The sequence below is a fragment of the Nevskia sp. genome, assembly GCF_023266035.1.
Classification (GTDB): Bacteria; Pseudomonadota; Gammaproteobacteria; order Nevskiales; family Nevskiaceae; genus Nevskia.
This window is the reverse complement of record NZ_JAHFRY010000010.1, coordinates 1-55,486: the sequence shown is the minus strand read 5'-3', so window position 1 is coordinate 55,486 and position 55,486 is coordinate 1. Positions and strand designations below refer to the sequence as shown.

The 55,486-nt window shown below is 64.6% G+C and carries 49 protein-coding genes and 1 pseudogene; 22 read left to right on the top strand and 28 right to left on the bottom strand.

The genetic code is table 11. The features are described 5' to 3' along the window. Positions 1 to 491: pseudogene (locus Q0D45_RS02435) on the top strand (phenylacetate--CoA ligase); the annotation flags it as partial. A 12-nt stretch (positions 492 to 503) separates the two neighbouring features. After that, positions 504 to 1,709: a 3-oxoadipyl-CoA thiolase gene (gene pcaF, locus Q0D45_RS02430; RefSeq protein WP_293387997.1), complete on the top strand. Its 1,206-nt coding sequence runs from the start codon at positions 504 to 506 to the stop codon at positions 1,707 to 1,709. A gap of 28 nt (positions 1,710 to 1,737) precedes the next feature. Here the strand turns inward: pcaF and Q0D45_RS02425 are convergent, their stop codons facing one another. The 7 genes from Q0D45_RS02425 to Q0D45_RS02395 all read right to left on the bottom strand — a co-directional run bounded on the left by Q0D45_RS02425 (position 1,738) and on the right by Q0D45_RS02395 (position 7,313). Next, a complete protein-coding gene (locus tag Q0D45_RS02425; protein WP_293387994.1) occupies positions 1,738 to 2,190 on the bottom strand; it encodes a PaaI family thioesterase in 453 nt (150 codons plus the stop codon). Between the two features lie 50 nt (positions 2,191 to 2,240). After that, positions 2,241 to 3,509 (bottom strand): NADH:flavin oxidoreductase/NADH oxidase family protein, encoded by a 1,269-nt coding sequence (locus tag Q0D45_RS02420; RefSeq protein ID WP_293387992.1) that lies wholly within the window; start codon positions 3,507 to 3,509, stop codon positions 2,241 to 2,243. A 41-nt stretch (positions 3,510 to 3,550) separates the two neighbouring features. Then, positions 3,551 to 4,387 (bottom strand): oxidoreductase, encoded by an 837-nt coding sequence (locus tag Q0D45_RS02415; RefSeq protein ID WP_293387990.1) that lies wholly within the window; start codon positions 4,385 to 4,387, stop codon positions 3,551 to 3,553. 112 nt (positions 4,388 to 4,499) lie between these two features. Continuing rightward, complete coding sequence (locus Q0D45_RS02410) at positions 4,500 to 5,081, bottom strand: TetR/AcrR family transcriptional regulator (protein WP_366946319.1); 582 nt, start codon at positions 5,079 to 5,081, stop codon at positions 4,500 to 4,502. A 123-nt stretch (positions 5,082 to 5,204) separates the two neighbouring features. Beyond that, on the bottom strand, positions 5,205 to 5,855 hold the full coding sequence (locus Q0D45_RS02405; RefSeq protein ID WP_293387986.1) for a glutathione S-transferase family protein: 651 nt from the start codon (positions 5,853 to 5,855) through the stop codon (positions 5,205 to 5,207). Positions 5,856 to 5,906: 51 nt separating this feature from the next. Then, on the bottom strand, positions 5,907 to 6,701 hold the full coding sequence (locus Q0D45_RS02400) for a glutathione binding-like protein (protein WP_293387984.1): 795 nt from the start codon (positions 6,699 to 6,701) through the stop codon (positions 5,907 to 5,909). Positions 6,702 to 6,749: 48 nt separating this feature from the next. After that, on the bottom strand, positions 6,750 to 7,313 hold the full coding sequence (locus tag Q0D45_RS02395) for a flavodoxin family protein (protein ID WP_293387981.1): 564 nt from the start codon (positions 7,311 to 7,313) through the stop codon (positions 6,750 to 6,752). 131 nt (positions 7,314 to 7,444) lie between these two features. Here Q0D45_RS02395 and Q0D45_RS02390 point away from each other — a divergent pair, with 131 nt between their 5' ends. Together Q0D45_RS02390 and Q0D45_RS02385 are read left to right on the top strand one after the other, a co-directional pair. Further along, on the top strand, positions 7,445 to 8,041 hold the full coding sequence (locus tag Q0D45_RS02390; RefSeq protein WP_293387978.1) for a TetR/AcrR family transcriptional regulator: 597 nt from the start codon (positions 7,445 to 7,447) through the stop codon (positions 8,039 to 8,041). A gap of 26 nt (positions 8,042 to 8,067) precedes the next feature. Next, positions 8,068 to 8,769, top strand: coding sequence for an SDR family NAD(P)-dependent oxidoreductase (locus Q0D45_RS02385; RefSeq protein ID WP_293387975.1), 702 nt, complete (start codon positions 8,068 to 8,070; stop codon positions 8,767 to 8,769). A gap of 55 nt (positions 8,770 to 8,824) precedes the next feature. On the opposite strand, the gene Q0D45_RS02380 is transcribed toward Q0D45_RS02385, so the two are convergent. From Q0D45_RS02380 to Q0D45_RS02345, 8 genes are all read right to left on the bottom strand, one after another. Then, on the bottom strand, positions 8,825 to 9,646 hold the full coding sequence (locus Q0D45_RS02380) for an alpha/beta hydrolase (RefSeq protein WP_293387972.1): 822 nt from the start codon (positions 9,644 to 9,646) through the stop codon (positions 8,825 to 8,827). Between the two features lie 100 nt (positions 9,647 to 9,746). Beyond that, a complete protein-coding gene (locus Q0D45_RS02375) occupies positions 9,747 to 11,207 on the bottom strand; it encodes an alginate export family protein (protein ID WP_293387969.1) in 1,461 nt (486 codons plus the stop codon). Next, the gene (locus Q0D45_RS02370; protein WP_293387966.1) at positions 11,189 to 11,596 is read right to left on the bottom strand and encodes a DoxX family protein; all 408 of its coding nucleotides are present in this window, start codon (positions 11,594 to 11,596) and stop codon (positions 11,189 to 11,191) included. Before Q0D45_RS02370 ends, Q0D45_RS02375 begins: the two co-directional genes overlap by 19 nt. Beyond that, a complete protein-coding gene (locus tag Q0D45_RS02365) occupies positions 11,593 to 12,297 on the bottom strand; it encodes a YoaK family protein (protein ID WP_293387963.1) in 705 nt (234 codons plus the stop codon). Before Q0D45_RS02365 ends, Q0D45_RS02370 begins: the two co-directional genes overlap by 4 nt. 2 nt (positions 12,298 to 12,299) lie before the next feature. Continuing rightward, positions 12,300 to 14,156 (bottom strand): amidohydrolase, encoded by a 1,857-nt coding sequence (locus Q0D45_RS02360; protein ID WP_366946318.1) that lies wholly within the window; start codon positions 14,154 to 14,156, stop codon positions 12,300 to 12,302. A 117-nt stretch (positions 14,157 to 14,273) separates the two neighbouring features. Next, positions 14,274 to 14,552, bottom strand: coding sequence for a DUF1427 family protein (locus Q0D45_RS02355; RefSeq protein WP_293387957.1), 279 nt, complete (start codon positions 14,550 to 14,552; stop codon positions 14,274 to 14,276). An 84-nt stretch (positions 14,553 to 14,636) separates the two neighbouring features. Beyond that, entirely contained in the window at positions 14,637 to 15,338 is a 702-nt protein-coding gene (locus Q0D45_RS02350; protein WP_293387954.1) for a hydrolase, read from the bottom strand. Positions 15,339 to 15,423: 85 nt separating this feature from the next. After that, positions 15,424 to 16,140 carry a pirin family protein gene (locus Q0D45_RS02345; protein ID WP_293387951.1) on the bottom strand — a complete coding sequence of 239 codons (717 nt, stop codon included), beginning with the start codon at positions 16,138 to 16,140 and terminating at the stop codon, positions 15,424 to 15,426. Between the two features lie 103 nt (positions 16,141 to 16,243). Here Q0D45_RS02345 and Q0D45_RS02340 point away from each other — a divergent pair, with 103 nt between their 5' ends. Together Q0D45_RS02340 and Q0D45_RS02335 are read left to right on the top strand one after the other, a co-directional pair. Continuing rightward, on the top strand, positions 16,244 to 17,140 hold the full coding sequence (locus Q0D45_RS02340; protein WP_293387948.1) for a LysR family transcriptional regulator: 897 nt from the start codon (positions 16,244 to 16,246) through the stop codon (positions 17,138 to 17,140). Between the two features lie 100 nt (positions 17,141 to 17,240). After that, on the top strand, positions 17,241 to 17,651 hold the full coding sequence (locus Q0D45_RS02335) for a heme-binding protein (protein WP_293387946.1): 411 nt from the start codon (positions 17,241 to 17,243) through the stop codon (positions 17,649 to 17,651). 10 nt (positions 17,652 to 17,661) lie between these two features. On the opposite strand, the gene Q0D45_RS02330 is transcribed toward Q0D45_RS02335, so the two are convergent. Next, positions 17,662 to 18,618 carry a helix-turn-helix domain-containing protein gene (locus tag Q0D45_RS02330; RefSeq protein WP_293387944.1) on the bottom strand — a complete coding sequence of 319 codons (957 nt, stop codon included), beginning with the start codon at positions 18,616 to 18,618 and terminating at the stop codon, positions 17,662 to 17,664. A gap of 175 nt (positions 18,619 to 18,793) precedes the next feature. Between Q0D45_RS02330 and Q0D45_RS02325 the strand changes: the two genes are divergently transcribed. Beyond that, the gene (locus Q0D45_RS02325; protein ID WP_293387942.1) at positions 18,794 to 20,041 is read left to right on the top strand and encodes an acyl-CoA dehydrogenase family protein; all 1,248 of its coding nucleotides are present in this window, start codon (positions 18,794 to 18,796) and stop codon (positions 20,039 to 20,041) included. 4 nt (positions 20,042 to 20,045) lie between these two features. On the opposite strand, the gene Q0D45_RS02320 is transcribed toward Q0D45_RS02325, so the two are convergent. Next, positions 20,046 to 20,945 carry an alpha/beta hydrolase gene (locus Q0D45_RS02320; RefSeq protein ID WP_293387940.1) on the bottom strand — a complete coding sequence of 300 codons (900 nt, stop codon included), beginning with the start codon at positions 20,943 to 20,945 and terminating at the stop codon, positions 20,046 to 20,048. A gap of 212 nt (positions 20,946 to 21,157) precedes the next feature. Between Q0D45_RS02320 and Q0D45_RS02315 the strand changes: the two genes are divergently transcribed. Together Q0D45_RS02315 and Q0D45_RS02310 are read left to right on the top strand one after the other, a co-directional pair. Then, positions 21,158 to 21,559: a nuclear transport factor 2 family protein gene (locus Q0D45_RS02315; RefSeq protein WP_293387937.1), complete on the top strand. Its 402-nt coding sequence runs from the start codon at positions 21,158 to 21,160 to the stop codon at positions 21,557 to 21,559. A gap of 7 nt (positions 21,560 to 21,566) precedes the next feature. Continuing rightward, positions 21,567 to 22,871 carry an NADH:flavin oxidoreductase/NADH oxidase family protein gene (locus tag Q0D45_RS02310; protein ID WP_293387934.1) on the top strand — a complete coding sequence of 435 codons (1,305 nt, stop codon included), beginning with the start codon at positions 21,567 to 21,569 and terminating at the stop codon, positions 22,869 to 22,871. A 16-nt stretch (positions 22,872 to 22,887) separates the two neighbouring features. On the opposite strand, the gene Q0D45_RS02305 is transcribed toward Q0D45_RS02310, so the two are convergent. After that, the gene (locus tag Q0D45_RS02305) at positions 22,888 to 23,805 is read right to left on the bottom strand and encodes a helix-turn-helix domain-containing protein (protein ID WP_293387931.1); all 918 of its coding nucleotides are present in this window, start codon (positions 23,803 to 23,805) and stop codon (positions 22,888 to 22,890) included. A 435-nt stretch (positions 23,806 to 24,240) separates the two neighbouring features. On the opposite strand from Q0D45_RS02305, the gene Q0D45_RS02300 reads away from it, so the two are divergent. From Q0D45_RS02300 to Q0D45_RS02280, 5 genes are read left to right on the top strand one after another with little or no spacing between them, the layout of a single operon-like run. Further along, positions 24,241 to 25,446, top strand: a complete 1,206-nt coding sequence (locus Q0D45_RS02300; protein WP_293387929.1) for a sulfotransferase — start codon at positions 24,241 to 24,243, stop codon at positions 25,444 to 25,446. Continuing rightward, positions 25,443 to 26,630, top strand: a complete 1,188-nt coding sequence (locus Q0D45_RS02295) for a DUF1214 domain-containing protein (protein ID WP_293387927.1) — start codon at positions 25,443 to 25,445, stop codon at positions 26,628 to 26,630. Before Q0D45_RS02300 ends, Q0D45_RS02295 begins: the two co-directional genes overlap by 4 nt. Before the next feature lie 24 nt (positions 26,631 to 26,654). Further along, positions 26,655 to 27,428, top strand: coding sequence for an SDR family oxidoreductase (locus Q0D45_RS02290; protein WP_293387925.1), 774 nt, complete (start codon positions 26,655 to 26,657; stop codon positions 27,426 to 27,428). Positions 27,429 to 27,470: 42 nt separating this feature from the next. Beyond that, complete coding sequence (locus tag Q0D45_RS02285) at positions 27,471 to 28,310, top strand: hypothetical protein (protein WP_293387922.1); 840 nt, start codon at positions 27,471 to 27,473, stop codon at positions 28,308 to 28,310. Between the two features lie 41 nt (positions 28,311 to 28,351). Beyond that, positions 28,352 to 28,954: a DUF924 family protein gene (locus tag Q0D45_RS02280; protein WP_293387919.1), complete on the top strand. Its 603-nt coding sequence runs from the start codon at positions 28,352 to 28,354 to the stop codon at positions 28,952 to 28,954. Here the strand turns inward: Q0D45_RS02280 and Q0D45_RS02275 are convergent. The 4 genes from Q0D45_RS02275 to Q0D45_RS02260 form a co-directional block, all read right to left on the bottom strand. After that, positions 28,951 to 30,186 carry an acetyl-CoA C-acetyltransferase gene (locus tag Q0D45_RS02275; RefSeq protein ID WP_293387917.1) on the bottom strand — a complete coding sequence of 412 codons (1,236 nt, stop codon included), beginning with the start codon at positions 30,184 to 30,186 and terminating at the stop codon, positions 28,951 to 28,953. The genes Q0D45_RS02280 and Q0D45_RS02275 overlap by 4 nt on opposite strands. A 999-nt stretch (positions 30,187 to 31,185) precedes the next feature. Then, a complete protein-coding gene (locus Q0D45_RS02270; protein ID WP_293387915.1) occupies positions 31,186 to 32,610 on the bottom strand; it encodes an efflux transporter outer membrane subunit in 1,425 nt (474 codons plus the stop codon). 43 nt (positions 32,611 to 32,653) lie between these two features. Next, positions 32,654 to 35,839 carry an efflux RND transporter permease subunit gene (locus tag Q0D45_RS02265; protein WP_293387913.1) on the bottom strand — a complete coding sequence of 1,062 codons (3,186 nt, stop codon included), beginning with the start codon at positions 35,837 to 35,839 and terminating at the stop codon, positions 32,654 to 32,656. A gap of 42 nt (positions 35,840 to 35,881) precedes the next feature. Next, on the bottom strand, positions 35,882 to 37,126 hold the full coding sequence (locus tag Q0D45_RS02260; RefSeq protein WP_293387911.1) for an efflux RND transporter periplasmic adaptor subunit: 1,245 nt from the start codon (positions 37,124 to 37,126) through the stop codon (positions 35,882 to 35,884). A gap of 448 nt (positions 37,127 to 37,574) precedes the next feature. Here Q0D45_RS02260 and Q0D45_RS02255 point away from each other — a divergent pair, with 448 nt between their 5' ends. After that, positions 37,575 to 38,252, top strand: coding sequence for a TetR/AcrR family transcriptional regulator (locus Q0D45_RS02255; RefSeq protein WP_293387909.1), 678 nt, complete (start codon positions 37,575 to 37,577; stop codon positions 38,250 to 38,252). Positions 38,253 to 38,418: 166 nt separating this feature from the next. Beyond that, complete coding sequence (locus Q0D45_RS02250; protein ID WP_293387907.1) at positions 38,419 to 39,918, top strand: aldehyde dehydrogenase family protein; 1,500 nt, start codon at positions 38,419 to 38,421, stop codon at positions 39,916 to 39,918. 9 nt (positions 39,919 to 39,927) lie between these two features. Here the strand turns inward: Q0D45_RS02250 and Q0D45_RS02245 are convergent, their stop codons facing one another. Next, positions 39,928 to 40,809: a LysR family transcriptional regulator gene (locus Q0D45_RS02245; protein WP_293387905.1), complete on the bottom strand. Its 882-nt coding sequence runs from the start codon at positions 40,807 to 40,809 to the stop codon at positions 39,928 to 39,930. A 221-nt stretch (positions 40,810 to 41,030) separates the two neighbouring features. On the opposite strand from Q0D45_RS02245, the gene styA reads away from it, so the two are divergent. The 5 genes from styA (at position 41,031) to rmuC (ending at position 46,250) form a co-directional block, all read left to right on the top strand. After that, positions 41,031 to 42,305: a styrene monooxygenase subunit StyA gene (gene styA / locus Q0D45_RS02240; RefSeq protein WP_293387903.1), complete on the top strand. Its 1,275-nt coding sequence runs from the start codon at positions 41,031 to 41,033 to the stop codon at positions 42,303 to 42,305. Between the two features lie 51 nt (positions 42,306 to 42,356). Continuing rightward, positions 42,357 to 42,863, top strand: coding sequence for a styrene monooxygenase NADH-dependent flavin reductase subunit StyB (gene styB / locus Q0D45_RS02235; protein WP_366946315.1), 507 nt, complete (start codon positions 42,357 to 42,359; stop codon positions 42,861 to 42,863). A 138-nt stretch (positions 42,864 to 43,001) separates the two neighbouring features. Further along, complete coding sequence (gene styC, locus Q0D45_RS02230) at positions 43,002 to 43,478, top strand: styrene-oxide isomerase StyC (RefSeq protein WP_293387897.1); 477 nt, start codon at positions 43,002 to 43,004, stop codon at positions 43,476 to 43,478. Positions 43,479 to 43,639: 161 nt separating this feature from the next. Then, positions 43,640 to 44,656 carry a helix-turn-helix domain-containing protein gene (locus Q0D45_RS02225; RefSeq protein ID WP_293387894.1) on the top strand — a complete coding sequence of 339 codons (1,017 nt, stop codon included), beginning with the start codon at positions 43,640 to 43,642 and terminating at the stop codon, positions 44,654 to 44,656. A 157-nt stretch (positions 44,657 to 44,813) separates the two neighbouring features. Next, positions 44,814 to 46,250: a DNA recombination protein RmuC gene (gene rmuC, locus Q0D45_RS02220; protein WP_293387891.1), complete on the top strand. Its 1,437-nt coding sequence runs from the start codon at positions 44,814 to 44,816 to the stop codon at positions 46,248 to 46,250. 111 nt (positions 46,251 to 46,361) lie between these two features. Here the strand turns inward: rmuC and Q0D45_RS02215 are convergent, their stop codons facing one another. The 5 genes from Q0D45_RS02215 to Q0D45_RS02195 all read right to left on the bottom strand — a co-directional run bounded on the left by Q0D45_RS02215 (position 46,362) and on the right by Q0D45_RS02195 (position 52,585). Further along, complete coding sequence (locus Q0D45_RS02215; protein ID WP_293387888.1) at positions 46,362 to 47,111, bottom strand: hypothetical protein; 750 nt, start codon at positions 47,109 to 47,111, stop codon at positions 46,362 to 46,364. An 11-nt stretch (positions 47,112 to 47,122) separates the two neighbouring features. Next, positions 47,123 to 48,739 (bottom strand): hypothetical protein, encoded by a 1,617-nt coding sequence (locus Q0D45_RS02210; RefSeq protein WP_293387885.1) that lies wholly within the window; start codon positions 48,737 to 48,739, stop codon positions 47,123 to 47,125. Between the two features lie 39 nt (positions 48,740 to 48,778). Continuing rightward, positions 48,779 to 49,846: an OmpA family protein gene (locus Q0D45_RS02205; RefSeq protein WP_293387882.1), complete on the bottom strand. Its 1,068-nt coding sequence runs from the start codon at positions 49,844 to 49,846 to the stop codon at positions 48,779 to 48,781. A 213-nt stretch (positions 49,847 to 50,059) separates the two neighbouring features. Further along, positions 50,060 to 51,148, bottom strand: coding sequence for an OmpA family protein (locus Q0D45_RS02200; RefSeq protein ID WP_293387879.1), 1,089 nt, complete (start codon positions 51,146 to 51,148; stop codon positions 50,060 to 50,062). A gap of 159 nt (positions 51,149 to 51,307) precedes the next feature. Next, a complete protein-coding gene (locus Q0D45_RS02195; RefSeq protein ID WP_293387876.1) occupies positions 51,308 to 52,585 on the bottom strand; it encodes an FAD-dependent oxidoreductase in 1,278 nt (425 codons plus the stop codon). 133 nt (positions 52,586 to 52,718) lie between these two features. Between Q0D45_RS02195 and glnE the strand changes: the two genes are divergently transcribed. Beyond that, entirely contained in the window at positions 52,719 to 55,478 is a 2,760-nt protein-coding gene (gene glnE / locus Q0D45_RS02190) for a bifunctional [glutamate--ammonia ligase]-adenylyl-L-tyrosine phosphorylase/[glutamate--ammonia-ligase] adenylyltransferase (protein ID WP_293387873.1), read from the top strand. Positions 55,479 to 55,486: the final 8 nt, after the last annotated feature.

The window sequence follows — 55,486 nt, the reverse complement described above, 5'->3', positions numbered from 1 at the left end:
AGGAAGGCGAACTGGTGTTCACCTCGCTGACCAAGGAGGCGCTGCCGATCATCCGCTACCGCACTCGCGATCTGACGCGCCTGCTGCCACCGAGCGCGCGCAGCATGCGGCGCATGGGCAAGATCACCGGAAGATCCGACGACATGCTGATCATCCGCGGCGTCAACGTCTTCCCGACCCAGATCGAGGAACTGCTGCTGCGCTGCCCGCAGCTGACGCCGAACTATCTGATCGAAGTGATCCGCGAAGGCAATCTCGATCAGCTGCTGGTCAACGTCGAGCTGTCGGTCGCCGATGCCGGCATCGAAGACGGCCTGCGCAAGGAAGTGAGCAGCAATCTCCAGCACCTGGTGAAGACCTATGTCGGCATCAGCGTCCGCGTGCTGCTGCATCCCCCGGAGACGCTGGAGCGTTCGATCGGCAAGGCCAAGCGGGTGGTCGATCGCCGGCCGAGGGAAAGCGCGCCGGCCGTTCAACTCGTCACTCGCTGAGCCCCCGAAATCATGAAGCACGCCTACCTCTGCGACGCCATCCGCACGCCCTTCGGCCGTTACGGCGGCGCGCTGGCCAATGTCCGTACCGACGATCTCGCAGCACTGCCGATCGCAGCGATGATGCAGCGCAATCCGAACGTCGACTGGGCGGCTGTCGAAGACGTGCTCTACGGCTCCGCGAATCAGGCCGGAGAAGACAATCGCAATGTCGCGCGCATGGCCGCACTGCTCGCCGGCTTGCCGCAAGAGGTGCCGGGTTCGACGATCAACCGCCTGTGCGGATCGAGCCTCGATGCGATCGGCATGGCGGCTCGTGCGATCAAGGCGGGCGAAACGCAGCTGATGATCGCCGGCGGTGTCGAAAGCATGACCCGCGCGCCGTTCGTGATGGGCAAGGCCGACAGCGCGTTCTCGCGAGTCGCCAAGATCGAGGACACGACGATCGGCTGGCGCTTCATCAATCCGTTGTTGAAGGCCAAGTACGGCATCGACTCGATGCCGGAAACCGCCGAGAACGTCGCCGAGCAATTTGGCATCTCGCGCGCCGATCAGGATGCCTTCGCGATCCGCAGCCAGCAGCGCTGGGCTGCCGCGCATGCCGCCGGTTTCTTCGCGAATGAGCTGGTGCCAGTCGCCATCCCGCAAAAGAAGGGCGAGGCACTGCAGTTCGCTGCGGACGAACACCCGCGCCCGGATACCACGCTGGCGATGCTCGCCAAGCTGAAAGGTGTCGTGAAGCCGGATGGCAGCGTCACCGCGGGCAACGCATCAGGCGTCAACGACGGTGCCTGCGCCGTGCTGCTGGCGTCCGAAGCTGCCGCCGGACGCTACGGCCTCAAGCCGCGCGCCCGAGTGCTGGCGATGGCCACGGTGGGCCTGGCGCCACGGATCATGGGTTTCGGCCCTGCACCGGCGACCAGGAAAGTGCTGGCACTGGCTGGACTGAAGCTGTCGCAGATCGACGTCATCGAACTCAACGAAGCGTTCGCGGCGCAGGGCCTGGCCGTGACCCGCGATCTTGGCCTCGCTGACGATGCCGCTCACGTCAACGCCAATGGCGGCGCGATCGCCATCGGCCATCCGCTGGGCGCTTCAGGTGCGCGTCTGGTGACCACCGCGCTGAACCAGCTCGAACGTACGGGCGGCCGCTATGCGCTGTGCACGATGTGCATCGGCGTCGGCCAGGGCATCGCCATGGTCATCGAGCGGGTCTGAGCGCCGGCCCGGAGCATCTAGGGCGCGTCTAGGACTTGCGCTCGAACACCAGCAAGGTCGAGGTCGCCGAGGCGTAGAGGCGGCCGGCTTCGTCGGTGATCCGCGCTTCGGCAAAGGCCACACGCTTGCCGATCGAAACCACCTTGCCCTCGGCGCGCACCAGACCGGTGCTGGCGCTCAGCGCGCGGTGATAGGCGATCTTCAGTTCCAGCGTCGTGTAGCCCTGCTCGCTGCTCAGCGCGGAATGCACCGCACAGCCACAGGCCGAGTCCAGCAACGTGGCCGCGTAGCCGCCATGCACGGAACCGATCGGGTTGTAGGCGTGCGCACCCGGTGTCGCCGCAAACACTGCACGGCCTTCCGAAACTTCGACCAGCGAGAACTTCAGCGTCTCGCCGATGGCCGGTTGCTGACCGCTCGCAAGCCAGCCTCGCAACTGTTCCAGGCCGTTTGCAGCGCCGGGTTGTTCCAGCAGATTCATGTCGCTCTCCAATATCGAGGTTGAGTCCTGCGTTTGTCCTACTCGCTGCGCTAGGCCGTAGCGCGCAGGCGCCGCGTCCGGAAGGTGCCCCAGCCGCTTTTCGTCACTGCTTTGAGGAAGGCCCACAGTCCGCTTTCGCCGGGACGTGGCTCGCCGCCGTCGGCAATGCGGCGGAGCTGGAGCGTGTACCAGAAGATTTCCATGACACCCATGCGGTCGATCGCCGGGATACCGCTCTTGATCGGCTGCACCTGCTGGGGGCTGTCCTGTCCTCGCAGCAAGGCCGCCGGAGCATCGGGATCGATGGCCAGCAGCCGCGCGAGGCCGATCACATCGAGGGCACCGGAACGCAGCGCGGCGTTCATGCCGGCGGCACTGCGGAAACCGCCGGTGACCATCAAGGGCACTTTCAGCGAGGCGCGCACCTTCTCGGCGAAGTCGAGAAAGTAGGCTTCACGCGCTGCGGTGGAGGCCTTCATTGCCTGAGGAAGCGCGCCCGACATCGCTGGGTCTTCGTAGGTGCCGCCGGAGATTTCGATCAGATCGATGCCGGCGTCGACGAGCGCCTGCATTGTCGCCAGCGACTCATCCTCGGTGAAGCCGCCGCGCTGGAAATCGGCGGAATTGAGCTTGATCCCGACCGGGAACTCAGGCCCGACCTGCCGTCTTACTTCGGCATAGACGGCGAGCACGAAACGGCGCCGCTTTTCCGGGCTGCCGCCCCATTGATCGTCGCGCCGGTTGTGGTGCGGCGACAGAAACTGGCCGACCAGATAACCGTGTGCGCCGTGGATCTGCACGCCGCTGAAACCGGCCTTCTTGCAGATCGCCGCGCTGCGTCCGAAGCGCTGGACGATGTCCTCGATCTCGGTCTGGGTGGCCTCGCGAGGGGTCTCGAACAGCGGCTGCATGTCCTTTCGGAACGGCACGGCCGATGGGGCAAGCGTGCTGACGTTGAGCCCCTTGGTCGCCTGCTTGCCGGGATGGTTGAGCTGCACCCATATCGCAGCGCCATGATCGGTCGCAGCGCTCGCCCATTGCCGCAGCACCGTCAGGTCCGCTTCGTCCTCGATCACAACGTTGCCGGGCTCGCCCAGCGCTCGGCGATCGATCATCACATTGCCGGTGAGGAGCAGGCCGATGCCGGATGCTGCCCAGCGCCGATACAGCTCGACGAGCTTCGGCGTGGGCCGATTGCCGTAAGTCGCCAGGGCTTCGCTCATCGACGCCTTGGCAAGGCGGTTGCGCAGGGCACTGCCGTTGGGTAACCGCAGGGGTTGAGTCAGCAGGTTTGATTGCTGGGAAGACGAATCGGCCATGCTTGGTGCTCGTGATGATTGGGTAATGACTTGACGGCAGCCTAAGCCCGAGCGGGCACTGTTTGCGCGTCGAGCCGGAAATCCTTGCGAATGCCAGCGTCGACCAGACCTGCCGGCGCAAATCTGCGCAGGAATCGCAGCCGGCCGGCGAGGCTGCCGGCGGTATAGCGCAGCTTGGGATGGGCCGCGCTGGCGGCCAGCAAAACCACCTCGGCCACCACGGCCGGGTCATCGCCCTTGGCGATGGCGTCCACCATCAGCTGATTCATGCCAGCACGGTTGCCTTGGTACTCGTCCAGCATCGTGTCGGGTTCCATCAGGTTGGCATCGAACGCCGTCCTGGTGAACGCCGGCTCGATGACTGAAACGCGGATGCCCCGGGTGCGCAGTTCGTGGTCGAGCGATTCCGAATAGCCTTCGACGGCATGCTTGGTTGCCGAGTAAAGCGCGCCGTAGGGCATCGGCAGCAAGCCCAGGATCGAACCGATGTTGACGATGCGACCACCACCCTGCTTGCGCATCTGGGGCAGGACGGCGCGGGTCATCCTGACGATGCCGAAGAAGTTGGTTTCGAAGATCGCATGCGCCTGCTCGATCGAGCTTTCTTCCGCGCCGGCCGGGGCGACGCCGAAGCCGGCGTTGTTGACCAGCAGATCGATGCGGCCTTCCCGCCGTAGCAGTTCGTTGACGGCGGCGGCAACCGATTCATCGCGGGTCACGTCGAGGGCCAGCATCTCGAACGATGACGGGTCTTGTTGCTCGCCGCGCCGGCTGGTGCCATAGACCTTGTAGCCCGCCTGGGCGAGCCGCTCTGCTGTCGCCTTGCCGATGCCGGATGAGGCGCCGGTGACGAGTGCGATGGATTTCTTGATGGTCATGGCAATGCCTTCCTGTGAGCAGTGATGTGCGATGCACTGATAGCGAGCGAAAAATTTATGATGATCGTCATATTCATTCTCAGCTTGAAAGCCGACACGGCTGATGTCGTGCTCAAGGAGCGGTTGGAGCGAAGTGCTTCAAGGTCGAGGCCAGCAGCGCGTCGGCAAGCTTGGGGTCGTCGACGGCGCGTGCCAGCAGCAAGGTTCCGACCATCGAGGACACGATGACCAGCGCACGCTCATGTGCCGCCGGCTGCCCCCAGTCGGGCAACTGGCGGGCAACGACGTCGATCATTTCCTTGATCCGCCGAGTGGTCGCGCGTCTTACTTCTGGTGCCTGGCGAGGCATCTCCGAACCCAGTGCGACGACTGGGCAGCCTTTCTCCACAGCGTTGAGATGCTCTTGCGAGAGATAGGCAGACATCATCCGCAGCAAGGCCTGCTCCGGTGGGGCATTGGCGGCTGTGCGCGCCGATGCCGCGACGGCATCGGCGCCGGCACGGTCCGCCGCTTCGGCAAGCATCGCTTCGCGCGAGGAAAAGTGGGCATAGAAGCCGCCGTGGGTCAGCCCGGCCTGTTTCATGATGTCGGCAACGCTGGTGCCGTCGTAGCCGCTGCGCCGGATGGCGCGTGCGGCGGCATCGACGATGCGCTCATGCGTGGCCTCCTTCGATCGGGCGTTGGGCTTTTTCATATGATGGTCATCATAATAAATCCCGCGCAAAAAACAAGGCATACGACGATGCCGTTCCATATGCTTGTTCTGCGGCCGGATAAGGATCGCCCTCGAAGCTGCCATCCAGCAGCGCTGGCCCACTCAGCCTTTCATGCCGATGTCCTGCCAGCCGGCGGACAGCGAGGCCGATGCGCTGGGCCTGGCATCCATCCGCGCCAGCCAGGTGCTGATGTTGGTCAGCGCGGGGTCGATCACCAGGCCGGTCGACAGGCAGAAGTCGAGACAGCAGAACAGCGCCAAATCAGCGACCGTGAGCCGCTCTCCGCAAACATAGGTCTGTCCTTCGAGCATCGAATCGAGCAGCGCAACGCCGTCGAGGCCTTTGGCACGCAGTCCATCGGCAGCTTCCGGGACACAGCGGAAGCGGTGCTCGAACAAGGCCAGTCCGGGGCCGAAGCGGAAGGCGTTGTAGAGGTATTCGGTGGCCTGCAGTTCGACGCGGCGCAGGTTCATCCGGGTCTCGGCGCGCTCCCAGGCGTTGCTGCCGATCAGGGCCGGTGCAGGATGCAGTTCTTCGAGGAACTCGCAGATCGCGCCGGTCTCCGACAGCACATGGCCATCGTCGAGTTCGAGGCAGGGAATGCCGCCGGCCGGATTCTTCTTGCGGTAAGCCTCCTGACGATTCTCGGCGCCGAACAGATCGACACTTTCGAACCGGATCGACAGGCCCTTCTCGGCAATGAACATCCGCACCATGCGCGGATTCGGGCCGAATGACTGCAGTAGCTTCATGACGGTGTTCTCCTCGTTCGCGACGGATGGACCCGCTTCAGTGCGGCTTGCTCAGTGCTTGCCCAGTGCCTGTAAATAAGGCTCGATGTCCGGTGCAATCGCTTCCATCGCGCGCAAGCGCTCAAAGTGAGCGAAGGTCTCGGGAAACTCCGCTCGGCTGGCTGCGGACAGCATCGGCCGCAGGTCCAGCCGCTGCAGCAGCTCGACGTGGGCGATCTCGTTGTGGAACAGGGTCAGTTCGGCGATGAAGCAGATGTCGGCAAGCGTCAGGCGATCGCCGACCAGAAATCGCGCTTGCCCCTGCAGCGCGCGCTCGATGCCGCCCATGTAGCTTGCGAACGCCTGCGCGGCGCTGCGATGGACTTCGGGTGCAATCGAACCCGACCACAGCGCCAGCACATAGATCTGCGTATCGCGGGCGAACAGCAGGCTGGCGTCCAGGAAGCTGTCGATCCGCGAAGCGCTGTAAGGATCGTCGCCGTAGAGCCGGGCTTTATCATCACCGAGGCGAGCGACGGCCCGCATGATGCTGTTCGATTCGAAGATGCCGACCTTGCCATCCGGGCTGAACGCGGCAGGCACGGTGCCGAACGGATGCGCTTCAAGAAAGGCTTCAGTCTTGTACAGCGTGCTGGTGAAGCCTTTCTTCGCAGTGCGCAGCAGATGCTCCAGCGATGCCCGCTCGGCCTCCGACATCGCGTGGGCATCGAAATCCCAGAGCCAGTGCTTCAGCTCGGGCACCGACGCGCCACGAACATCGAGGGTCACGCCGCACAGCCGCGCGGCAATCGTCGCTTTCGCGATCCTGGGATTCGGAAGGTAGGAAAAAATGCGCAATGCGCTCATCGGAAGCTCTCGATATTCGTGGTTCGATCAGCGGACCCAGACTCAGACTCAGGCGCCTGCGAAGCGTTTCGCTGCACTGGCAACGCGGAGCCCCAGTTTCTGGGCGGTCAGCAGATCGCTTTCTGGTGGCGCCAGTTCCGGTGGCTGATCGAAGTTGGCCTGCGCCATTGCGCCCAGCCAGCTGCCGAGCCGGTTGATGTCGTTGACTGAACCGGTGCTGACATTGTTGCCGGGCATCAGGCCCGTGCTGATCCAGAACATGCCGTGCTGCGCGGCGAAGATCGCCAGCGAGACCAGGGTGTTGAGCTTGTCGCCGCTCTGGCTCGACGAGGTCGTGAAGCCGGCGGCGACCTTGTCCGCCCATTCCTGCTTCATCCAGCGCGAGGAGCTGTCTTCCATGAACTTCTTGAATACTGCCGATGGCCCGCCCATGTAGGTCGGGCAGCCGAAGATCATGCCGGCGCTGCTGCCCAGTTCATCCCAGGGAATGTCCTTGGCGACATCGACGAGCAGCGCCTTGGCGAAGCCCGATTGCTCGACACCTTCGGCAACCGCAAGTGCCTGACGGGCGGTGTGTCCGTAGCCGCTGTGGAACACGACTGCAATGTGCATGGCGAATCTCCTCGATGGACATCTGATGACCTGGACGATGCCGGCTCTGACTTATACCGATCGGTACAGATACGCTATACCGTGTGGTACAGTTGGTCAACACAAGGAAACATTTGCCGGAATCTCCCCTCATGGCCAGAAAGATCGAACGCGAAGAAGCGCTGGACCGCGCGCTGACCCTGTTCTGGGATCACGGCTACCGCGGCACCTCGATGGACATGCTGACCAGCACGCTCGGTGTCGAGAAGCCCAGCGTCTACGCGAGCTTTGGCAGCAAGCAGAAGCTCTATCTGGAAACACTGCTCCAGTACCGGCAGCTGGTACTCGACAGCGTGCAAGGCATGCTGGATGAAGCGCCGGATGCCCGTGCCGGGCTCGACAGCACCATCCGCAAGCTGATGGCGCGCGGTGGGCGTACCGAACGCAAGGGCTGCTTCGCGACCAACTCGGCACTCGAACTGGGCGATGAAGATCCCGAGGCGCAGGCCATCGTTCGCGACACCTTCGCGGCGCTGACCACGGTATTCCGCAAGACCATCCAGCGCGGTCAGGCGGAAGGCACGGTGCGCAGCGACTGGAGCGCCGACGTGCTGGCGCAATACCTCGTCAACGGCATCGAAGGCGCGCGGATCATGGAGCGCACCAAGGCCAGCAACCGCGCGATGGATCAGGTCGCGGCCTTGACCCTGAGCATCCTCGATCCACCGAACCAAACCTCGCGCGGCTGACGCGCGGCAGCCACACGGAGTAGCGCATGAGCAAACCAGTCGCCCTGATCACCGGCGTGGGCCCCGGCACCGGCGCGGCACTGAGCCGCCGCTTCTCGAAAGGCGGTTATCGCGTCGCCATGCTGGCGCGCGATGAAGCCCGATTGAAGCTGCTGGAAAGCGAAATCGAGGACAGCAAGGGCTTCGTCTGCGATGTCACCGACGGTGCCCAGATCGACGCGACCCTGGCGGCCGTCCGGCAGACCTTCGGTGATCCCTCGGTGTTCATCCACAACGCCGTCGGCGGCACCTTCGGCAACTTCCTGGATATCGATCCGGCCGAGCTGGAACGCAACTTCCAGATCAACACCATGGCGCTGCTGCATCTCGCGCGGCGTCTGGCACCGCCGATGATCGCGGCGGGGCAGGGCGTGATCCTGGCCACCGGCAACACCTCCGCATTTCGCGGCAAGGCGAACTTCGCCGGCTTCGCGCCGAGCAAGGCGGCGCAACGCGTGCTCGCCGAAGCCATCGCCCGAGAAGTGGGACCGAAGGGCGTGCACGTGGCCTATCTGACCATCGATGCAGTCATCGATCTGGCCTGGACGCGCAAGGCCTTTCCCGGTCGCCCGGACGACTTCTTCATCAAGCCGGCAGCGATCGCCGAAGAGGCCTGGCATCTGGCCCATCAGGACCGTTCGGCCTGGACCTTCAATGCCGAGATCAGGCCGTTCTGCGAAACCTGGTAACGCCGCTCATCCCGCTGTCTGAGCGCAGCGGGATGAGTCGGCGTGTCTCTGCGACTCAGGCTTTGATGAAGGCCAGCAGATCGGCATTGAGCTGATCAGCATGGGTAGTTGCCAGACCGTGCGGCGCGCCGGCGTAGATCTTCAGCATCGCGTTCCTGACGATCTTCGAGGACAGCAGCGCCGCAGTGCCGATCGGCACGATCTGATCGTCGTCACCGTGGACGATCAGGGTCGGCACGTCGATCTTCTTCAGGTCCTCGGTGTAATCCACTTCCGAGAACTGCTTGATGCAGTCGTACTGACCCTTGAGGCCGCCGAGCATGCCCTGCAGCCAGAACGAGTCGCGAACGCCTTCGGAAACGGTGGCACCCGGCCGGTTGTAGCCGTAGAACGGCATCACAAGATCCTTGTAGAACTGCGCGCGGTTGTCGATCACGCCCTTGCGGATGTCGTCGAACACCTGCATCGGCACGCCATCGGGATTGCCGGCGGTCCTCAGCATCAGCGGCGGCACGGCACCGACCAGCACCGCCTTGGCGACCCGGCCTGTGCCATGGCGGCCGATGGTGTGCGCCACTTCGCCACCGCCGGTGGAGTGACCGATCATCACCGCGTCCTTGAGATCAAGCGCGGCCATCAGCGCGGCGAGATCGTCGGCGTAGGTGTCCATGTCGTTGCCGGTCCAGGTCTGATCGGAACGGCCGTGGCTGCGCCGGTCATGGGCGATCACCCGGTAGCCGTGCTCGCCGAGGAACAGCATCTGTGCGTCCCAGGCATCGGCGGACAGTGGCCAGCCGTGGCTGAAGATCACCGGCTGGCCGCTGCCCCAGTCCTTGTAGAAGATGTTGGTGCCGTCTTGGGTCTTGATGAAGCTCATGCGCTGTCTCCTGTACCGCGTGGGATGGAAATAAGCTGCAGCCGAACTCCGCGAATGTTGCCAATCCGGCTGCGAAAGCGATTGATCAAGCGTGCTGACCTCACCAGGTGAAGGTCGCCCAGCTGCCGAGAAAGTCGACATCGTTGCCATTCGCCGCGCGCACGTAATCGCTGGCGAACAGATGCACGTAGGAGGCCGTCCACACCCAGTGCCGGCCGGCTTTCCAGCTCAGTGCCGCTTCGGCGGTGTTGCCGATGTAGCGCGAGGCGCCAGGCACCGGCCGCAGTTCGATGTTGCCGGCCGGGCCGTAGACACCATCGTTGACACTGGCTCGCCAGAGCAGATCGACAGCGAGGGTCGCGGTCAGCGATCGCGTCGGCACCAGCTGCAGCGAGGGATGCAGATCGGCGATGTTGGTCGGGCGGATGATGCTGGCGTCGTTGAAGTAACCGGACTTGAAGTACAGCGGATTGAAGCCGCCGTAATGGCCATCCGGCCCCTTGGAGTCACCGCTGGCGTAGTCGGCCTTGAGCCCGAGGCGCGGCTTCCAGGGCAGCGAGCGGAAGCTGTAGCCGGTGTCGGTGGCAATCGTCCAGGCGCGGATGTCGCGGTTGCCGAAGCTGCCGAACTGCACGATCGGTTCCCAGTCATAGCTCCAGCCGCCAGCAGTTCCTGAGAGCCGCGTGCCGATGCTGTGGCGATCCTCGGCGGCGCTGCCGCGGATGTAGCGCCGGCTGTCGTAATGGGCGCCGAGGTAGTACAGGTCGATGGTCGCCGGCAAGCTCAGGCGCGTCGGCATCGAGCTGTAGACGCCCCACAAGCTCTGACCGTCGTTCTCGCCATCGAACTGATGTCGGGACTCCTGTCCCGGCCGGACCAGGAAGGCATAGAGCCGCGCCGTGCCCTGTGCGGCGATGATCTGCACGCCATCGAACTTGTACGGCACGTTCGGCGCCGCACGTGTCGCGATCAGCCGCGCCGAGCCGTAATTCATGCTGAAGCGGCCGGCGCGGGCGATCACTTTCGGCCCGTTCGGCGATGGATCGCCCAAGGTGTAATCGACAAAGGCCTGCTGCAGATCGAGCGGGTTCTGGTTGATCGGCGAGGCACTGTCGCGATCGCCGAACTGCAGCGCCGACAGGCCCTGGACGAAGAAGCGCAGCCGCTCGTTGACGTGCAGATCGGCATGCAGCGCGACTCGCTGCAACAGATAGGACAGATCGTCTGGTTCGCCGCTGGTGCCGAAGCCAGCGTTGTCGAACTGCTCGTAGCGTTCGCGCAGTTCGCCGCCGAAGCTCAGGTAACTGTGAGGATCACTGGCGTCCAGCGCGATGTACTTCGCCGGGTCGAAGAAATCGCTGCGCTGGAGGGGATCGGCGAGGCGGTCGTAACGCTCGTTGAAGCGCAGCAAGGTGTACGGCGGTGGATGCGGATCCGGTGCCGCGGCGTTGGTGTATTCCGACAGCACCGAGGTCGCCGGATCGACTTTCGGCTGCTCCGCCGCTGCCAGCCCGAAGGCCGGCAGGGCGAGGGCGATGAGGCTCAGCGAGCGGGCGTGCATGGCGTGTTTGCCGCAGGTGATTGCAGCGCGATCAAGGCGATCAGCCCGAAGCCACCGACCAGGCCGGCATGTTCGAGAAAGGCGTTGAGATTGTGGAAGCGCTCCATGCCACTCATCGTCCAGAACGGATGGCCGATGACGGTGGCAATCACCGTGAAACCCGCGAGCGCCGCCGCGCCGAGTGCGGCCATGCGGCCTTTCGCAAACAGTACCAGCGCCGAGCCACCGAGCTGCACCGCGATCGTCGCTGCGGCGAACAGCGCCGCTGGCTGCAGGCCGAAGTGCTGCTGCTCGGCGATCGCCGCCGGAAAGTCGATCAGCTTGGCGAGGCCGCTGTAGACGTAAGCCAGACACAGCCCGGCGCGGGCCAGCCAGAAGGCGGCGTTCATGAGCGCACTTCCGGAGCAAGAGCCAAACGGGAGACCAGAACGATCGCCAGCATCGGCAGCAGCAGGCAGACGATGCCGACCTGCATCAGCAGCACCGCACCGGCCGCGGCACCGACCGCGAAGGCGAGCACCGGCGGCCACATCTTGCTGATCCGCGCCTGGGTCACGGCGCGGTTATCGGCATTCGAGCCACGCAGCAGATCGACGCTGTCGATGACCACCTGGGTAACGTTGCCGGTCATCACCGTGGTCGGCGACAGGCTGGTGAAGATCAGCCGCGAGGCCGCGTTCTGCACGCCCATCGCGGCAACGCCGAGCAGGCCTGCGATCACCGCGCCCGGGGCATCGGCGTGGATGATCGGCGCTGCCAGCAGTGCTGCGACGAGGAAGCCGCCGAGCAGCACGATCTGCGCCCACAGCACCGGGGTCAGCGAACGTCGTTGCCGTCGCTCCCGTCGGCGCACGAAAGCCGTGGTCATCGCCACCGCGGCGATGAACACCGGCAGCGCCAGCAGCTTGGCGAGCACGCCGGCGTGTGCGGGCTGCACCAGGGACGCGCCGATCAGCACGAAGTTGCCGGTGACGTGGGCGGTGAACAGGCCGAACAGCGCGATGAAGCCGACGGTATCGACATAGCCGGCGACAAAGCTCAGCAACGGCGCCACGGCGCCCGGACGGGCAATAGGAGTGTTGTCAGTCATGATCAGAACGCCCAGCAGGAGCAACCGAGCGCGCCCCAGAAGCCATTCTGGTCGTCGGTCGCGGAGGTGACGGCACGGCCATGGGCATGGCCGTGGACATTGCAGCTGGTGGCACAGGCGCAGCTGGCCTGCGCCATCGCGTGCGCCGCTTCGCGGTCCGGCTTGTAGTACTTGCTGCCGAAGTTGACTGGCGACCAGTCCGGCATCGCGGGCGGCAAGGCCGGCGCCAGCGGCTTGAACTCGTCATCGCCATAAACCGGCTTGCCGCCGACCACGGTCAGCACCGAGACCAGGTTGCGGATCTGGTCTTCCGGCACGCTGAAGTAATCGGCCGACAGCAGCGCGAAATCGGCGAGCTGGCCGATCTTGATCTGACCCTTGGCACCTTCCTCGTTCGAGAACCAGGCGTTGGCCTTGGTGTACATCGTCAGCGCCGTTTCGCGATCGACGAGATTGGCCGGCGGATACATGCGCGTGCCACCGACGGTCTTGCCGGTCGACAGCCACCACAGCGCGTTCCAGGGATCGTAGCTGGCAACGCGGGTGGCATCGGTGCCGGCGCCGACGTGGACGCCCATCTCCAGCATCCGCTTGTACGGCGGCGTGCGTTCGACGGCTTTCGCGCCATAGCGCTCGATGAAGTACTCGCCCTGATAGGACATCCGATGCTGGATGGCGATGCCGCCGCCGAGCCTGGCGATGCGCTCGATGTTGCGATCGCTGACCGTTTCGGCGTGATCGAAGAACCAGTGCAGGCCGTCGAAGGGAATCTCAAGGTTGACCTTCTCGAACACGCTCAGCGCGCGGGCTATCGATTCGTCGTAGGTGGCATGCAGGCGGAACGGCCAGCGGTTGCTGACCAGCACGCGGACTACCGCTTCAAGCTCGTTCTCCATGCCGGCCGGCAGTTCCGGGCGCGGCTGGCGGAAGTCTTCGAAATCGGCCGCCGAGAACACCAGCATTTCGCCAGCGCCGTTGTGGCGATACATCGCATCGCCCTGGCCGGGCTTCACCAGCTTCGCCCAGTTTTTGAAGTCGGAAACTTCTTCCTTCGGCTTCTGGGTGAACAGGTTGTAGGCGATGCGCAGAGTCAGTTCGCCGGAGGCGTGCAGGTCTTCGATGACCTGGTAATCGTCCGGGTAATTCTGGAAGCCACCGCCGGCATCGACGACGCTGGTCACGCCGAGGCGATTCATCTCGCGCATGAAATGGCGTGTGGAATTGCGCTGGTACTCGATCGGCAGCTTCGGCCCTTTGGCCAGTGCCGAGTACAGCAGCAGCGCGTTCGGCTCGGCGAGCAGCAGGCCGGTGGGCTCGCCACGGCTGTCCTTGACGATCCAGCCGCCGGGCGGATTCGGCGTGTCGCGGGTGTAGCCGACGGCGCGCAGCGCGGCAGCGTTGAGCAGGGCGCGATCGTAGAGATGGAGGATGAACACCGGTGTGTCCGGTGCGGCGGCATTCAGCTCGTCGATGGTCGGCAGACGTTTCTCGGCGAACTGCCATTCGGTGAAGCCGCCGACCACGCGAATCCACTGCGGCGCCGGCGTGCGGGCGACTTGATCGCGCAGCTTGCGCATCGCATCGGCCAGCGAAGGCACGCCATCCCAACGCAGTTCGAGGTTGTAGTTGAGGCCGCCACGGATGACGTGGATGTGCGAGTCGATCAGGCCGGGAATCAGGCGACGCTTGGCGGCATCGATGATCTGCGTGCCGGTGCCGGCGAGCTTCATCACTTCGTCTTCACTGCCAACGGCAATGAAGCGGCCATCGGCAATCGCCAGGGCATTGGCCTGCGGGTTCTGCCGGTCCAGGGTGGTGATCTGGGCGTTGCGGATGATCAGGCTGGGGGTGTCGTTCATGCGGGAATCTCCAGACTTCGACTGTGCGGTGGCAGCGCCGAGCCAGGCGCTGGCGGCGAGTCCGGCGACGCCCTGCAGGGCGCGGCGGCGATCGTGATCGGTAGGATTCATGTGGTGCTAGCCGGCTAGTTGCCGCGAACGCGGTTCGGCCTCTTTCCGCGCCGCCGGCAGCGCGCCGAAGACGTGCTCGCCGCATTGCGTCCTCACCCAGCTCACCGTCACCGGCTCTTTGGCAACGAACACGCGCTTGACCAGCGGCACCGCCTGTTCGCCGAGCAGGATGCCCATCAGCCCGAGCAGGGCGATCACCGGCGGCGCCGGCGAGCGCACGTTCAGCAGCGCGTAGATCGCGCCGACCAGCAGGCCAGCGGCGAGCGACAGCAGATACATCTTCATGGCGGCGTCTCCAGAATTGTGGGTGCAGCATCAGGCCTCGGACGATCGAGCCAGCCTCTGGCCGATCGTCCGAGGCTGCCGGGTTCAGCCGTGCGCGGCAGACGCCGGGACGTACGGCGAGATGACCGACGGCGGCGCGCCATGAACCATCGTGTAGGCGTATTCGACGCCGGCACCATAAGCACCGCAATGGGTCTTGACGATGTCCATCACCGCGTCATAGGTATCGCGCTGCGCCCAGTCGCGCTGCCATTCGAGCAGGGTCGACAGTGCGGTGACCGGCTTGGCACCGGCCTGGTAGACGCGCTTCATGGCGTTGTCGTGGGCCAGCAGGCTGACATCGCCGCAGCAATCTTCGGCGACATAGACCTCGTAGCCATCGTGGATCGCCTGCACGGTCGGCAGGGCGACGCAGGTTTCCGTCCACAGGCCGGTCAGCACGATCTTCTTGCGGCCGGTCTTCTCGATCGCGGCGACGAAGTTGGCGTCGTCCCAGGAGTTCATCGAAGTGCGCTCGATCGGCTCGACGCCCGGCATCGCCGCCAGCAGCTGCGGCCAGGTGTTGCCGCTGAACGATTTGCTTTCGACGGTCGACAGCACCACCGGAATGCCGAACACCTTGGCCGCCTTGGCCAGAAGAACGTTGTTGTTGATGATCGTCTGGCGATCGTGGCTGGCGACGCCGAACAGCATCTGCGGCTGCAGGTCGATCATCGCCAGCACGCAGTTGTCCGGCGTCAGCAGGCCCTTTTCGGAGCGCTTGGCGAGTTTGTTGGTTTGCGACATGGTGGTTTCCCCTTTGCGTTGTGTGTGAGGTACTGCGTCGGCAATGTCCGGCCCGGCCCTGTTCGAGCCGGGCCGGGCGTTTGAATCAGGAGCTGCGCTGCGCGCCGGGCAGATCGAAGACCAGCACTTCGGCATCGCTGCCCTCGCTGAGGCTCAGTTCGCCCAGCGCTTCGATCTTCAGCGCGTCACCGGCGGCGAGCTTCACGCCGTTGGCGGTGATCGCACCGCGAGCCAGATGCACGTAAGCGCGGCGGCCGGCGGCCAGGCTAAGGGACGCGGTCTCGGCGCCATCGAACAGGCCGGCGTAGAGACGAGCGTCCTGGTGCAGCAGCACCGAACCTTCGGCCTGATCCGGCGATGCGATCAGCCGCAGGCGGCCGCGCTTTTCGGCTTCCTCGAAGCGCTTCTCTTCGTAGCTCGGCGCGATGCCCTGCTGGTTCGGCTGGATCCAGATCTGCAGGAAGTGCACCGGCTTGGCCTGCGAAGGATTGAACTCGCTGTGGCGCACGCCGGAACCGGCGCTCATCCGCTGCACGTCACCAGGGCGGATCACCGACCCGTTGCCGAGCGAATCCTTGTGCGCCAGCTCGCCGGACAGCACGTAGCTGATGATTTCCATGTCGCGATGACCATGGGTGCCGAAGCCGTTGCCCGGCTGCACACGGTCTTCGTTGATGACGCGCAGCGGGCCGAACTCGACATGCTCGGCGTCGAAGTATTCGCCGAACGAAAAGCTGTGGTGGGAGTTGAGCCAGCCATGGTCGGCGTGGCCGCGTTCGTTGCTGAGTCTGATCTGGTTCATGGCCTTGTCTCCGGTTGGTGTGGAAGCAAGATAAAACGTGGGGATCGGATAAAAAAGCTCGATTTTCGGATGCCATCAATCAACAAAATTGATAACTTGAGGCATGGCGCTCGCAAGAACCTCGCTGGAACAATGGGCCGTGCTGGCCGCGGTGATCGATCACGGCGGCTACGCGCAGGCGGCGGCGGCGCTGAACAAGAGCCAGCCGGCGGTGAGCTATGCGATCGCAAGGCTGCAGGAAGCGCTGGACGTGCCGCTGCTGGTCGTCGAAGGCCGCAAGGCGGTGCTCACCGAACACGGCCGCGTGTTGTTGCAGCGCGCCCGGCCGTTGCTGCGCGATCTCGAAACGCTGGAACTGCTGGCGGCTAAGCTCAAGCAGGGCTGGGAGCCGGAACTGCGCCTGGTGGTCGACGTGGCGTTCCCGCGTGGTTTGCTGCTGAACATCGTCGCCGAGTTGCAGCAGCTTTGTCCGAGCACCCAGATGCAGGTGTCCGATGCCGTGCTGTCCGGTGCCGAGCAGGCGATCGAGGACAGCACCGCCGATGTCGTCATCACCACCCGCGTGCCGCAGGGCTTCCTCGGCAATTTCCTGATGGATATCGGCTTCATCGCCATCGCCAGCCCGAACCATCTGCTGTTCGAGATCGAGGCGCCGCTGACCACCGAGCATCTGGCCCGCCACGTCCAGGTGGTGGTTCGTGATTCGGGCCAGAAGCATCCGCGCAACGAAGGCTGGCTCGGTGCCGACCGCCGCTGCACGGTCAGCAGCATCGAAGCCTCGCTGGCGACGGTGAAAGCCGGCCTCGGCTACGCCTGGCTGCCCGAGCATCTAGTGACGTCATCGCTGCGCGACGGCACGGTACGGCCTTTGCCGTTGGCGGTCGGTGGCCATCGCAACATGGAGCTGTATCTGGTGCTGGTTCGCCCGGAACTGGCCGGGCCGGCGGCGCGATCGGCGGCGGAGTGTTTCCAGCGCCATGTGCCGATGGTGAAGCAGTAGCGTCCCAGCACTGCCACGGGATTGAGAAGACCCGGTGTTCGGTAGCAAGCTGCCGCGTTGCGCTCTTGCTGTTCCCATTCACCTACCAGGAATTCCATCCATGGAAATCACCCTCGTCTCCCTGAAGGACGCCCGGACCATCATCGCCGCCGCCGAAAAGAAAGCGAAGGCCATCGGCCAGCCGATGAACATCGCGGTGGTCGACGCCGGCGGCAATCTCATCGCCCATGCGCGCATGGACGGCGCCTGGATCGGCAGCGTCGACATCTCGATCAACAAGGCTTTCACCGCGCGTGCCTTCAATCTCGCGACCAAGGATCTGGCCGACAACTCGCAGCCGGGCCAGCAGTTCTTCGGCATCCACGGTTCGAATCACGGCCGCATCATGATTTTCGCCGGCGGCATTCCGCTGAAGAAGAACGGCCACGTGGTCGGCGCCGTCGGTGTCAGCGGCGGCTCGGGCGAGCAGGATCAGTCGGTTGCCGAAGTGGGTGTCGCAGCGTTCGGCTGAAGCAAGCGGATCAGCGAACCGCGTCCACGCCGCGGCGCCGGAAATCACCGGCCGACATGCCGTAGCGCTTCTGGAAGACGCGGCAGAAGTTGGACAGGTCGTTGAAGCCCCAGCGGTAGGCGATCTCGGAAATCGACGCCTGCCCCTGGGCTGCGTCGGCCAGATCACGCGCGCAGCGTTCCAGGCGGCCCTCCTGCACCCGCTGCGAGAACGACTGCCCCTGGTCCTCGAACAGCTTGTGCAGGTAGCGCGGCGAGATCCCGAAACGGCCGGCCACCATGTTCACGCACAGCTCCGGATTGGCGATGTTCGTCGCCACGTAGGCGGCAATCGAATCGCGGAAGCTTTCCCGGACGGCATGCTTGCCGTGCTCTCGGGTCTCCGTGGTGGCGCCCAAGGCAATCGACAGCAGATTCGCCAGCGTGTCGACCAGCGACAGTTGCGCGGCCTGCGGAATCGCTTCCGAGCAGTGCAGCAGCGAGCGCATGAACGAACCGGCGACGGTGCCGAGTGCGCCGTCGTCATGCAGGCGCACGGCAGTCGCTGCGCGCGGCGCCTTCAGACGCGGCATCAGCAAATGCCGCGGCATGCGGATGCACAGGATTCGCCAGTTCTCGAATACCAGATCGTAGGTTCGCGTGGTGTCGACGATGTAGAAATCGCCCGGCCGCATCAGCGTCTCGCGGCCGTCCTGCTTGACGATGCAGCTGCCTTCCAGCTGCATGTTGGCGAAGAAATACTCGCTGGGATTGCGGCGGATTTCGCGCTCGCTGCGGAACACCGTCTGGGCTCTGGATCGGACGTCGGACACGGTGACGTCGAGCAGGTCCTTGATCGCCACCGTGCTTTCGAACGAGCCGACCGATTCGGCAACCGGATCCAGCGCGGTAAAGGCTTCGCACAGCACCTCGCGCCAGTACGGGTACTGCTGCGCCGGCGGCCGGTCCTCGGTGGTCCAGGTTCGCATCGTTGCCCTCGCTATCGGTCCATCGCCCGCCGATCATACGTGCCGATCCTCCGCATGATCTTTGCCAGTTGCGTGCGCAATCCGCCAACTGCGCATTCGGCATCCGCCAAGCCAGCATCTTCTGCGGCGTTCAATCTAAGGGCTTCGCTGCACACCCGATCGAGGACGCATCACGATGGCCATCGACTTTTCCCTGAGCCCCGAACAGCAAGCCCTGCAAGCCGGCGCGCGCCAGTTCGCCGCTGCCGTGCTGAGCCAAGTCAAGGCGACGATCGCCCTGCATCCGGCGCACGAGGATCGCTTCTTCGCAACGCGGCCGTTCTACGCGCAGATGGCCCAGACCGGCTTCGTCCATGCCCTGTTTCCGAAGGCCTATGGCGGCAGCGGCATGTCGATCGTCGACTTCGCGATCGCTGCCGAGGAGCTTTGCGTGGCCGACATCAACGTGCCGTCGACCTTGCTTTCGACCGGCCTCGGCATGGAACCGATCATCGGCTACGGCAGCGAGGAGCAGAAGCGCCGCTGGATCGGCGAAATCCTCGAAGCGCCGGGTGATCGGCTGGCGGCACTGGCGTTCACCGAAGTCACCGGCGGCTCCAACTACGACTGCCCGGACCCGAGTGCCGGCGTGCAGACCTTTGCGCGCCTGGAAGGCGATCACTGGGTCATCAACGGCCAGAAGCACTACACCACCAACGGTTGCGGCTGGGACGGCAAAGGCGCCCATCTGATCTCGGTGGTCTGCCGCACTGATCCCAGCAAGCCTCCGGCGGAATCGCTGGCGGTGATCGTGGTGCCGGGCTCGACACCGGGTGTCGAAGTGGTCGGCTATCTCGATACCGTCGGCCATCGGGCGGTGGTATCGCCGCGCATCCATTTCAACAACGTCCGGGTGCCGGCCGGCAACATCCTCGGCAAGCCGGGCGACGGCATCGCGATCTGCCAGTACGCGTTCTCGTGGACCGCAGCGCTGATCGGCGCCGCCTGCACCGGCGTCATGCGCGCGGCCTTCGACATCGCCTTCGAGTTCGCGAAGCACGACAAGCGCTCCGGCAACGTGCCGGTGATCGAGCACCAGAACGTCGGCTACATGCTGGCCGACATCAAGATGCGCATCGAAGCCGCGCGCTACCTGACCTGGAAGGCCTGCCACCAGCTGGACGTCACCGATCGCCGCAGCGACGAGCTGGCGGTGATGACCAAGGTGTACAGCTCGGAGCTCTGCGTGCAGGCGGTGTACGACGCGATGCGCCTGGTCGGCGTCGACAGCTACACCGTGCTGTCGCCGCTCTCCGGCCTGATGCAGGACGCGCTGTGCTTCCCGCTCTACGACGGCGGCAACATGGGCGTGCGTCGCCGGCAACTGCACCGCAAGTTCATGGCGGCGGATTACAACCCGATGGCTTCCGCAGAAGGGCGCTGAACGATCAACCGATGTGCTTGCGCACGAAGGCGCCCATCCGCTCGATCGCCGCGACGGCTTCATCGAGCCGGTTGGCGAAGATCTGGAACACGTGGATCTGGCCGGGCTCGATCTCCAGGGTCACATCGACGCCGGCCTGCTTGGCGCGTGTGGCGACCCGGCGGCTGTCGTCGAGCAGGGTTTCGCGTTCGCCGACCTGGATCAGTAACGGCGGCAGGCCGGTCAGGTCGCCATAGAGCGGCGAGGCCAGCGGATCGCGCAGACTGTTGCCAGCGGTGACGTAGAGATTGGCGAGCTGGCGGGTGAAGTCCTTGCCGACCATCGGATCGATCGCGGCATTGCTGAGCATGGTTTCGCCGGTGCATTCGAGATCGGCCCAGGGCGACAAGGTCACCGCACAGGCCGGCATCGGCAGGTGGTGATCGCGGATCGACAGCAGCGTGGCCAGCGCCAGACCACCGCCGGCGGAGTCGCCCGCAATCACCAGTCGGCCCGGCCGATAGCCCTGCGCCAGCAGCCAGCGCCAGCCATTGGTTGCGTCGTCCACGGCTGCCGGGAACGGATGCTCGGGCGCCAGGCGGTAGTCGAGCATGTAGACCTGCGCCTGCGCGGCACGCGACAGGAATTCGCCGAGATCACGATGCGAACGCGGCGAGCCGAACACATAGCCGCCGCCGTGTAGATAGAGGATGGCGCGATCGGCGACCGCGTTTGACGCACTGACCTTCAGGCCCGGCAGGCCGCCGATGTCGATCGCCTCGCAACGCGCGCCAACCTTGCACGGAACCTTGCCGAACACCTCGTCCCAGTCGCGGCGCATCTGCGGCAGCGGCGTGTCCGGCGACCAGGCGCCGAAGCAGGCGTGAATGTCCGCGATCACCGCGTCCAGTTGCTGAGCTGACATGGTTCGTCTCCTCGAGTTCGGTCTTGTTCGCGAGGCTGCACTTCGGCAGCTGACGGAAACCTAACCCCGGGACCGAAGGCGCCGATACGAGGCCGAGCCCTCATGCACCCGAGGGCAATCCCTCGGGGCGGCGGCCACGGCTCATGTCGTAGCATCGGGTCGTAGCATCGGGCCATAACGAGAAACACGACAACGGACGAGGAGACGAAACGATGAGCCTGGAAACCAACAAGCAACTGGTGGCCGACTTCTTTGCCCACTTCGGGCGCAAGGACGTTCAGGGCGCCCTGGACATGATGACCGCCGATGCCACCTGGTGGATCGGTGGCAAACCCGAGCTGTTTCCGCTCTGTGGCTTGAAGACCAAGGTGGAAATGGGCGCGCTGCTGAACAGCCTGGTGCCCGGCACCAAGGACGGCCTGAAGATCACCCCGAAAAGCATGATCGCCGAAGGCAGCAAGGTGGCCTGCGAAGCGGAGTCCTACGGCGTGCTCGGCAACGGCCGCACCTACAACAACGAGTACCACTTCCTGCTCGAAGTTCGCGACGGCAAGATCGCGGCGGTCAAGGAATATCTGGACACCATGCATACCGCTGACGTGTTGAAGGGCTGAGCGCGGCATGAACTCAGCCCCGCGTAACCTCGTTGCTACCGAGCTTCGCCTGCCCTGCGGCGCCGTACTCAAGAACCGCCTCGCGAAAGCGGCGATGACCGAAGGTCTGGCCGACCCGCTGAACCGGGTCAGCGACCGGCATTTCCGGCTCTACGAGCGCTGGGCGCGCAACGGCTTCGGCCTGATGCTCACCGGCAACGTGCAGGTCGATCGTCGTCAGCTGGAACGGCCGGGCAACATCGCCATCGATGACAACGGCGGCCTGGAAGCGCTGCGCAAGCTGGCGGCGATCGGCACCCGCGAGGGCGCGCATTTCTGGATGCAGATCAACCATCCGGGCCGGCAGACCTCGGCGGCGATCCATCCGCGGCCGCTGTCGCCCTCGGCGATCTCGCTGCCGGTCGCAGAGGCTGGTTGTGGCGCGGCACAGGCGATGAGCCTGGACGACATCCGCGATGTCCAGCGCCGTTTCGTGCACGTGGCCAGCGTGGCGCGCGACAGCGGCTTCACCGGCGTGCAGATCCATGCCGCGCACGGCTATCTGCTATCCAATTTTCTGAGCCCGCTGGCCAATGCCCGCACCGACGATTACGGCGGCAGCCTCGCCAACCGGGCGCGGCTGCTGCTGGAGATCGTGGCGGCGACGCGGCGCGCCGTCGGCGCCGATTTCCCGATCTCGGTGAAGCTCAATTCGGCCGATTTCCAGCGCGGCGGTTTCAGCCAGGATGAGTCGATGCAGGTGGTGCGCTGGCTGTCCGACGCCGGCCTCGATCTGCTGGAAATCTCCGGCGGCAGCTACGAGCAGATGTCGATGGTCGGCCTCGGCGAAGACGCGCCGAAGACCGGGCGCAAGGTCGCGGCCAGCACCGCGGCGCGCGAGGCCTATTTCCTCGACTTCGCGCAGCGCGTGAGGCCGCAGGTGTTGATGCCGCTGATGATCACCGGCGGCATGCGCAGCCTGAAGACGATCGACGACGCGCTGGCCTCCGGCGCCTGCGATGTCATCGGCATCGGCCGGCCGACCTGCTACGCACCGGAAGACTGTGGACCGCTGCTGCTGGGTGGACAGGGGAGCGAACTGCCGACCATCGAGCACGGGCTCGGCATGCCGCGCGATGCGCTCGGCCCCGACATGGACGACCGCGCCTTCAAGACCGTTGAATCCTTCGGCCTGCTCGGCTGGTTCTGCCTGCAGCTGATCCGTCTCGGCGATGGCCAGGAACCGGATCTGAAGCTATCGGTGTTCGATGCGCTGATGGGCTACGAGCAGAACGAAACCGAGGCGCTGGAGCGTTGGCAGCGGCCGGCCTGAAGGCTTGGGGCAGCGGCTACTCGGCGTTGGCCCGCGCGGCGAATTCAAGCGGCGACAGGTGGGTCGCTGCCTTGAACGCCACCGAGAAATGCGAGGGGCTGCTGAAGCCAAGCTCGTAGGCGATCGCCGTGACATTGCTGCGGCCTTCGCGCAACAGGGCTTTGGCTTTCTCGATGCGCCGCCGCAGGATGAAGCGATGCGGCGAGCAGCCGTAGCGTTGGGTGAATTTCTCGCAGAAGCGGGTGCGGCCCATGCCGGCGTGATCGGCCAGTTCCTGCAGGCCGATGCGGTCGCCGAGCCGCGCGTCGATCTGCGCGATCGCCGCGTCGAAATCCGGTTCGCGCGGCGCGCCGTCTACCGTTGTCTGCCATTGCGCGAGCCGGACCGGTTCGGCATTGCCATCGGCAACCACACGCACCAGATGCCAGGCCAGCGAGTTGAGCAGATGGGTGACGTAGTGCCGCGTGCTGCGCGACGACAGCGCCGGCGCGCGCATCAGGGTGCGGACGCTGGACACCACGTAATCGTCACGGATCGCGAACAGGCAGTGCGGCAGATTCAGCAGCCGGTCGCCGGCGACATCGCGGAAGATCCTCGCGGCATCGAGCGGAAAATGGGCCGTGGCGAACTCCACTTCGCCGTCGGTGAGATAGCTGATCGACTGGCCGCGCGGAATCAGCGTGATGTCGCCCGGCCTTGAGAAGCGCCGGCTCAAGCCGCCGTCGGTGAACACCCGCACGCGGCGCGCGCCGCTGAGGTGCACGGCCAGCGTCAGCTCCTGCGATTCCGAGACGTACAGTTCCTTGTCCGGCTTCACGCCCCAGCCATACAGGCTGATGCCGGTGCGCTCGGCGCTCTTGCGTTCCATCAGTGGTGTCGTCCGGCACGCCTGGCTGTAGGCGTCGACGCCGCGTATTCCGATGTCGTGGGCCATCTGTCTTCTCCTCCTGCACCAGCACCGCTTTAGGGCCTGTCATCAATTGCTTTGGTCGCTGCGTTGCAGGTCAAAAAGCCGCCGGGCGAGGCGCGAACCGCAGGCCATAGCCTACCTATGGTCAAGGTTCGCAACGAAGTCCCGGCGGTTTTTTGGCCGCAACCCGAAGGGGCGGGGCCGTTTTTCCGCATTGCCGCCTTGCTCGTCGCGCCAATGGAATAACCATTGGCCGCTCCTATCAAGTTGCACTGCGGAAAAACGACCTCCGCCGCAGCGAGCAAAGTAATTGGTGACAGGCCCTAGGCCCCGATCGTTGGACGATTCTGTTCAGGCCGCAGCGTACGAATCTGACAGTGCCGCAATCGGCGACCCGCTACAACTATCGGCGACCGCCCGAAGAGGCGATGCCCAGAAATTGAATGTGCTGGAGGAGCGATGACCGAAACAATCGGGGCAGCCGTGCTGCCCAAGACCGTGCCTGAACTGCTGGCCGCCGCACGTGCAATGGCGGGGCTGGAGGATTTTGGCGATCCATCTTTCATGAAGGCGCTCGAGGTGCTGATCGCCGGCTTCCGCGAAGAAGCGCGGTTCAGTGCGATGGGCGAGCAGCTCGCCTACGGCGGCGTGATCAACATGCTGGTCAATCGCCTGCGCTATGTGCGCGACGTGAAGGCGCACCCGGAGATCCTGGACGAGAAGATCGTCAAGCCGATCGTCGTGCTTGGCCTGCCGCGCACCGGCACCACCAAGCTGCAGCGCATCCTGTCTGCCGACCCGCAGGCGCAGGGGATGATGTACTGGAAGATGATGAATCCGGCGCCGTTCCCGGACGAGGAGCCGGGCAATCCGAAGGGCCGCATCGAAGCCGCGCAGGCCGTGGTGGCGATGCTCACCGAGCAGTTTCCGGCCTTCGTCGCGCGGCACCCGACCGAAGCGCTGCAACCGGACGAGGAAGTGCTGCTGATGCAGGGCTCCTTCGATTGCGTGGTCACCTGGCTGTTCGCGCGCTCGCCCTCGTTCTACGACCACGTCATGAACAATGACCGGCGGCCGGTGTACCAGTATCTGTTCAGCCAGATGCAGTACCTGCAATGGCAGGAAGGTGGTGCGCGAGGCCGTGGCTGGGTACTGAAATCGCCGTGCCATACCGGCTTGATCGACATCCTGCTGGAGACCTTCCCGGACGCCGTGCTGGTGCACTGCCATCGCGACGTCAACAAGCTGCTGCCCTCGATCGCCGGCCTGGTCGAAGAGATGCGCCGCATCCACAGCGATCACGTCGATCGCAAGGTGCTGGGCGACGAGATGCTCGATTACTTCGGCCGCTCGATGGACCGCTATCTGGAACTGCGCGACCAGCTGCCACCGGATCGCATCCTCGATGTCCGCTACGAGGAAGTGGTCGACAACGCGCTCGACGTGGTGCGCCGCATCTACGAACGCGCGGGCCGCGCGTTCACGCCGGAAACCGCCAACCTGATCGGTGCCTGGGAAGAACAGCGCCCGCCGCATTACCTCGGCCATTACAGCTATTCCGCCGCTGACTACGGCTACGCCAGCGACACCATCGACCGACGCTTCGCCGCCTACGGCGAGCGCTTCCGCAGCTACATCACGACAGATCGGAGCATCTCCGCATGACTGCACACACTTCCTTCGAGCATCTGAAATTCACCCAGCCGGATATCTGGCGCGCGGTGGTCAAGGCCATGGGCGAGCTGGAAGCCCTGGTCTGGAACGATCCCCGAGTGACCGACGACCTGACCCGCGCTGAAGGCTTGCGCTATCTGACCCGCCTGATCGCCGGTGCGCTGCCGATCACGATGGAGGAGTCCAACCCGAACTATCCGCGCTTCCTGCAACTGCTCAGCACGCACCTGCAATGGGGCCTGCCGTCCGCGGACTGCCACTACCAGTGGGCGCCCGTGCACGGCGACAACGTCTACCGCATCAGCGGCGATCGCGGCACCGCGAAGATGTTCGACATCGAATCTCGCCGCAACCAGTTCGCGCGGCTCGGCGAATGGACCTTGCACGCGCGACTGCCGAAGGCCGAGGTGGGGCCGAACAATCACGTCGACATCGTGCTCAGCGCCAAGCGCCCGGCCGAAGCGAAGAACTGGCTGGAACTGCCCGAAGGCCCGGGCGAGCTGATCTTCCGCCAGTACTTCTACGACTGGACCACCGAACAGGCTGCACGCCTGACCATCGTCAACGAGGGCGCTACGTACCCGCCGCCGCCGCTGACCCAGGCTGACATTCGCCGCAACGCCGCGCTGTTCTGCGACTTCCTGAGCCAGGCCACCGCGATCTTCCGCGGGTCTGTGGAAACCTATTACACGGCGCCGCCGAACACCCTGGCCTTCGATGGCATCGACTACGGCTGGCGTGCCATCCAGTACGGCAAGGGCCCGTACCAGTGCGCGCTGGACGAAGCGCTGATCCTCGAATGCCAGCTGCCGAAGACCCAGTACTGGAACGTCCAGATCGGCAGCCATTTCTGGGAAGCGCGTGACTACCATCTGCGCCAGACCTCGCTCAACGGCCATCAGGCGAGAGTCGAGGACGGTGGCATCTTCCGGGCGGTGATCTCGCACGATGATCCGGGCATTGCCAACTGGCTCGATGCCGGCGGCCATTCGTCGGGCCTGATCACCATCCGCTACTACGAGGCCGACACCCTGCCGCTGCCGACCATCCGCAAGGTCAAGCGCTCGCAACTCGATGCCCTGCTGCCGGCATCGACACCGCGCCTGTCGGCCGAAGAACGCCAGAAGATCCTGCGCGAGCGGGCCTGGTCGATGCCGCGTCTCGGCCGGGATTGATCCATGACTTCTGGAGCTGCGTCGATGAATGTCGAAAGTCTGTTTTCGCTGAAGGGCAAGGTCGCCCTGGTCACCGGCGCCGGCACCGGCATGGGCAAGCGCTTCGCCGGAACGCTGGCGGCGGCGGGTGCCAAGGTGGTCTGTGTCGCCCGCAATCAGGAGCGTCTGGAAAAGGTCGTTGCCGATCTGCGCGAGAGCGGCGCGGACGCGGTGGCGGTGGCCGGTGATGTCGGCAGCAGTGCATCGGTGGAAGCGATCTTCGACGCTGCAGAGCAGGCCTTCGGCAGAGTCAATCTGCTGGTCAACTGCGCGGCGCAAGTGGATTTCGGCTTGTTCCCGGATCTGAAGGACGAGAACTGGGAAAATCTCATCAACGTCAATCTGTCGGGAATGATGCGCACCTGCCGCAGCTTTTCCACCCGCCTGATCGCCGCCGGCGAGCCCGGCGTGATCGTCAACATCACCTCGATCATCGGCACCCAGGTGATGGCCGGCGTGCCGACCTACTGCACGCTGAAGGCTGCTGCCAACCAGCTGACCAAGTCGATGGCGCGCGACATGTTCGGCCACAACATCCGCGTCAACGCGATCGCGCCCGGCTACTTCGAAACCGAGATGGCCGGGCCTCTGTTCGATTCCGACATCGGCAAGAGCTATGTCGAACGCCATCCCCTGCAGCGCCTTGGTCAGGTCGAGGAACTGGACGGGCCGTTGTTATTGTTGGCCAGCGATGCCTCCCGGCACATGAATGGTTCGATCGTCACGGTCGACGCCGGGCATTCGATTCAGCTCTACTGAACGGCCGGGCTCCGTGCCTGAACCCCAGGCACGGAGCCCTTCATGCTGGACGAGCAGACACAGACTTTCTATCGCCAACTGGCCGCGTGGATGGCGCTGCGCGAGCGTGGCCAATGCGGCTCGATTGTCGGCATCAACGGCGGACAAGGTTCCGGCAAGAGCACGGCTGCCGCGTTCCTGAAGGATGAGCTGCTCTCAGCGCACGGGCTGCGCGCCGTGGTGCTGTCGCTCGATGATTTCTATCTGCCGCGCGCGGACCGCGAACGTCTCGCCCTTGAAGTCCATCCGCTGTTCGCGACGCGCGGCGTGCCCGGTACTCACGATGTGCGGCTGGGCATCGACACGCTCGACAAGCTGCGCGAGCTTCGCAAGGGAGAGTCGCTGGCGCTGCCGCAGTTCTCGAAAGCCGACGACGATCGAATACCGGCAAGCCTTTGGTCCAGCATCACCGGCCCGGTCGACATCGTGCTGTTCGAAGGCTGGTGCGTCGGCACGCCGCCACAGTCATCAGCGGAACTGGCTGAACCCGTCAACGCGCTCGAAGCCAATGAAGACGCCGATGGCCGTTGGCGCCACATCGTCAACGAGCAACTCCGCACGGCCTACGCCGACTGGTTCTCGCGGCTCGATGCCCTGGTGTTCCTGCGCGTTCCCGATATCGACTGCGTACGCCGCTGGCGATGGCAGCAGGAGCAGGACACCGCCAGCGCGGCAGACAGCAAGGCCACCGGCTTGCAGTCCCGAACCCAGCTCGAACGCTTCATCCAGCATTACGAGCGGCTGACCACCCACGCCCTGCGAGTGCTGCCGGAGCGAGCCGACGTGCTGCTGACGCTTGGTGAAGACCATGCCGTTGACAGTGTCTTGTTCCGCCAGCGCTAGACCCAAGAGTCGTACATAGGCGCTCGGCAGGCAGCAGATACATGACCACGGAAGTGCAGGCAGTTCTCGAATTCTGGTTCGGGCCGGGCGATGACGATCTGGAAACCATCCGCACCCAGTCCGATCTATGGTGGAACGCTGAGCCAGCGGTCGACGGGCAGATTCGTGATCGTTTCGGCGCGCTGCATCAAGCGGTGGTCAACGGCGAACGGGACGGCTGGCTGGCGACTCCCGAAGGCCGGCTGGCGGCGATCATCGTCGTCGACCAGTTCTCCCGCCATCTGTTTCGGGGCAACGGGCAGTCCTATGCCTGGCAGATGCTGGGACAGCAGCTCTGCATGGATGGCATCTCTGCCGGCGCCGATCTGCAGCTGTCGCCGATCCGGCGCGCCTTCTTCTATCTGCCGCTCGAACACGCGGAGTCGATCGACGAGCAGGCGCGCTCGGTCAGCCTCAACCGGCAGCTGGTCGCCGAGGCTGCCGAGCCGCTTCGCGCCCAGTTCGAAAACTATCTCGGCTATGCGCTGGAGCATCAGCAAGTGATCCAGCGCTTCGGCCGCTTTCCGCATCGAAATGCGCTCCTCGGCCGTGAGAACACGGCTGAGGAGCGGGCTTATCTGGGCTTATCGAAACCCGCTGATTAAAGACGCTCGATGATGATGGCGGGCGCCATGCCGCCGGCCACACACATCGTCACCAGGCCGCGGCGAAGTCCGCGACGTTCCAGTTCGTCGAGCACGGTGCCGATCAGCATCGCGCCGGTGGCGCCGATCGGGTGGCCCAGCGCAATCGAGCCGCCGTTGACGTTGACCTTGTCGCGGTCCAGATCCAGATCACGGATGAACTTCTCGGTGACTACTGCAAAGGCTTCGTTGATCTCGAACAGGTCGATGTCTTCGATCTTCAGGCCCGCCTTCGCCAACACCTTGCGTGCGGCGGGGACCGGTGCGTTGAGCATCAAGGTCGGCGAGTCGCCGATGTTCGCGGTGGCGACGATGCGCGCGCGCGGCGTCCATCCCTGCGAGCGTGCGTACTGCGGCGATGCGAGCAACAGGGCCGCCGCGCCATCGACCACACCCGACGAGTTGCCCGCGTGGTGGACAGCGTCGAAGGCCAGCTCCGGGTAGACGGACTGAATCAGCTGGCGATACGTCGTGCCGGCTTCATCGAGCGGGCGATCGGCAAACTGCCCGAACGCCGCCTTGAGCTGACCCAGGCTTTCCAGCGTGGTGCCGGCGCGCGGGTACTCATCGCGGTCGAGCGCCAGCGAGCCGTCATCGCGAAACACCGGGATCAGGCTCTTCGCGAACCGCCCTTCGGCAATGGCGCGCGCCGCACGTTCCTGGCTGACCAGGCCGATCCGGTCGCAGTCCTCGCGGCTGATGCCTTCCATCGCGGCGATCGCATCGGCGCAGACGCCCTGATGCGGCTGCGGGTGCAGCTGACGCAGATGGAGATTGCCGTTGTCCAGAAACGCCGGCAGATCGTTACCGCCGAAGCCGTAGTTGGACATCATCTCGGTGCCGCCGGCGATGACGCAGTCTTCCATGCCGGAAAGGACCGTCGCCGCGGCGAGGTTGACGCTGGTGATGCCCGAGCCGCAGAAGCGGTCCAGTGTCACGGCGCTGGCACGAACGTCGTAGCCCGCATCCAGCGCCGACATGCGCCCCAGATCACCGCCCTGCTGGCCACGCTGGGAACTGGTCGCCCAGATGATGTCGTCGACCTCCGCGGTGTTGAGGTGGTTGCGCTCGGCCAGTGCCTTGAGCACCGTTGCGCCCAAACGCTGCGGATGAATGCCGGTGTACGCGCCCTTGCCCGCCTTGCCGATCGCCCGCGGGGTGCGGCAGGCATCGATGATCCACGCTTCGCTCATCCAGCTATCTCCTGATCAAAAGATAAGCATGGCTGCTGCTCGGCCAGCGCGCCCCATCCTAAGGTTGGTTGCTCAGGCCACGGCTTCGCTTCGGAAGGAGGCGTGTCGCGGAAAGTTGAACCGCTTCATCCAGTTCACGTAAGCGGTCTCGGTGCGAAAGCTATAGTGGCGCACCCGAATCTGCTGACGAACCCGATCCAGAAGTCGCGGTGAGCCAGGAGGAACGGATGTCGCCTTTGATGACTCAGCCGTGGTGCGGTCCCTTGCACGGAACTCTGATGAGCCCCTGTTTTTCAGTGAATCCACCTGCCGCCCGGTGTCCGCGCCGTCACGGATTAGGCGACAAATGTTTGCAGAATCCAGCCGTGAATGGTTTAGGCGACAAGATGACGCATAACACCGCTCAGGCCGGGCTATCCGACATTTTTGTAGCTAATTGGCGTTGGACCTAATGCAAGAGAACTTCGTATACCCACATGAGGCGCTGCTATTGGTAGCGTGGTTCTGCCTGCCAGCGTTCGCCATTGGCCTCGTCGTGCAGGTAGTTTTGTATCGACGCCGGCATGTGCGCTTTGCGCGGTCGGCAACAGCAATCATCGTCTCAGTTTTTGGCACTTTCGTGCTGGCCACTTTGCTGTGGGCAACGCTACCCGCCTTCTTGGCCGCGCCCTCATCGTTTCCATCGGCGTCGCGCGCTTGGTTCGTCCCGCCGTTCTTCCTGCCTGCCTACCTCGCCAGCCTCATCATCGTTCCCCTCGTAGCGCGGTTCGTCGCAAGGATCCAACTAGTGGTTCAACGCGACGGCCCTGCCTCCGGCCGGCCTGCGCGTTAACCTGGGCGTTGAGGCTGTAGAAAAGCTTCAGAAATGGAACGAATTGGACTGCTGAATGGAGATCTTCCGGGGCTCCAATTCGTGCTCGAAGCCGGTTGACTTGCATCTGTCGAAACTGCTGCCGTTTCGCTTCCCGTCCCGACGTCGATCAGCGCTCTGTTCCCCATTCAAGCCCCAGCCTCCCAACCCCCACCCAACGCCTTGTAAACCGCAATCGCGCTGGTATTGATCGCCGTCTCGGCCTGGGCCAGATCGTCTTCGGCGGCGAGGGCAGTGCGCTGGGCGTCGAGCAGCACCAGGAAATCGGTGGCGCCTTCGCGGTAGCGGATGCCGGCTAGGTCGGCGGCGCGGCGGCTTTGCCGGGCTTGTTCGAGCAGGTGGTTGCTGCGTTCGCGTTGGGTGTTGAACAGGGTCAGCGAGCCTTCGATGTCTTCGAGCGCGAGCAGCACGGTCTGCTGGTAGTTCGCGAAGGCGCCGTCGGCGTTGGCCTTGCTCTGGTCGAGGCGCGCTTGCACGCGCTTCCAGTTCAGGCCGTTCCAGGAAATGCTCGGGCCGATCGAGAACGCCTGCGAAGCCACGCTGCCGAGGTCGGCGCTGTTGCCGGACAGGAAGCCGATGAAGCCGCCGACTTCGATGTGCGGATAGAAGTCCGCGGTGGCGATGCCGATGCCGGCGGTGGCGGCGGCCAGTTCACGTTCGGCGCGCTGCACGTCCGGACGACGAGCGAGCAGATCTTGAGGCGCGCCGATCGCCAACTGGCTGGACAGTGTCTTGAACAGCTGCGGCGACAGATCGACGCCGGATTCACCGGGACGCGCACCGGTCAGCACATCGAGCCGGTAGCCGGCCAGCTTCTCGGCCGCACGCAGCAGCGGGATGCGGGCTTCGGTCGCCGCCAGTCTTGCGGACGCACTGGCGACGTCCTGCTCTGGCCCGGTGCCGACTTCGCGACGCACCCGCGTCAGCTTCACGGTTTCGCTCTGGCTGGCCAGATCGCGGGATGCGATTTCCAGCCGCAGCTGGGCGCCGCGCAGCTCGAAGTAGTTGCGGGCCACTTCGGCGATCAGGCGCACCTGGGCGTCGCGCAGGCTGGCGACGCTGGCCTGCGAGTTCGCCTGCGCGGCTTCCACCGAGCGGCGAATGCCGCCGGCCAGATCGAGCTCCCAGGCAGCGTCGAAGCCGGCCTGGTAGCGGCTGATGCTGAAGCGGTCGCTGCCGAAGCCCGGCTGCTGGGCGCGGCTGCGGGTGTAGCTGGCGTCGGCGCCGATGGTCGGCAACTGATTGGACTGGGCATCGCCAACCGCCGCCCGTGCCGCAGTGACTCGCGCCACGGCCATCTTCAGATCGAGGCTGTTGGCGACCGCGCGGCTGACCAGCGCATCGAGCGTGGGATCACCGAACTGCGTCCACCAGCGGGCTTCGAAGTTCTGCGCGGCGCTGTCTGCCGCCGGCGCGTTCTTGAATGCCGTGACCGGCGCCAGTTCCGGCCGGTGATAGTCGGGGCCGACGGCGCAGGCCGATAGCAGGGTCGCGAGCAGGCCAGCAGTCAGCACCTTGCGCGACATGGATAACGGTACGGATTGAGTGTTCATTGCAGGTACCTCGAATTCATTGATGCGAATGCAGACACGGCGCTCAGGCTTCGATCGGATGGGCGATGACAGCGGGCGTGGCAGCGGCGCGCTTAGCCTTGCGGCGCTCGTGCCAGCCCTCGATCACCACGTAGAACACCGGCGTCAGAGCCAAGCCGAAGAAGGTCACGCCGAGCATACCGGCGAACACCGCGACACCCATCGCATGGCGCATCTCGGCACCGGCACCCGTGGAGGTGATCAGCGGCACCACACCCATGATGAAAGCGAACGAGGTCATCAGGATCGGCCGCAGACGCAGGCGCGCGGCTTCCTTGACTGCAGCGACCACGCCCATGCCTTCGAGCTGCCGTTCACGAGCGAACTCGACGATCAGGATCGCGTTCTTGCAGGCGAGGCCGACCAGCACGATCAAGCCGATCTGCGTGAAGATGTTGTTGTCGCCGCCGGTCAGCCAGACGCCGCTGATCGCCGAGAACAGGCTCATCGGCACGATCAGGATCACCACCAGCGGCAGGCTCCAGCTTTCGTACTGCGCGGCCAGCACCAAGAAGGCCAGCAGCACGCAGAGGCTGAAGACCAAGGTGGTCGTGTCGCCGGAAATGATCTTCTGGTAGGTCAGCTCGGTCCACTCGTAGCTCATGCCGCGTGGCAGATTCTCTGCGGCAAGTTCTTCCATCAGCGCCTGCGCCTGGCTGGAGCTGACGCCGTCGACGCCGGTGCCGTTGATCTCGGCCGTGGCATAGCCGTTGTAGTGGCTGACACGATCCGGCCCGGCGCTCTGGTTGACGGTCACGAACGAACCCAGCGGCACCATCTCGCCGGCGGCGTTGCGGGTCTTAAGCGAAGGGATGTCCTTGGCTTCGCGGCGGAAGCCGGGCTCGGCCGAAACATTGACCTGATAGGTGCGGCCGAAGCGGTTGAAGTCATTGACATAGACCGAGCCGAGATAGGCCTGCATGGTCTGGAACACGTCGTTGAGATCGACCCCTTCCGCCTTGGCCTTCTCGCGGTCGACGTTGGCATCGATCTGCGGCACAGCGACCTGGAAGCTTGAGAACACGTCCTTGAGCTTGCCGGAAGCCCTGGCCTTGGCGATCAGGTTCTGGGTCTGCTTGTGCAGTTCCTCGAAGCCGAGCGCGCCACGATCCTCGATCTGCATGCGGAAGCCGCCGATGGTGCCGAGGCCTTGCACGGGCGGCGGCGGGAAGATCGCGATGAAGGCGTCCTGGATGTTGTGGTACTTCTTGCCGAGCTCATCGGCAATCGCACCGGCAGACAGCGTCTTGTCCTTGCGCTGATCGAAGGGCTTCAAGGTGACGAAGACGATGCCGGCATTGGTGCTGTTGGTGAAGCCATTGATCGACAGGCCCGGGAACGCGACGGCGCTCTCCACCCCCGGCTGCTGCAGGGCGATGTCCGACATGCGGCGGATCACGTCCTCGGTGCGATCGAGCGAAGCGGCATCCGGCAACTGCGCGAACGACACCAGATACTGCTTGTCCTGCGGCGGCACGAAGCCACCGGGCACCTGGCGGAAGCCGAGCACGGTCAGGCCGATCAGGCCGCCGTAGATCAGCAGCGCGATCGAGCTGCGCCGCGTCACCTTGCCGACGATGCCGACATAACGCTCCGAGCCCGCTTCGAACACGCGGTTGAACGGCCGGAAGATCCAGCCGAGGCCGCGATCCATCCAGCGGGTCAGGCGATCTTTCGGTGCGTCGTGACCCTTCAGCAGGATCGCGGCGAGCGCCGGGCTCAGGGTCAGCGAATTGAACGCCGAGATCACCGTGGAAATCGCGATGGTCAGCGCGAACTGGCGATAGAACTGGCCGCTCAGGCCGCTGATGAAGGCAGTCGGGATGAACACCGCGCAGAGCACCAGACCCGTGGCGACGATCGGCCCGGTGACTTCCTTCATCGCTTGCCTTGTCGCTTCCTTCGGCGTCTTGCCGAGCGCGATGTTGCGCTCGACGTTTTCGACCACGACGATCGCGTCATCGACGACGATGCCGATCGCCAGCACCAACCCGAACAGCGACAGCGCATTGAGCGAGAAGCCGGCGATCTTCATCACCGCGAACGTGCCGATCAATGAAACCGGCACCGCGACCAGCGGAATGATCGACGCCCGCCAGGTCTGCAGGAACAGGATCACCACCAGCACCACCAGCACCACAGCTTCAAACAAGGTGTGCACCACGGCTTCGATCGAGCCGCGCACGAACACGGTCGGGTCGTAGACGATGCTGTAGTCGACGCCTTGCGGGAAGTTCTTCTTCAGCTCTTCCATCTTCTTGCGCACGGCATCGGAAATTGCGATCGCGTTCGAACCGGGGCGCTGGAACACCGGAATCGCCGTCGCCGGCTTGTTGTTGAGCAGGCTGCGCAGCGCGTACTGACTGGCGCCGAGTTCGATGCGGGCGACATCGCGCAGATGGATCACCGCGCCATTGCTGTCGCTGCGCAGCACGATGTTGCTGAAGTCTTCTTCAGTGACCAGGCGGCCCTTGGTGTTGATGTTCAGCTGGAAGCTTTGATCGCTGTGCGCCGGGGGCGCGTTCAGCGAACCGGCGGCGACCTGGATGTTCTGCTCGCGGATCGCCTTGACGACGTCGCCGGTGGTCATGCTGATCGAGGCCAGCTTCTGCGGATTGAGCCAGACCCGCATGCTGTAATCGCCGAGGCCGAAGATCTGCACGTCGCCCACGCCATCGAGACGCAGCAGCTCATCCTTGATGTTCAGGCGCGCGTAGTTCGACAGATACAACATGTCGTAGCGGTCATCCGGCGACAGCAGATGGACGACCATGGTCAGGTCCGGCGAGCTCTTGTTGGTGGTCACGCCGAGCCGCTGCACTTCTTCCGGCAGCTTCGGCAGCGCCTGCGAGACGCGGTTCTGCACCTGCACCTGGGCCTTGTCGAGATCGGTGCCGAGGGCGAAGGTGATGGTTAGCTGCAGCGCGCCGTCGCTGGTCGACTGCGAGGACATGTAGCTCATGCCCTCGACACCATTGATCAGCTCTTCCAGTGGCGTGGCCACGGTTTCACCGATCACTTTCGGATTGGCGCCCGGATAGTTGGCGCGCACGACCACCGTCGGCGGCACCACTTCCGGGTATTCGCTGATCGGCAGATTCGGCAGCGACAAGGCGCCTCCGATCAGGATCAGCAGGGACAGCACCGCCGCGAAGATCGGGCGGTTGACGAAGAATTGCGAAATGTTCATGTGACTCCCCTGCGGTGCTTCTGGACTGCCGATCGCCTGGCCTTAGCTCTGCTTCGCGACGGTTGCGGCTACGGCGTTCTCGCCAACTTTCTTGTCGACGTTCGCTTCCGTTTCGGCAGGACGCCCGGCCGCTTCGGCGAGCTTCCGCTGCGTGTCCACGCGCAGGTCCATCGCCACCTTTTCGGCTTCGACGACCTCACCCGGATGGACGCGCTGCAAGCCGTTGACGACCACCACATCGCCCGGCGTCAGGCCGGTATTGACCACGCGCAAGCCATCGACCATCGGGCCGACGGTGACGCGCCGGTACTCGACCTTGTTGCCGTCGCCGATCACGTAGACAAACTTGTTGCCGAGATCAGTGCCGACCGAACGATCGTCGACCAGCGTCGCGTGCTGGGTCGTTGCGCTGCTCAACTGCAGACGGGCGAACAGGCCGGGCGTGTAGCGGCCATCGGCGTTGTCGAGCACTGCGCGCAGGCGGATCGTCCCGGATGTGGTGCTGACTTGGTTGTCGACGAAGTTCAGCCGCGCCTCATGGGGGAAGCCTTCCTCGTTGGCGAGGCCAAGACGCACTGGGCTGGTCTTGCTGGCCAGTGAGGCGCCCTGCGAGTACTTGAGGAAGGTCTGCTCGTCGACATCGAAGTTGGCATAGACCGGGTTGACGCTGACCACTGCGGTCAGCACGTCGGCGCTGGTCACCAGGTTGCCGAGGGTGATGCGCTGATTGCTGGCGCGGCCATCGATCGGCGCGGTGACCTGGGTGTAGCTCAGGTTCAGGCGGGCCATGTCGAGCTGCGCGGCAATCGCGCCGAGTTCAGCTTCGGCGCTGAGCGAAGCGGTGGCGAGGCGATCAGCCTCTTCGTTGGCAATCGCGTTCTGGTCCAGCAGGCGCTGGGCGCGATCGCTGTTCGAACGCGCCAGCGTGGCCTGGGCGCGAGCCTGGGCGTAGGTGGCCTTGAGCCGATCGACTTCGCTCTGGAACGGACGCGGATCGATCTGGAACAGCAGCTGCCCCTTCTTCACCAGCTCGCCTTCATTGAAGCCTACCTGCTGGATGTAGCCGCTGACCCGGGGGCGGATCTGCACGGTATTGACGGCTTCCAGGCGGCCGGTGAATTCGTCGGATACGGTGATGTCGCGGGCAATGATCTCGGCGGCAGTGACCTTGGTCGCGGCGGGGGCAGCGGCGTCCGGCTTCGGTTCCTTGCCCATTGCGATGCCGGCGATCAGCGCGAGGCTGGCAGCGGCGGCGGTGAGGCTGTAGGTCAGTTTTTTCGTGGTCATTGGGTTCCTTCCTGGAATGTCTGCCGGTTCGGGGGAGCGGCGTGTGGCGGTTAAGCAGGTGTTACCGGTAAGTAACATTTCGGCACGTTACTGACCGGTAACGTATCTGTCAAGCCTTCGCTTGAACGGGTGCTGGTCGGGGCCTGTTGGCGCGGGGATGGCGCTACGGCTGAGCGATGGAAAGCGGGTCGCTTGCGAAGCTGCGGGCCGCGCCCGAACTGCGTCGATGCAGTGGCTGCTCCGATAGCTGCTTCATCGGAGGTCTTCGGGCTGCGAGCATTCTGCGAGTGGCGCGGCAACAAGCGAATACCTGATCGTCGCGGCCGCTTGCCTATTTCTGCCCCGTGTCAGCACCTTCTGTCATATCGATGAAACCTGTTAAAGTGTTACCGGTCAGTAACACTACTCAGATCGGTGGACTGACACAGCGACTCAGATGGAGGACCGCATGAACACGATGAGCAAGACGCTTTCAACCGGCAGTGACACCAGCGCAGCAGCGGTGCCGAAAGTCCGTGTGCGCGACCGTATCCTCGATACCGCGCGGGGTCTGTTCTATCGCTATGGCTTGCGCGCGGTCGGTGTCGAAGCCATCGCTTCGGAAGCCGGCACCAACAAGATGAGCTTCTACCGCTGCTTCCCGTCGAAGGACGAACTGATCGCCGAATACCTGCGCGAACAGGGCCGCGGCTACTGGGACTGGTGGGACGCGGCGATCGCCCCGCATGCCGGCGATGCCCGCCGCCAGCTCGAAGCCTTGTTCGACAACTACATGACCTTGACCTGCAAGGACGGCTCGCGTGGCTGCTCGTTCGGCAACGCCGTGGTCGAACTGCCGGAAGGCGATCATCCGGGTCGCAGGGTCATCGAGCAGCACAAGGCCGAGATGCGCGGCCGCCTGCGGACGCTTTCCAGCGAGGCCGGCGCGAGCGATCCCGAAGCGCTCGGCGACACCTTGATGCTGCTGATGGAAGGCGGCTATCTGACCCGGTTGAGCTTCTGCAGCCAGGGACCGATCTCGGTCGCCGGCAAGGCGGTGCGGACCTTGCTCAATGCGCATATTCCGGCGGTCGCCCCAACGGCGAAGACCCCGCGGGCAGCGAGTCCGAAGCGCAGCAAGGCCTGAATCGGCGGGGCCGAGGCTGGCCCCTGAAGTGCTTTGGGAGCGCTTTGCACGCATCGGCAGGCAGCTTGCACGCGGTGCCTAGCGCCTTCGGTGGGGGTTTCGATAATCGAGTCGCCGCGTCGTACCGACGCTGCCGCTGATATCGCCGCCACTCCGGAGTTGCCGAATGAATAGCCCGTCCACCCCTGCCGCGCAGCTTGCTGCCGCCCAAGACATCGCTGCGCTCGAACTGTTCATCGGCGGGCGCTTCGTGCCTGCCTCCGATGGCGGCACCCTGGACGTGGTCAGCCCGGTCACCGAGGACGTGATCGCCACTTCGGCCAGCGGCACGGCTGCCGATGTCGATACCGCCGTGAAGGCGGCCCGCGCCCAGCTCGATGGCGGCGAATGGCGGCGCATGAGCGGTTCGCAGCGCGGCCTGCTGATCCACCGCCTTGCCGATCTGGTGGCTCGCGATGCCGATCTGATTGCTGACATGGACGCCAGCTGCATCGGCCGCTCGCCGATCGAGCCGCGCCTGCTCGATCTGCCGAATGCGATCGAAACCCTGCGCCATTCAGCCGGCTGGGCCGACAAGATCGAAGGCCGGACCATTCCGACGCCGGGCTACATGGGCATGCCGACGATGTCGTACACGCTGCGCGAGCCGGTCGGCGTGGTCGGTGCCATCGTGCCGTGGAACACGCCGTTCATGATCACCGCCTGGAAGCTCGGCCCGCTGCTCGCCGCCGGCTGCACGGTGGTGCTGAAGCCGTCCGAGGAAACGCCGCTGTCGGCGCTGCATCTGGCCAAGCTGTGCCAGGAAGCAGGCATTCCCGATGGCGTGGTCAACGTCGTCACCGGCTACGGCCGTGTGGTCGGCAAGGCGCTGTGCGAGCACCCGGGCGTCGACAAGATCACCTTCACCGGCAGCCCGGAAGTCGGTGCCGAAATCCAGCGCATCGCTGGCCCCTTGTTCAAGCGGGTGTCGCTGGAACTCGGCGGCAAGAGTCCGCAGATCGTGTTCGATGACGCGTCGCTCGATGCCGCTGCCCAGGGCTGCGCGATGGGCGTGTTCTTCAACCAGGGCCAGATCTGCGCCGCCGGCACCCGCGTGCTGGTTCAGCGCGGCATCGCCGAGCGCTTTGCGGCGATGCTCGCCGGTGCGGCCAAGAGCGTGAAGGTGGGCAATCCGCTCGACGAAGGCGTGCAGATGGGGCCGGTTTCCAAGAAGGGCCAGTTCGAGCGCGTCAATCGCTACATCCGCCAGGGCATCGCCGAAGGCGCCACTTTGCTCGCTGGTGGCGAGACCACGCATACCAAGGGCTGGTTCGTGCAGCCGACGATCTTTGCCGACGCCAGCAACAGCATGAGCATCGCCCAGGACGAGATCTTCGGACCGGTGGCGACGATCATTCCGTTCGATACCGAGGAAGACGCGATCCGCATCGCCAACGACTCGCGCTACGGCCTCGGCGCCACGGTCTGGACCGGTAACGTCGCCCGCGCGCATCGCGTGGCACAGGCGGTCCGTGCCGGCGCGGTAGGCATCAACTGCTGGGCGCCGATCGATGCCCGTCTGCCCTGGGGCGGCGTGGGCTCCAGCGGCATCGGCCGCGAGTGCGGCTTGTCCGGCGTGCTGGCCTACACCGAGGAGAAGGCGATCACGGTGCTGCTCGCCGGCTAGCTTTATGGTCTAGAGGCGCCGCAGCTCGGCGACCACCAGATCGATGAAGCATCGTGCCCGCGGACTCAGGAAACGGGTCTGCGGGTAGATGATGCTGACCGGCTCCGGAATCGGGTAGTAGTCCTCCAGCAGCGGCACTAGGCCCTGCGCCTCGAAATCATCCTTGATGATCCAGTCCGGCACCTGGGCGATGCCGAGGTTGGCGCGCACCGCATCGCAGATCGAATCGGCATCGTTGATCCGCAGCGGGCCGCTGATTTCCACACTTTGCCGGCCGTGTTCGGACTCGAAATCCCAGCGCGAGGTGTTGCCGTAGACGATGCACTGGTGCTCGCCCAACTCCAGCGGCGTGTCTGGCCGGCCGTGACGGGCCAGGTACTCCGGCGAAGCCAGCAGCGTGTGCTCGACGATGCCCAGCGAACGGGCGATCAGCGTGTTCGACGGCAAGGTGCCGATGCGGATGCCAAGCTCCAGGCCGTCTTCGATCAGATCGAGCACGTTGTCGGTCATCACCACGTCGAGCTTGATCTTCGGATAACGCTCGATGAACCGGGTCAGCACCGGCAGCACCCGCCGCCGGCCGAACGAACTGGGGATGGTCAGGCGCAGCACGCCTGAAGGCTCGGTGACGGCCGTCTTGCGCCCGACGGCGCTCAGCGAATCCAGCGTGTCGAGCATCTGCCGGGCGGCTTCGTAAAGCTGGGTGGCCTCGCTGGTCGGATGCAGCTTGCGCGTGGTCCGCGTGAACAATTGCACGCCCAGGTTGGCCTCGAGCGCGGCGATGACCTTGCTGACCGCCGATTGGGTCATGCCGGTTTCGCGGGCAACGGCCGAGAAACTCCCGGCTTCGAAGGCCCTGACGAAGGTCGAATAGGCTTTGGTGATATCCACCTGCGAGCTTGCTCCTGTGAGGTTTACGGCGGTATGCGGCGTCGAATCGGCTTGCGCGGATCGGCGCAAACTCTGGCCAGACCCGAATTGAAGTTCAGGCATTCAGTCCAGACTGGAATAAGTCTTTATCAGATTTCGAGGTTTTCAAGCAGGATTCACGGACGCAGAATCCGATACACAAAAGTAAGACTATCCAATAAAAGCTGAGGAGCTTGATCGGGATGAGCAAAAAGGTCGGAATCATCGGTGCCGGTACGGCCGGCTTGCATCTGGGCCTGTATCTCCGCCAGCACGGCGTCGATGTGACCCTCTATACCGATCGCAAGCCGGACGAGTACCACGGCATGCGTCTGCTCAACACCGTGGCCCATCACGCCGTGACGGTGAAGCGCGAAACCGCGCTGGGCGTCAATCACTGGCCGGACCAGAAGTTCGGCTACTTCGGCCACCACTATTTCATCGGTCTGCAGCCGCAGCCGCTGGAGTTCTACGGCGATCTGCATGCGGCCAGCCGTGCGGTCGATTACCGCATCTATCAGCCTCGGCTGATGGAAGATTTCATGAACGCCGGCGGCAACATCGAATATCGCGAAATCAAGAGCGAAGAAGTCTCCTCGCTCAGCGCCCGGCATTACCTGCTGGTGGTCTGCACCGGCAAGGGTCCGTTCGGCCAGATGTTCACCTACGAAACGCAACACTCGCCGTTCGACAAGCCGCAGCGTGCGCTCTGCGTCGGCATCTTCAAGGGCATCAAGCAGCGTCCGGTCCGTGCGGTGACGATGTACTTCTCCCCCGGCGCCGGCGAGATGATCGAAATCCCGACCACCACGTTCAACGGCATGCAGAACGCGCTGGTCATCGAGAACATTCCCGGTGGCGATCTCGAAGTGCTGGCCAAGACCAAGTACGACGACAATCCGAAGGCCTTCATGGCGCTGCTGCTGGACAAGCTGCGCAAGCACTATCCGACTTGCGCCGAGCGCATCGACGAGCAGGAGTTCGACCTCGCCAACGGCCCGCTGGACCTTCTGCAGGGTGGGGTGACGCCGACCGTTCGCCGCTCACACGTGGCGCTTGAGGGCGGCAAGATCGCGATCGCACTCGGCGACGTGCAGGTCACCGTCGATCCGCTGCTTGGTCAGGGCGCCAACGTGGCATCGCATGCAGCCTGGATCCTCGGCGAGGAACTCGTTCGTCAGGACGTGTTCGACGAGCGCTTCGTGGAGCACGTCAACATGCGCCGTAACGATCGCGTGCTCGGTGCCGCGCGCTGGACCAACTTCATGATGACCAATCTGAAGGCGATGCCGATCGAGCTGCAGCAGTTCATCGGCGCGCTGAGCCAGAACCGCGCGTTGGCCGACGAGTTCACCGACAACTTCAACTTCCCCGAGAAGCAGTGGGATTGCTTCGCCAGTGTCGACCGCATGAAAGCCTGGGTCGAGACACGTATGAAAGCCGCGGCCAAGCAGCCGAAAATGGCTACGGCGGCCTAAGCATCGCCGGCACAGTGACAAGGACATCAAGATCCTTCTGGAGTGTCAGCCATGAGTCATGCAGACCCAGCGTCGGGCAAACGTAGTCGAGTTGATCCGGAGAGTTTCCGGAAGTCGGTTTCGATGTTCGCCACCGGCATCGTCGTCCTCACCTGCGAGGACGATGACGGTCAGGTGCACGGCATGACCGTCAACAGTTTCACTTCGGTGAGTCTCGATCCGCCAACGGTGCTGGTCTCGTTGAAGCCAGGCAAGGCGCATCGCCTGATCTCGCGCAATGGCCGATACGGAGCCTGCATCCTCAATGAAGGGCAGCAGAGCTTCTCCGCGCATTTCAGCGGTCGTCCGCAGGAATCTTTGCTGCCGGATTTCGTGGTTCGCGAACAGTTGCCGACCCTGCGTAATTGCCTGGCCTGGTTCGAATGCGAAACGATCGAGAAGGTACAGGTTCACGATCACACCTTGTTCGTGGCACAGGTCACCGCCTGTGGTAGCGAAGCTGGGGCGCCGCTGATGTTCTACGGCAGCCGCTATCACCGGACGGCCATTGCCGCCTGAGTGGAGTTCTCGGAAAACCCGTGCAGATCCGATTGGAGGATCTGCACGTGAGAAGTAGAGCCTTGTAGTGAAAGGTGGCAATCAAGCATGGCCAGATCCGATGAGGTCCGGTCGACACATAAAAACGGGGAGAGCGAAATGGCGGCAAAGCAACTGCAACGCAAGATGGCTGGCCACGGCATCTTGATGATTTTCTCGACGCTGCTGTTCGGCGTTTTTCTGTGGATGAATCTGGTCGGTGGTTTCGAGATCGTCCCGGGCTACATCCTGCACTTCAATATTCCGGGCACACCGGAAGGCTGGGCCAAGGCGCATACCGGTCCGGCCATGAACGGCATGATGGTGATCACGGTGGCTTTCGTGTTGCCGCTGCTGGAGTTCACCGAAAAGACCGCAGCGCGACTCGGCTGGATTATCGTTCTCGATGGCTGGGCCAATGTCGGTTTCTACTTCTTCGGCAATTTCTCCGCGAACCGCGGCCTGAGCTTCGGCGACAGCCGCCTCGGCCCGGGCGACATCTTCAGCGCACTGGCACTGGGCCCGGCTTATCTGTTCGGTGTGCTGGCACTGATCGCGCTGTTCATCATCGGACGCCAGGCGCTGCGCGCGCGCTGACACGATTGTTCGCGGTGGGCTTGCTCGAGATGATTTGAGGGCAGGACCGATAGATCAGGCCCGGACCACGTAGTCCGGGCCTGATGAGGGCCAAAGAGCCCCAAACGCCGGGACGATCCAACCCTTGGATGTCCGTGCGAACGTGTTGACGGAGAAATGAAATGATTGGAATGAATGCAGTGCCGAGCTTTTCCCGGCCGGCGGATGGTGGTGTGATGTTTCGTCTCGGCCCTTCGGAATCCGTACACGGTTTCGGGCAGTGGAAGGATTTCGTCAACAACAACTTTCCCTGGCTGGAGCACCGAAACTATTCCGGTGGACTTTTCGAAGCCGAGGTCAGCGCCTTCAAGTTTGGTGATGGCGCGTTGACGATGATCAACGCGGATGCCAGCGAAGTGATCCGCACGCGTCATCTCGCCGATCGTTCGGAGTCCGGCTACATCAAGCTGGTGTGGCAGTTGTCCGGCGATATCCAGCTTGAGCAGGACAATCGTCTCTGCCACATCACGCCGGGCCAGACCACGGTCTGCGACAGCACGCGCCCCTATCGCATTCGCGTATCCGATAGCGCTCATTTCGCGGTGCTGATGTTGCCGCATGTGGCCTGCCCCGGTTGGGAACGGATCAGCCAGAAGCTGTGCGGTCAGCAACTCGGCGACAGTGCCACCTTGCGTGCCACGTTCGGCGCACTGATGGCACTCAGCGGCGCCGGCCTCGGCGGCAAGGACGGTGTCGGTGAAACCGTGCTGCATGCCGTGCAGTCGATGATCACCTCTTCGCTGCATCAGGCAGCGAGCGAGCTGGGCTTGCCCAGTCTGAACAACATACGTCTGCATGATCGTTTGAACCGGGCCCAGCAGCACATCCTCGATCACATCTCCGATCCTGGGCTTGATCCGGATGATCTGGCGTCGGCGCTGTGCATGTCGCGGCGCTCCCTGTACATGCTGTTCAAGGAATGCCGGCTGACGCCCTCGAAGATGATTCACGATCTGCGTCTGGAGCGCAGCCGTCAGGCACTTGATGACAGCAGCCGTCCGAATCGCAAGATCACCGGCATCGCTTTCGATCACGGATTCAACGATTGCGCCACCTTCAGCCGCCTGTTCAAGGTGCAGTACGGCCTCACGCCCAGCGAATATCGCTTGCGTGCCTTGTCACCGCGACTGAGTAGCTGAGCAAGTCGCCTTGTTGCCCGTCTGATGCAGCAAGGGACGGGTGTTCAAGAACATGCCCGCGCGCGTCGTCACATGACGCGGGCCTGGCGTCGCTGGTCATCTTTCCGGATATCGATGGCGGCGCCTCAAGGCGGAGGCTCGCCCGTACAATCCGGCGATGACGACTCCTGATCTCCTGCTGCTCGCGGTTTCCTTGATTGCCGCCATCGCCGCCGTGTTCGCCTGGCTGGCGGCGCGTGGTCTGTCTTCCCGCTTGAACGATGGTGCCCGCGATGCCGTGCGGCTCGAAACCGCGGTGCGCGATGAGGCCGCGACGGCGCGTCGCGAAGCCGGCGAGCAGGCGGCGCGAGGCCGCGATGAACTGGCCGCAGCGCTGGCCCGCTTCGGTCAGGTGCAGACCGCGCAGGCCGATGTGCTCGGCCGCCAGCTGGCCGGCCAGCTGGAAACCTTCGCCCGCCAGCTCGAAGCCCAGACCCGTCTCGGCGACGAGCGTCAGCAGGCCTCACTCGCCGAAGGCCGTGCAGCACGCGAGCAGCAGGCGCAGGTGCTGTCGCGTTTCGGCGAGGCGCTGGCCACGCAGTTCAATGGCTTGAGTGAAGCCAGCGCGCAGCGGATGAACGAGCTGCGCGGCACGGTCGAGACGCGGCTGGCGGCGATCCAGGCGGACAACACCGCCAAGCTCGACGAGATGCGCCGCACCGTCGACGAAAAGCTCAACGACACCTTGCAGAAGCGCCTCGGCGAATCGTTCTCGCGAGTCGCCGAACGCCTGGAGCAGGTGCAGCGTGGCCTCGGCGAGATGCAGTCGCTGGCGGCAGACGTCGGTGGTCTGCGGCGGGTGCTGAGCGGCGTCAAGACCCGCGGCACCTGGGGCGAAGTGCAGTTGGGCAGCCTGCTCGAGCAGATGCTGGTCGCCGATCAGTACGAGGCCAACAAGGCGACGCGGCCGCGCAGCACGGAGCGGGTGGAATATGCGATCCGCCTGCCAGGGCGCGATGCGATCGACACCCCGGTGTGGCTGCCGATCGACGCCAAGTTCCCGCGCGAGGATTACGAGCGCCTGCTCGATGCCCAGGAGCGCGCCGATGCGGCCGGTGTCGAGGAAGCCGGCAAGCAACTGGAAACGCGCATCCGCGAAGAAGCCAGGAAGATTCGTGACAAGTACATCGAGCCACCGCACACCACCGATTTCGCGCTTCTGTTCCTGCCGACCGAAGGCCTGTACGCCGAAGTGATCCGCCGGCCGGGGCTGAGCGAATGGCTGCAGCGCGAATGCCGGGTGACGGTGGCCGGGCCAACGACGCTGAGCGCGCTGCTGAACAGCCTGCAGATGGGCTTCCGCACGCTGGCGATCCAGAAGCGATCGAGTGAAGTCTGGTTGACCCTGGGGGAGGTCAAATCCGAGTTCGACAAGTTCGGCGGCGTGCTCGGCAAGGTCAAGAAGCAGCTGGAAACGGTGCAGAACTCGATCGGCGATGCCGAGACACGAACGCGCCAGATCAGCCGCAAGCTGAAGAATGTCGAATCACTGCCCGGCGTCGTGGTCGCGCCGATCCTCGGCTTGGAGGCGGAGGAAGGCGACAGTGAGGATTGATGGCCAGCGCCGAGCCGCATCCACGGCGCCTCAGAAAATGGATTGCCCAAACAAAAACGGGCCTGCATCGCTGCAGGCCCGTTGAAAGCGAAAAGCTGAAAGCTCAACCAATCACTTCGAGATGCAGGCCTCGATCACGTTGAGGCCCGCCAGCACGCCGATGGTTGGCGAGAAGTCGAGCCTTGCGCCGTTGAACGGCTGCGTCGTGACGACGCTGACGAAGGCCAGCGACTGACCCGCCAGCAGCGGCAGACCGAGCAACTGCAGGCTCAGTGCCGTATCGCTGGTCTGCACGCCCGGTCCCTGCACCACAGCGCCCGTCGTGTTGACGCTGAAAGCCGAAACGCGGGAGAGCAGAGCCACATCGGCGACGGAGTCCTGTGGGTAGGCGACGAAGAAGCCTGCCCGACGGAGAACCGTCGGTGAGCTCACATAATTGGTCGTGCCGTAGCCGTTCAGATCGATCGTTCCCGCAACCCCGAGGCCAGCCGTTTCCACCGAGAAGGTGCTGACGTTGGCATCGAAAGCCGACACCGGAGAAGCGACCCGACAGTTGAGACAAAGACCTTCCGTGCCGACATCAACCGAAGTCACGTTGGCCACCGGTGCATAGGTGGCGTTCGGATTGTTCGGATTGCAGTCTTCCAAGCTGGTTGGCGGCGGCGGCGGGGTTGGCGAGCAGCTGATCACGCATTCCCCTGGATCGCCGCCCGTCGTCGTGCCACCGGTCGTCCCGCCGGAGCTTCCGCCGCTGGTCGTGCCGCCACTGATATCGCTGTGCTCGTCGGCGCAGCCGGCAAGACCTGCAGCCAGCATCACGGCTGCGGTCAGGGACACCAGGCTCAGATCACACTTGTTCATTCGTGCGGGGCTCAGTTCGACACGCAGACTTGGGCGACCTTGAGCTGGCCCAGCGCGCCGACAACATTGCGGAAAGCCAAGTCGACGCCATTGAATTGGCTGGTCGGCACGAAGCTGGCGTAGGACGGCGCGACGCCGCCAATCAGGCTGGTGCCCAGCAGGTCGAGATTCAGCAGGCTGCCCAGGTCGGCGCTGGATACGACTGTGCCATTGAGCGTGGCGCGCACGGTGATGTTCTGCAGCAGTGTTGCTGTCAGCAGAGCACCCGCCGGATCGGCGATCACGAAGCCGACGCGGCGACCAACTGGATAGGTTGTCGAAGTATCGACCACTGACAGGACCGAGGAAGCGCCCAGCAAGCTGACCGGCGCGGTGATGGTGGCCAGCGAGAGGAGGTCGGTGTCGATGGCGCTGTTCGGATTCTGGACATCGCAACCCAGGCACAGGATGCCGCCCTCAGGCGCCGATACAGCCGTCGCATTCGGAGCCAGCAGCGGGCTGGATGCCGGGATCAGTGGATCGCAGAAGGATGCTGACGCGCCGCCAGTCGTGCCACCGGTAGTGGTGCCGCCCGTGGTGCCCGACGTCGTGCCGCCAGTCGTGCCCGAGGTCGTTCCACCCGTGGTGCCAGAAGTGGTGCCACCCGTGGTCCCCGCAGTAGTGCCGCCCGTCGTACCCGCCGTGGTTCCGCCCGTCGAGCCACCGGTGGTGGTGCCGGGATCATTCGGGTCCACGGCAACGCAGGCCTGGAACACACCCAGGGTAGCTAGCGCATTGACGGCGGAGCCGAAGCGGATGCGCAGTTCGTTGAACGGCGTAGTCGGGATGAAGCTGGCGAAGGTCGGCTCGGTGCTGCCGATGATCGCCGAGCCGAGCAGGTCGAGCGACAAGGTGGTGTTGTCGGCACTCGACTGGACGACACCGTTGTTGACAGCTTCGACTGTGACCTGCTGCAGCAGCGTCGCGGTCAGCAGGGCGCCTGCCGGATCGAAGATCACGAAGCCAGCGCGACGGCCAGCCGGATAGAGCGTAGCGGTGTCCTGCACCTGCAGTTCCGCCGAGCCGCCGAGCAGGCCGACCGGAGTGCTCAGCAACGAGATCGTCGTGATGTCGGTATCGATCGAGTTTTCCGGGTTGGCGACGCTGCAGCCGAGGCAAATACCATTCCTCACGCCAATGGCCGTGGCATTCGGAATCTGGATCGGCCGGTAGGTGCTCGAGGTCGGGTTGCAGACGATGCCGCCGAGGCCGCCCGTGGTACCCGAAGTGGTGCCGCCGGTGGTGCCTGCAGTCGTACCCGAAGTGGTGCCACCGGTGACGCCCGAGGTAGTACCGCCGGTATCGCCGGCAGTCGTGCCGCCGGTGGTACCTGCAGTCGTACCCGAAGTGGTGCCACCGGTGACGCCCGAGGTAGTGCCGCCAGTATCGCCGGCCGTCGTGCCACCGGTGGTGCCTGCCGTGGTCCCCGAAGTGGTGCCACCGGTAGTTCCGGCGGTGGTGCCGCCCGTCGTGCCCGAAGTCGTGCCGCCCAGTCCGCTGGCGTCGTCCGCGCAGCCGGCAAGGCCGACGACCAACGCCATCGCGGCGGCGATCGGGATCTTGCGTATGCGCTTTTGAAGATTGTTCATGGTGCTCTCCACTACATTATCTGGTTGAGGACGAAGGGCTTATCGGACGCCGATAACCTTGAATTCGGTGCGGCGGTTCAGCTCGCAATCGTCTTCACTGGTTTCCGGGTTGATCAGCAGACGCGATTCGCCGTAGCCGACGGCGGTCAGCTGTTCCGGTCTCGCACCCTGCGAAATCAGGTAGCTGCGGACCGAATTGGAACGGGCCTGCGACAGTTTCAGGTTGTAGGCATCGCTGCCCTTCGAATCGGTATGGCCGCCGATCTCGACCTGCAGCGACGGCTGGCCGACGAAGGCCTTGACCACGGTGTCGAGCACGGCTTCAGCGTTCGGCGTCAGACGCGCCTTGTTGAACTCGAAAGTGACGCCCTTCAGTTCGATGATCTGGTCCGGAATGATGCAACCCTCGGCATCGACCTTCATGCCGCGCGGCGTATCCGGGCACTTGTCGAGCTCGTCGGCCACGGTGTCGCCGTCGGTATCGATGAACGGCTTCGGCACTTCGCGAATCACTTCGACAATCTTGGGTTCCGGTGCCGGGATGGTCACGGTGCTCGACTCGCCGCGGCCGAGCGGGAATTCGAGACCCAGCGAGAAGCGGATGTCTTCGTTGCCGGCGCGGAACTCGTCACGGATGTAGCGGCCTTCAGCGCGGACGCGGATGCCGTGATAGAGGTCGGCGCTGACCAGGCCTGCGCCGGCGCCGTAGATCACGCTCGCGGCGTCGCGCTTGTCCGGCGTCACGTCGTTGTAGGCGCCGCCGACACCGAGCAGCAGGAACGGGTGCACCGGCGCCGAGCCTTGGCGCTCGGTGATCGTGTAGACCAGATCGACCATGCCGCTGTACTGGTAGAAATCGGTGCCGTTGCCGTTGCCGGTCGCGTAGATCGCCCAGTGGGCGCCACCTTCGATGCCGAGGTGCGGCGTGAACGAGTGACCGTAGAGCAGCGATACGCCGCTGCCGCTGCGAACGCCAGTGCGGGCTTTATCGGGAATTTCGTAGGTTGGCAGCACGCTGAGGTAATCGTGCTCGCCAACATTTTCCTCGCCCTGGGCAAGAGCGCCGCCACTGGCGAGCACCGCTGCCGCAATCAATGCATTACGCATGTTTTTCCCTGTATGAGCCTGTTCTGGATGGAACGGCGCACCTCCTGCCAACCCCTGCCTCAGGGCCGCAGATTGAGCACCGAATCATTCAAAGTCAATTATTTGACAGCAATAAGCTTGCCGACAAAATCGTCGGGCTTTACCAAACTAATCAAGCATTTGTATAGCGATAACAATGAACCCCCGGCCATCGGCAAGGGGTTCATTTTCATCTCAGCGGGCCTTGACCCGGAACTCGACACGACGGTTCAGCAAGTAGTCGTCTGGATTCCGTTCCGGCTTGATCTTCAGCTGCGATTCGCCGTAGCCAACCGCCTTCAGCTGATCAGGCGAAACGCCCTTGTCGATCAGGTAAGCGCGGACAGCATCGGCACGACCCTGTGACAGCTTGAGGTTGTAGGCCGCGGAACCCTGGCTATCGGTGTGACCGGCGATTTCGACCTGCAGCGAGCGCTGGCCGGCCATGCCCTTGGCGATGACGTCGAGCACCGACTGTGCATTCGGACGCAGCTTGGTTTCGTCGAGGTTGAAGGTGACGCCACGGAGTTCGATCAGCTGGCCGGCGAGGATGCAACCCTCGGCGTCGACCTTCAGGCCCTTCGGCGTATCCGGGCACTTGTCGAGTTCGTCAATGACGGTATCGCCGTCGGTGTCGATGAACGGACGCGGCACTTCCTTGTCGGTCTCGATGATCTTGGTTGCTTGCGGCGTGAATACCGTGGTCAGCGTCTGACGGACGCGGCCGAGCGGAATTTCCACGCCGATGCCGACGCTGGGATCGCCGTAGCCGCTTCTGTACGTGGAGTACGTGTAGCGGGCTTCGCCGCGAATGCGGACGTTGTGGAAGACCGGCGCGGTGACGAAGCCGACGCCGGCGTTGACGGCAAAGCTGGAATCGTCACGCGTATCGATCGCCACGTCATCGCTGTGCGTGCCGATGCCGATCAGCGCGAACGGAGTGATCGGCCGTTCGTCACGACGATCCCAAGGGGTCACGGTCAGATCGACGCCGCCCTGGACCTGGTAGAAATCGGAGCCTTTTCCGCGTCCGGTCTCGAAAAGCTGGAAAGCCACCCGGCCTTCCACCGAAAGCAGTTCATGGAACTGGTTGCCGTACATGAAGGCGATACCGCCGCCGATATTGTCGGTTCCCCGGCCGTTGTCGGGAAACACACCGGAAGCGATCACGCTGACGTAATCGTTCGATGTGTAGACGAGGCGATCGCGGACGATCGGTTCACCCTCGGCCAGCGCCGCGCTGCTGGCGCAGATCAAGGTCAAGGTCGCGATATTCTTGAGCATTTCCCTTCCTGAGTCGGTGTAATCAGTAGCTGCAACGGCGGTCAGCGCGGAACGCTTGCCGAGATTTTGAATGGTTATTTGCTCACAGTTTGGCCATAGGCCGCGCTATCGTCAAAGGGGTAGGTAAAATTGCAAGATCCGGACCCATCAGCGCGGCGCTCAAAAGCGGGTCGGGGCGTACGGTGCGAGGTCCAGGGTAGGGGGACGAGCGGACAAGATTTCTGCTACCAGCTGGCCGGTGATCGCCGACAAACTGACGCCCAGCATGCCGTGGCCGGTGGCCAGGGTCAGATTCGCGAGGTGCGGCGCACGGCCGATGATCGGCAGATCGTCCGGCGTCATCGGCCGCCAGCCGTACCATTCTTCTTCCACGGTCGGTCCGACCGGTTCCTGCAGATATTCCGCCGCGCCGCGCGAAAGCGCATCGAGCCGCAGCCGGTTCAGGCTGCTGTCGTAGCCGGCGAACTCCATTGTGCTGCCGAGCCGGTAGCCGGAATCCCAGGCGGTGACGCAGACGCTGCGTTCCTTCAGCACCATCGGAATGACCGGCGCGATGCCGGGCCGGCTGTAGGTGATCGAATAGCCCTTGCCCGGCTGGATCGGAATCTTCAGGCCCAGCGCCTGCCCGAACTGAGGCGACCAGGCGCCGAGGGCAAGTACCACATCCCGGCCGCGATACGGGCCGCCCGAGGTCTGCACCGAGTCGATCCGGCCGTTGGCAGTCTCGAAGCCGGTGATCTGCACGCCCTGCTCGATGACGCCGCCGGCTGACCGGACGGCGCGGACCAGTTCGGCCATGTAGGTGTTCGGCCGCAGCCGTGCGTCATCGGGATGGAAGTAGCCGCCGGCCACCGAGTCGTTCAGCGCCGGTTCCCTGGCGCGCAGGGCCGGGCCATCGAGCGCTTCACAGGGAATGCCGAGCGAACGCAGCAGCACCGCATCCGGGGCGGCGTGCTCGTAGCCGGCGGCCTCGCGATAGACATACAGCGTGCCGCTGCGCTCGAACTCGCAAGCTAGGCCTTCGTCGGCGATCAGTTGTTCGAGGCGGAGACGCGAGGCCTTCAGCAGGATGGCCTTGGTCTGCGCCGTGGCCAGGAAGTCGCGTTCGTTGCACAGCTTCGCGAAGCGCAGCAGCCAGCCGAGCAGGGCCGGATCGAGGCTGGGCTTGATGCGCAGCGGCGCGTCGGCTTTGAGCATCCACTTCAGCGCCTTGGCCAGGGTGCCGGGCGCGTGCAGCGGCAGATGGCTGGGCGTGATGGTGCCGCAGTTGCCGTGGCTGGCCGCGCTGCCGGGCGTCTTCTGCTCCAGGATGGTCACCGCCCGGCCGGCGCGCAGGCAGAACAGCGCCACGCTCAGGCCGATGACGCCGCCGCCGAGGATCAGGACATCGCAGGAGCGGGCGGACGCGCCGGCGGGCTGGGAACTGCTGTTGTTCATCGGGGATGAGGACGGGGCTCGCGCCCGGCTGCGTTCGAGAGCGCGGACTATAGAGCGGGCGGGACTTCCCTTCAGCTTGAGGCGCGGCTGATCGCTACACTCGCGCCCTCTTTAAAGATGGATCCGCCGATCGATGAGCGCTTCCGACCTGCTGGCCCGCGTATTCACCGCCAGCCCTTTCGTGGCGTCGGTCTTCCGGCGCGAGCAGGCCTGGGCCGATGCCGCCTGGGCTGACGGCGAATTCGCAGGCACGCTGCCACCGGTTGCCGGGCGGCTGAGCGAAGCCTGCGCCGGCAGCGCCGACGAAGCCGCGCTGATGCGCGCGCTGCGTCGCTTCCGCAATCGCGAGATGGCCCGCATCGCGGTGCGTGACATCGCCGGTTACGCGACGCTGGACACCACGCTCGGTGATCTGTCCGATCTCGCCGATGCCGCGATCGACGTCACCATGAGCTTCGTCGCCATCACGCTGCAGGCGCGCCACGGCCGGCCGATCGCGGCTGATGGCAGTCTGGCCCTGCCGTTCGTGCTCGGCATGGGCAAGCTCGGCGGCCGCGAGCTGAACTTCTCCAGCGACATCGACCTGATCTTCGGCTACACCGCCAATGGCGACACCGACGGTGCCCGCTCGCTGGCCAACGAGGAGTACTTCGCGAAGCTGGCCCGCGATACCAGCCGCCTGCTGGCGTCGGCTACCCAGGATGGCTTCGTGTTCCGTGTCGACACCCTGCTGCGGCCGTTCGGCAGCGTCGGCCCGTTCGCGGCCTCGGCGTCGGCGATGGAGGACTACTACCAGACGCATGGCCGCGAATGGGAGCGCTACGCGATGGTCAAGGCGCGGCCCTGCGCCGGTGATCTTGCCGCCGGTTGCGCGCTGCTCGATCGCCTGCGGCCGTTCGTCTATCGCCGCTATCTCGACTACGGGGCGCTCAATTCGCTGCGCGATCTGAAGGGTCTGATCGATCGCGATGCCCAGGCCAAGGGCGCTGTCGACAACCTCAAGCTCGGCCCCGGCGGCATCCGCGAAGTGGAGTTCATCGTCCAGCTGTTCCAGCTGACTCGCGGCGGCCAGGACGCCCGCCTGCGCGACGCCCGGCTGCGGCCGGTACTGGCCTATCTCGGCGAGGCCGGCCTGCTGCCGGCCGATGCCGCGCAGGCACTCGATGCCGCCTACGTGCTGCTGCGTCGCGCCGAGAACGCCGTGCAGTTGCATGGCGATCTTCAGACCCATGTGCTGCCGACCAACGAAACCACCCGCGCAGCGTTTGCCGCGGCACTCGGCAGCGCCGACTACACGGCGGCGATGGTGCCGCTGGAAGCCGCTCGTCAGCGCGTGCGCCGCGAGTTCGAGCGCCTGTTCGCGGAACCGGAAAAGACGCCGCAATCCCGATGCTTCGACAGCGCTGCCGGTGAAGCCTGGGGCACCTCGGCCGAAGACCCTGAGACCCTGTCGGCGCAGGGCTTCGGCAGCGGCGCCGCGCTGGTCGCCAAGGCGCTGACCGATCTGCGCCAGTCGCGGCAGATGCGCACCTTGAGCGATGCCGCCCAGCAACGCCTGCGCACCTTGCTGCCGCTGCTGCTCGATGAAGCGATCAAGCAGCCGGAGCCGGCCGTCGCCGCAACCCGCGTCTTCGAAGTGATCGCCGCCACCCTCGGCCGCAGCACCTATCTGATCCTGCTGCACGACTCCGCCATGGCTCGCGCCGCACTGCTGCGTCTGTGCGCCGCCAGCCCCTGGCTGACCACCTTGCTGGCACGCACGCCGGCGCTGCTCGATGCGCTGCTCGATCCACGGCTGGCCACCGAAGCGCCATCGAAGGTCCAGCTGCGGGACGACCTGGTGACGCGCTACGCCCGGGTCGAAGCCAGCGATGTCGAAGCGCAGATGGACGTGCTGCGCCGCTATCGCCAGGAGATGACCCTGCGCATCGCCGCCAGCGATCTGGCCGGCAGCCTGCCGCTGGTCCAGGTCAGCGATCGGCTGACCTGGCTGGCCGAAGCGATCGTCGATCGCGCGCTGGCCAGCGGCTGGGCGCAGCTTGCCGAAGCCCATGGCGAGCCCAGTCATGCCGATGGCCGCCCGGCCGGTTTCGCGATCCTCGGTTACGGAAAATTCGGCTCGATCGAACTCGGCTACGGCTCCGATCTCGATCTGGTCTTCGTCTACGACTGCGATGCCCCGGATGCCGCCACCAATGGCGCGCGGCCGCTCAGCAATGCCCAGTTCTTCGCCCGGCTCGGTCAGCGCATCGTCCATTACCTGGCCACCCAGACGCCGGCCGGCCGCGCCTACGAAATCGATCTGCAGCTCCGGCCCAGCGGCAACTCCGGCCTGGTGGTCAGCGGCCTGCCGAGCTTTGCCCGCTATCAACGCGAATCCGCCTGGACCTGGGAGCACCAGGCACTGCTGCGGGCGCGAACCATCGCCGGCAGTGATGCCCTCTGCGCGGCGATCGCCGACGTGCGCCGCGAAGTGCTGTGCCGGGTCCGTAATGCCGAAACCCTGCGCCGCGAAGTGGTCGAGATGCGCACCAGGATGCGCACCAGCCTGGAGAAGCGCACGGCCGGCAAGTGGGACGTCAAGCAGGGTGCCGGTGGCCTGATCGACGCCGAATTCCTGACCCAGTACCTGTGCCTGCGCGATGCCCACAGCGAGGCGCGGCTGATCGAATACACCGACAACTGGCGGCAGCTGGAAGCACTGGCCGATGCGCAGCGGATCACCGCCGAGCAGAAGGACAGCCTGCTGCACGCCACCCGGGTCTATCGCGGCTGGCTGCATCGCCGCGCCTTGCAGCAGGCCGATGGTCTGGCCGATCAGGCAGACTTTGCCGAAGCGCGCGCCGCCGTCGCGGCGTTGTGGCAGCAACTTGTCATTGGAGAAGTGCAGTGATCGTCGTC

Coding starts and splice junctions, on each gene's coding strand:
- Q0D45_RS02360 (WP_366946318.1), bottom strand. CDS start 14,156: ATGAACGACACCCCCAGCCTGATCATCCGCAACGCCCAGATCACCACC.
- glnE (WP_293387873.1), top strand. CDS start 52,719: ATGAGCGCTTCCGACCTGCTGGCCCGCGTATTCACCGCCAGCCCTTTC.
- Q0D45_RS02210 (WP_293387885.1), bottom strand. CDS start 48,739: ATGAACAATCTTCAAAAGCGCATACGCAAGATCCCGATCGCCGCCGCG.
- Q0D45_RS02215 (WP_293387888.1), bottom strand. CDS start 47,111: ATGAACAAGTGTGATCTGAGCCTGGTGTCCCTGACCGCAGCCGTGATG.
- Q0D45_RS02330 (WP_293387944.1), bottom strand. CDS start 18,618: ATGCGAACCTGGACCACCGAGGACCGGCCGCCGGCGCAGCAGTACCCG.
- Q0D45_RS02410 (WP_366946319.1), bottom strand. CDS start 5,081: ATGAAAAAGCCCAACGCCCGATCGAAGGAGGCCACGCATGAGCGCATC.
- Q0D45_RS02420 (WP_293387992.1), bottom strand. CDS start 3,509: ATGGCCGATTCGTCTTCCCAGCAATCAAACCTGCTGACTCAACCCCTG.
- Q0D45_RS02335 (WP_293387946.1), top strand. CDS start 17,241: ATGGAAATCACCCTCGTCTCCCTGAAGGACGCCCGGACCATCATCGCC.
- Q0D45_RS02355 (WP_293387957.1), bottom strand. CDS start 14,552: ATGAAGATGTATCTGCTGTCGCTCGCCGCTGGCCTGCTGGTCGGCGCG.
- rmuC (WP_293387891.1), top strand. CDS start 44,814: ATGACGACTCCTGATCTCCTGCTGCTCGCGGTTTCCTTGATTGCCGCC.
- Q0D45_RS02200 (WP_293387879.1), bottom strand. CDS start 51,148: ATGCTCAAGAATATCGCGACCTTGACCTTGATCTGCGCCAGCAGCGCG.
- Q0D45_RS02390 (WP_293387978.1), top strand. CDS start 7,445: ATGGCCAGAAAGATCGAACGCGAAGAAGCGCTGGACCGCGCGCTGACC.
- Q0D45_RS02320 (WP_293387940.1), bottom strand. CDS start 20,945: ATGTCAGCTCAGCAACTGGACGCGGTGATCGCGGACATTCACGCCTGC.
- styA (WP_293387903.1), top strand. CDS start 41,031: ATGAGCAAAAAGGTCGGAATCATCGGTGCCGGTACGGCCGGCTTGCAT.
- Q0D45_RS02385 (WP_293387975.1), top strand. CDS start 8,068: ATGAGCAAACCAGTCGCCCTGATCACCGGCGTGGGCCCCGGCACCGGC.
- Q0D45_RS02280 (WP_293387919.1), top strand. CDS start 28,352: ATGACCACGGAAGTGCAGGCAGTTCTCGAATTCTGGTTCGGGCCGGGC.
- Q0D45_RS02405 (WP_293387986.1), bottom strand. CDS start 5,855: ATGAAGCTACTGCAGTCATTCGGCCCGAATCCGCGCATGGTGCGGATG.
- Q0D45_RS02270 (WP_293387915.1), bottom strand. CDS start 32,610: ATGAACACTCAATCCGTACCGTTATCCATGTCGCGCAAGGTGCTGACT.
- pcaF (WP_293387997.1), top strand. CDS start 504: ATGAAGCACGCCTACCTCTGCGACGCCATCCGCACGCCCTTCGGCCGT.
- Q0D45_RS02260 (WP_293387911.1), bottom strand. CDS start 37,126: ATGACCACGAAAAAACTGACCTACAGCCTCACCGCCGCCGCTGCCAGC.
- Q0D45_RS02395 (WP_293387981.1), bottom strand. CDS start 7,313: ATGCACATTGCAGTCGTGTTCCACAGCGGCTACGGACACACCGCCCGT.
- Q0D45_RS02315 (WP_293387937.1), top strand. CDS start 21,158: ATGAGCCTGGAAACCAACAAGCAACTGGTGGCCGACTTCTTTGCCCAC.
- Q0D45_RS02365 (WP_293387963.1), bottom strand. CDS start 12,297: ATGACTGACAACACTCCTATTGCCCGTCCGGGCGCCGTGGCGCCGTTG.
- Q0D45_RS02425 (WP_293387994.1), bottom strand. CDS start 2,190: ATGAATCTGCTGGAACAACCCGGCGCTGCAAACGGCCTGGAACAGTTG.
- styB (WP_366946315.1), top strand. CDS start 42,357: ATGAGTCATGCAGACCCAGCGTCGGGCAAACGTAGTCGAGTTGATCCG.
- Q0D45_RS02285 (WP_293387922.1), top strand. CDS start 27,471: ATGCTGGACGAGCAGACACAGACTTTCTATCGCCAACTGGCCGCGTGG.
- Q0D45_RS02305 (WP_293387931.1), bottom strand. CDS start 23,805: ATGGCCCACGACATCGGAATACGCGGCGTCGACGCCTACAGCCAGGCG.
- Q0D45_RS02205 (WP_293387882.1), bottom strand. CDS start 49,846: ATGCGTAATGCATTGATTGCGGCAGCGGTGCTCGCCAGTGGCGGCGCT.
- Q0D45_RS02375 (WP_293387969.1), bottom strand. CDS start 11,207: ATGCACGCCCGCTCGCTGAGCCTCATCGCCCTCGCCCTGCCGGCCTTC.
- Q0D45_RS02290 (WP_293387925.1), top strand. CDS start 26,655: ATGAATGTCGAAAGTCTGTTTTCGCTGAAGGGCAAGGTCGCCCTGGTC.
- Q0D45_RS02310 (WP_293387934.1), top strand. CDS start 21,567: ATGAACTCAGCCCCGCGTAACCTCGTTGCTACCGAGCTTCGCCTGCCC.
- Q0D45_RS02370 (WP_293387966.1), bottom strand. CDS start 11,596: ATGAACGCCGCCTTCTGGCTGGCCCGCGCCGGGCTGTGTCTGGCTTAC.
- Q0D45_RS02195 (WP_293387876.1), bottom strand. CDS start 52,585: ATGAACAACAGCAGTTCCCAGCCCGCCGGCGCGTCCGCCCGCTCCTGC.
- Q0D45_RS02265 (WP_293387913.1), bottom strand. CDS start 35,839: ATGAACATTTCGCAATTCTTCGTCAACCGCCCGATCTTCGCGGCGGTG.
- Q0D45_RS02340 (WP_293387948.1), top strand. CDS start 16,244: ATGGCGCTCGCAAGAACCTCGCTGGAACAATGGGCCGTGCTGGCCGCG.
- Q0D45_RS02345 (WP_293387951.1), bottom strand. CDS start 16,140: ATGAACCAGATCAGACTCAGCAACGAACGCGGCCACGCCGACCATGGC.
- Q0D45_RS02415 (WP_293387990.1), bottom strand. CDS start 4,387: ATGACCATCAAGAAATCCATCGCACTCGTCACCGGCGCCTCATCCGGC.
- styC (WP_293387897.1), top strand. CDS start 43,002: ATGGCGGCAAAGCAACTGCAACGCAAGATGGCTGGCCACGGCATCTTG.
- Q0D45_RS02275 (WP_293387917.1), bottom strand. CDS start 30,186: ATGAGCGAAGCGTGGATCATCGATGCCTGCCGCACCCCGCGGGCGATC.
- Q0D45_RS02225 (WP_293387894.1), top strand. CDS start 43,640: ATGATTGGAATGAATGCAGTGCCGAGCTTTTCCCGGCCGGCGGATGGT.
- Q0D45_RS02400 (WP_293387984.1), bottom strand. CDS start 6,701: ATGAGCGCATTGCGCATTTTTTCCTACCTTCCGAATCCCAGGATCGCG.
- Q0D45_RS02350 (WP_293387954.1), bottom strand. CDS start 15,338: ATGTCGCAAACCAACAAACTCGCCAAGCGCTCCGAAAAGGGCCTGCTG.
- Q0D45_RS02295 (WP_293387927.1), top strand. CDS start 25,443: ATGACTGCACACACTTCCTTCGAGCATCTGAAATTCACCCAGCCGGAT.
- Q0D45_RS02325 (WP_293387942.1), top strand. CDS start 18,794: ATGGCCATCGACTTTTCCCTGAGCCCCGAACAGCAAGCCCTGCAAGCC.
- Q0D45_RS02380 (WP_293387972.1), bottom strand. CDS start 9,646: ATGAGCTTCATCAAGACCCAAGACGGCACCAACATCTTCTACAAGGAC.
- Q0D45_RS02300 (WP_293387929.1), top strand. CDS start 24,241: ATGACCGAAACAATCGGGGCAGCCGTGCTGCCCAAGACCGTGCCTGAA.
- Q0D45_RS02255 (WP_293387909.1), top strand. CDS start 37,575: ATGAACACGATGAGCAAGACGCTTTCAACCGGCAGTGACACCAGCGCA.
- Q0D45_RS02250 (WP_293387907.1), top strand. CDS start 38,419: ATGAATAGCCCGTCCACCCCTGCCGCGCAGCTTGCTGCCGCCCAAGAC.